The sequence below is a fragment of the Nocardioides eburneiflavus genome, assembly GCF_004785795.1.
Lineage (GTDB): Bacteria > Actinomycetota > Actinomycetes > Propionibacteriales > Nocardioidaceae > Nocardioides > Nocardioides eburneiflavus.
Genome location: NZ_SRRO01000001.1, coordinates 3905954 through 3962801 on the forward strand (window position 1 = coordinate 3905954; position 56848 = coordinate 3962801).

The 56848-nt window shown below is 71.6% G+C and carries 54 protein-coding genes and 1 riboswitch (1 of these 55 only partly in view); of the genes, 21 read left to right on the forward strand and 33 right to left on the reverse strand.

Annotated elements, in window-relative coordinates; all coding sequences use genetic code 11:
- Positions 1–4 precede the first annotated feature (4 nt).
- The 4 genes from EXE59_RS18300 (at position 5) to mmuM (ending at position 4335) form a co-directional block, all read left to right on the forward strand.
- Complete coding sequence (locus EXE59_RS18300; protein WP_135841390.1) at positions 5–2413, forward strand: ATP-binding cassette domain-containing protein; 2409 nt, start codon at positions 5–7, stop codon at positions 2411–2413.
- Complete coding sequence (locus EXE59_RS18305; protein ID WP_135840182.1) at positions 2413–3114, forward strand: alpha/beta fold hydrolase; 702 nt, start codon at positions 2413–2415, stop codon at positions 3112–3114. Before EXE59_RS18300 ends, EXE59_RS18305 begins: the two co-directional genes overlap by 1 nt.
- Before the next feature lie 101 nt (positions 3115–3215).
- Positions 3216–3374, forward strand: coding sequence for a hypothetical protein (locus EXE59_RS23915; RefSeq protein WP_168218587.1), 159 nt, complete (start codon positions 3216–3218; stop codon positions 3372–3374).
- 46 nt (positions 3375–3420) lie between these two features.
- Positions 3421–4335: a homocysteine S-methyltransferase gene (mmuM, locus tag EXE59_RS18310; RefSeq protein WP_135840183.1), complete on the forward strand. Its 915-nt coding sequence runs from the start codon at positions 3421–3423 to the stop codon at positions 4333–4335.
- A gap of 3 nt (positions 4336–4338) precedes the next feature.
- Here mmuM and helR read toward each other — a convergent pair whose 3' ends face one another.
- The gene (gene helR / locus EXE59_RS18315) at positions 4339–6549 is read right to left on the reverse strand and encodes an RNA polymerase recycling motor ATPase HelR (protein WP_135840184.1); all 2211 of its coding nucleotides are present in this window, start codon (positions 6547–6549) and stop codon (positions 4339–4341) included.
- A 64-nt stretch (positions 6550–6613) separates the two neighbouring features.
- On the opposite strand from helR, the gene EXE59_RS18320 reads away from it, so the two are divergent.
- Positions 6614–7057 carry a PaaI family thioesterase gene (locus EXE59_RS18320; RefSeq protein WP_210429064.1) on the forward strand — a complete coding sequence of 148 codons (444 nt, stop codon included), beginning with the start codon at positions 6614–6616 and terminating at the stop codon, positions 7055–7057.
- A 28-nt stretch (positions 7058–7085) separates the two neighbouring features.
- On the opposite strand, the gene EXE59_RS18325 is transcribed toward EXE59_RS18320, so the two are convergent.
- The 3 genes from EXE59_RS18325 to EXE59_RS23920 form a co-directional block, all read right to left on the reverse strand.
- Positions 7086–7847, reverse strand: a complete 762-nt coding sequence (locus EXE59_RS18325) for a neutral zinc metallopeptidase (RefSeq protein ID WP_135840186.1) — start codon at positions 7845–7847, stop codon at positions 7086–7088.
- A 242-nt stretch (positions 7848–8089) separates the two neighbouring features.
- On the reverse strand, positions 8090–8404 hold the full coding sequence (locus tag EXE59_RS18330) for a transcriptional regulator (RefSeq protein WP_135840187.1): 315 nt from the start codon (positions 8402–8404) through the stop codon (positions 8090–8092).
- A complete protein-coding gene (locus EXE59_RS23920; RefSeq protein WP_168218588.1) occupies positions 8404–8859 on the reverse strand; it encodes a hypothetical protein in 456 nt (151 codons plus the stop codon). Before EXE59_RS23920 ends, EXE59_RS18330 begins: the two co-directional genes overlap by 1 nt.
- Before the next feature lie 197 nt (positions 8860–9056).
- On the opposite strand from EXE59_RS23920, the gene EXE59_RS18340 reads away from it, so the two are divergent.
- Together EXE59_RS18340 and EXE59_RS18345 are read left to right on the forward strand one after the other, a co-directional pair.
- The gene (locus EXE59_RS18340; RefSeq protein WP_135840188.1) at positions 9057–9896 is read left to right on the forward strand and encodes an aldo/keto reductase; all 840 of its coding nucleotides are present in this window, start codon (positions 9057–9059) and stop codon (positions 9894–9896) included.
- Between the two features lie 25 nt (positions 9897–9921).
- The gene (locus EXE59_RS18345) at positions 9922–10623 is read left to right on the forward strand and encodes a peptidylprolyl isomerase (RefSeq protein ID WP_135840189.1); all 702 of its coding nucleotides are present in this window, start codon (positions 9922–9924) and stop codon (positions 10621–10623) included.
- Here the strand turns inward: EXE59_RS18345 and EXE59_RS18350 are convergent.
- Positions 10610–11056: an OsmC family protein gene (locus EXE59_RS18350; protein WP_135840190.1), complete on the reverse strand. Its 447-nt coding sequence runs from the start codon at positions 11054–11056 to the stop codon at positions 10610–10612. The two genes, EXE59_RS18345 and EXE59_RS18350, sit on opposite strands and share 14 nt — an antisense overlap.
- A gap of 46 nt (positions 11057–11102) precedes the next feature.
- The gene (locus tag EXE59_RS23925; protein ID WP_168218589.1) at positions 11103–11246 is read right to left on the reverse strand and encodes a hypothetical protein; all 144 of its coding nucleotides are present in this window, start codon (positions 11244–11246) and stop codon (positions 11103–11105) included.
- Positions 11247–11426: 180 nt separating this feature from the next.
- Between EXE59_RS23925 and EXE59_RS18355 the strand changes: the two genes are divergently transcribed.
- From EXE59_RS18355 to EXE59_RS18375, 5 genes are all read left to right on the forward strand, one after another.
- A complete protein-coding gene (locus EXE59_RS18355) occupies positions 11427–12248 on the forward strand; it encodes a formate dehydrogenase accessory sulfurtransferase FdhD (RefSeq protein ID WP_135841391.1) in 822 nt (273 codons plus the stop codon).
- A 75-nt stretch (positions 12249–12323) separates the two neighbouring features.
- On the forward strand, positions 12324–13514 hold the full coding sequence (locus EXE59_RS18360) for an exonuclease SbcCD subunit D (RefSeq protein ID WP_135840191.1): 1191 nt from the start codon (positions 12324–12326) through the stop codon (positions 13512–13514).
- Positions 13511–16546, forward strand: coding sequence for an AAA family ATPase (locus tag EXE59_RS18365; protein ID WP_135840192.1), 3036 nt, complete (start codon positions 13511–13513; stop codon positions 16544–16546). Before EXE59_RS18360 ends, EXE59_RS18365 begins: the two co-directional genes overlap by 4 nt.
- A 70-nt stretch (positions 16547–16616) precedes the next feature.
- Positions 16617–18137, forward strand: coding sequence for a TldD/PmbA family protein (locus tag EXE59_RS18370; protein ID WP_135840193.1), 1521 nt, complete (start codon positions 16617–16619; stop codon positions 18135–18137).
- A complete protein-coding gene (locus EXE59_RS18375; protein ID WP_135840194.1) occupies positions 18137–19537 on the forward strand; it encodes a metallopeptidase TldD-related protein in 1401 nt (466 codons plus the stop codon). Before EXE59_RS18370 ends, EXE59_RS18375 begins: the two co-directional genes overlap by 1 nt.
- Positions 19538–19567: 30 nt before the next feature.
- Here EXE59_RS18375 and EXE59_RS18380 read toward each other — a convergent pair whose 3' ends face one another.
- The 16 genes from EXE59_RS18380 to EXE59_RS18455 all read right to left on the reverse strand — a co-directional run bounded on the left by EXE59_RS18380 (position 19568) and on the right by EXE59_RS18455 (position 35261).
- Positions 19568–19843 (reverse strand): hypothetical protein, encoded by a 276-nt coding sequence (locus EXE59_RS18380; protein ID WP_135840195.1) that lies wholly within the window; start codon positions 19841–19843, stop codon positions 19568–19570.
- On the reverse strand, positions 19840–21111 hold the full coding sequence (locus EXE59_RS18385; RefSeq protein WP_135840196.1) for a TFIIB-type zinc ribbon-containing protein: 1272 nt from the start codon (positions 21109–21111) through the stop codon (positions 19840–19842). Before EXE59_RS18385 ends, EXE59_RS18380 begins: the two co-directional genes overlap by 4 nt.
- A gap of 30 nt (positions 21112–21141) precedes the next feature.
- Positions 21142–22344: an SHOCT domain-containing protein gene (locus EXE59_RS18390; protein ID WP_135840197.1), complete on the reverse strand. Its 1203-nt coding sequence runs from the start codon at positions 22342–22344 to the stop codon at positions 21142–21144.
- A gap of 94 nt (positions 22345–22438) precedes the next feature.
- Entirely contained in the window at positions 22439–23725 is a 1287-nt protein-coding gene (locus EXE59_RS18395) for a serine hydrolase domain-containing protein (RefSeq protein WP_135840198.1), read from the reverse strand.
- A 61-nt stretch (positions 23726–23786) separates the two neighbouring features.
- A complete protein-coding gene (gene gcvP, locus EXE59_RS18400) occupies positions 23787–26621 on the reverse strand; it encodes an aminomethyl-transferring glycine dehydrogenase (protein WP_135841392.1) in 2835 nt (944 codons plus the stop codon).
- Positions 26622–26753: 132 nt separating this feature from the next.
- Positions 26754–26861: riboswitch (glycine riboswitch) on the reverse strand.
- 146 nt (positions 26862–27007) lie between these two features.
- Positions 27008–27577 carry a MerR family transcriptional regulator gene (locus tag EXE59_RS18405; protein WP_135841393.1) on the reverse strand — a complete coding sequence of 190 codons (570 nt, stop codon included), beginning with the start codon at positions 27575–27577 and terminating at the stop codon, positions 27008–27010.
- A 248-nt stretch (positions 27578–27825) separates the two neighbouring features.
- The gene (locus EXE59_RS18410) at positions 27826–28293 is read right to left on the reverse strand and encodes a bifunctional nuclease family protein (RefSeq protein WP_135840199.1); all 468 of its coding nucleotides are present in this window, start codon (positions 28291–28293) and stop codon (positions 27826–27828) included.
- Positions 28294–28345: 52 nt separating this feature from the next.
- Entirely contained in the window at positions 28346–29089 is a 744-nt protein-coding gene (gene ftsR / locus EXE59_RS18415; protein WP_135840200.1) for a transcriptional regulator FtsR, read from the reverse strand.
- A gap of 3 nt (positions 29090–29092) precedes the next feature.
- Positions 29093–29620 (reverse strand): zinc-ribbon and FHA domain-containing protein, encoded by a 528-nt coding sequence (locus EXE59_RS18420; protein WP_135840201.1) that lies wholly within the window; start codon positions 29618–29620, stop codon positions 29093–29095.
- Positions 29621–29762: 142 nt separating this feature from the next.
- Positions 29763–30149, reverse strand: coding sequence for a glycine cleavage system protein GcvH (gcvH, locus tag EXE59_RS18425; RefSeq protein WP_135840202.1), 387 nt, complete (start codon positions 30147–30149; stop codon positions 29763–29765).
- A gap of 65 nt (positions 30150–30214) precedes the next feature.
- Positions 30215–31003 carry a DUF881 domain-containing protein gene (locus tag EXE59_RS18430; RefSeq protein WP_135840203.1) on the reverse strand — a complete coding sequence of 263 codons (789 nt, stop codon included), beginning with the start codon at positions 31001–31003 and terminating at the stop codon, positions 30215–30217.
- Positions 30996–31328 carry a small basic family protein gene (locus EXE59_RS18435; protein ID WP_135840204.1) on the reverse strand — a complete coding sequence of 111 codons (333 nt, stop codon included), beginning with the start codon at positions 31326–31328 and terminating at the stop codon, positions 30996–30998. The genes EXE59_RS18430 and EXE59_RS18435 overlap by 8 nt, the downstream gene beginning before the upstream one ends.
- Complete coding sequence (locus tag EXE59_RS18440; RefSeq protein WP_135840205.1) at positions 31325–32215, reverse strand: DUF881 domain-containing protein; 891 nt, start codon at positions 32213–32215, stop codon at positions 31325–31327. The genes EXE59_RS18435 and EXE59_RS18440 overlap by 4 nt, the downstream gene beginning before the upstream one ends.
- On the reverse strand, positions 32208–32822 hold the full coding sequence (gene clsA, locus EXE59_RS18445; RefSeq protein ID WP_425464543.1) for a cardiolipin synthase ClsA: 615 nt from the start codon (positions 32820–32822) through the stop codon (positions 32208–32210). The genes EXE59_RS18440 and clsA overlap by 8 nt, the downstream gene beginning before the upstream one ends.
- A gap of 14 nt (positions 32823–32836) precedes the next feature.
- Positions 32837–33901 carry a hemolysin family protein gene (locus EXE59_RS18450; RefSeq protein ID WP_135840207.1) on the reverse strand — a complete coding sequence of 355 codons (1065 nt, stop codon included), beginning with the start codon at positions 33899–33901 and terminating at the stop codon, positions 32837–32839.
- Positions 33891–35261 carry a hemolysin family protein gene (locus EXE59_RS18455; protein WP_135840208.1) on the reverse strand — a complete coding sequence of 457 codons (1371 nt, stop codon included), beginning with the start codon at positions 35259–35261 and terminating at the stop codon, positions 33891–33893. Before EXE59_RS18455 ends, EXE59_RS18450 begins: the two co-directional genes overlap by 11 nt.
- Before the next feature lie 234 nt (positions 35262–35495).
- Between EXE59_RS18455 and EXE59_RS18460 the strand changes: the two genes are divergently transcribed.
- Entirely contained in the window at positions 35496–37019 is a 1524-nt protein-coding gene (locus EXE59_RS18460) for a sulfatase family protein (RefSeq protein WP_135840209.1), read from the forward strand.
- A 4-nt stretch (positions 37020–37023) separates the two neighbouring features.
- Entirely contained in the window at positions 37024–38109 is a 1086-nt protein-coding gene (locus EXE59_RS18465; protein ID WP_135840210.1) for an ArsB/NhaD family transporter, read from the forward strand.
- 19 nt (positions 38110–38128) lie between these two features.
- Here the strand turns inward: EXE59_RS18465 and EXE59_RS18470 are convergent, their stop codons facing one another.
- Positions 38129–38413 (reverse strand): hypothetical protein, encoded by a 285-nt coding sequence (locus tag EXE59_RS18470; RefSeq protein ID WP_168218590.1) that lies wholly within the window; start codon positions 38411–38413, stop codon positions 38129–38131.
- Between the two features lie 190 nt (positions 38414–38603).
- Here EXE59_RS18470 and EXE59_RS25160 point away from each other — a divergent pair, with 190 nt between their 5' ends.
- Positions 38604–39014 (forward strand): STAS domain-containing protein, encoded by a 411-nt coding sequence (locus tag EXE59_RS25160; RefSeq protein ID WP_168218591.1) that lies wholly within the window; start codon positions 38604–38606, stop codon positions 39012–39014.
- 155 nt (positions 39015–39169) lie between these two features.
- Complete coding sequence (locus EXE59_RS18480; RefSeq protein ID WP_135840213.1) at positions 39170–39472, forward strand: hypothetical protein; 303 nt, start codon at positions 39170–39172, stop codon at positions 39470–39472.
- Positions 39473–39493: 21 nt separating this feature from the next.
- On the opposite strand, the gene EXE59_RS18485 is transcribed toward EXE59_RS18480, so the two are convergent.
- From EXE59_RS18485 to EXE59_RS18495, 3 genes are read right to left on the reverse strand one after another with little or no spacing between them, the layout of a single operon-like run.
- Positions 39494–40147 (reverse strand): GerMN domain-containing protein, encoded by a 654-nt coding sequence (locus tag EXE59_RS18485; RefSeq protein WP_135840214.1) that lies wholly within the window; start codon positions 40145–40147, stop codon positions 39494–39496.
- Positions 40144–41517, reverse strand: coding sequence for a sensor histidine kinase (locus EXE59_RS18490; protein WP_135840215.1), 1374 nt, complete (start codon positions 41515–41517; stop codon positions 40144–40146). Before EXE59_RS18490 ends, EXE59_RS18485 begins: the two co-directional genes overlap by 4 nt.
- A complete protein-coding gene (locus EXE59_RS18495) occupies positions 41514–42233 on the reverse strand; it encodes a response regulator transcription factor (RefSeq protein WP_135840216.1) in 720 nt (239 codons plus the stop codon). The genes EXE59_RS18490 and EXE59_RS18495 overlap by 4 nt, the downstream gene beginning before the upstream one ends.
- Before the next feature lie 262 nt (positions 42234–42495).
- Here EXE59_RS18495 and EXE59_RS18500 point away from each other — a divergent pair, with 262 nt between their 5' ends.
- A complete protein-coding gene (locus tag EXE59_RS18500; RefSeq protein WP_246056888.1) occupies positions 42496–43698 on the forward strand; it encodes a threonine/serine dehydratase in 1203 nt (400 codons plus the stop codon).
- Here the strand turns inward: EXE59_RS18500 and EXE59_RS18505 are convergent.
- Positions 43646–45130 (reverse strand): phospholipase D-like domain-containing protein, encoded by a 1485-nt coding sequence (locus EXE59_RS18505; RefSeq protein WP_168218592.1) that lies wholly within the window; start codon positions 45128–45130, stop codon positions 43646–43648. The two genes, EXE59_RS18500 and EXE59_RS18505, sit on opposite strands and share 53 nt — an antisense overlap.
- Positions 45131–45423: 293 nt before the next feature.
- On the opposite strand from EXE59_RS18505, the gene EXE59_RS23935 reads away from it, so the two are divergent.
- From EXE59_RS23935 to EXE59_RS18515, 3 genes are read left to right on the forward strand one after another with little or no spacing between them, the layout of a single operon-like run.
- Positions 45424–45573 (forward strand): hypothetical protein, encoded by a 150-nt coding sequence (locus EXE59_RS23935; RefSeq protein ID WP_168218593.1) that lies wholly within the window; start codon positions 45424–45426, stop codon positions 45571–45573.
- The gene (locus EXE59_RS18510; RefSeq protein WP_135840218.1) at positions 45570–46811 is read left to right on the forward strand and encodes a DUF2254 domain-containing protein; all 1242 of its coding nucleotides are present in this window, start codon (positions 45570–45572) and stop codon (positions 46809–46811) included. The genes EXE59_RS23935 and EXE59_RS18510 overlap by 4 nt, the downstream gene beginning before the upstream one ends.
- Positions 46812–46835: 24 nt before the next feature.
- Positions 46836–48527 (forward strand): metallophosphoesterase family protein, encoded by a 1692-nt coding sequence (locus tag EXE59_RS18515; RefSeq protein WP_135840219.1) that lies wholly within the window; start codon positions 46836–46838, stop codon positions 48525–48527.
- 261 nt (positions 48528–48788) lie between these two features.
- On the opposite strand, the gene EXE59_RS18520 is transcribed toward EXE59_RS18515, so the two are convergent.
- The gene (locus tag EXE59_RS18520) at positions 48789–49115 is read right to left on the reverse strand and encodes a DMT family transporter (RefSeq protein WP_210429066.1); all 327 of its coding nucleotides are present in this window, start codon (positions 49113–49115) and stop codon (positions 48789–48791) included.
- 72 nt (positions 49116–49187) lie between these two features.
- Between EXE59_RS18520 and EXE59_RS18525 the strand changes: the two genes are divergently transcribed.
- Positions 49188–49829, forward strand: coding sequence for a TetR/AcrR family transcriptional regulator (locus tag EXE59_RS18525; protein WP_135840220.1), 642 nt, complete (start codon positions 49188–49190; stop codon positions 49827–49829).
- Here the strand turns inward: EXE59_RS18525 and EXE59_RS18530 are convergent.
- The 5 genes from EXE59_RS18530 to EXE59_RS18550 all read right to left on the reverse strand — a co-directional run.
- Positions 49756–51573 carry a histidine kinase N-terminal 7TM domain-containing protein gene (locus EXE59_RS18530; RefSeq protein ID WP_135840221.1) on the reverse strand — a complete coding sequence of 606 codons (1818 nt, stop codon included), beginning with the start codon at positions 51571–51573 and terminating at the stop codon, positions 49756–49758. The two genes, EXE59_RS18525 and EXE59_RS18530, sit on opposite strands and share 74 nt — an antisense overlap.
- 375 nt (positions 51574–51948) lie before the next feature.
- Positions 51949–52872, reverse strand: a complete 924-nt coding sequence (locus EXE59_RS18535; RefSeq protein WP_135840222.1) for an MEDS domain-containing protein — start codon at positions 52870–52872, stop codon at positions 51949–51951.
- A 517-nt stretch (positions 52873–53389) separates the two neighbouring features.
- Positions 53390–54172 (reverse strand): NYN domain-containing protein, encoded by a 783-nt coding sequence (locus EXE59_RS18540; protein WP_168218594.1) that lies wholly within the window; start codon positions 54170–54172, stop codon positions 53390–53392.
- Between the two features lie 211 nt (positions 54173–54383).
- On the reverse strand, positions 54384–55880 hold the full coding sequence (locus tag EXE59_RS18545; RefSeq protein ID WP_135840224.1) for a S8 family serine peptidase: 1497 nt from the start codon (positions 55878–55880) through the stop codon (positions 54384–54386).
- Between the two features lie 380 nt (positions 55881–56260).
- Positions 56261–56848 carry the 3' portion of a hypothetical protein gene (locus tag EXE59_RS18550; protein ID WP_135840225.1) on the reverse strand. 489 nt of this gene lie beyond the right edge of the window, so 588 of the gene's 1077 nt are visible here — the last part of the coding sequence; its start codon lies beyond the right edge, outside the window; it ends in the stop codon at positions 56261–56263.

Sequence of the window (56848 nt, forward strand, 5' to 3'; positions counted from 1 at the left end):
CAGCATGACGAGCAGCACGACCACCACCAGCACCACGAGCAGCAGGACCGCAGGCACGGGGCACGCAGCCGACGACCACGCGCTGATCCGCGTCGAGGGAGCCCGGGAGAACAACCTCAAGAACGTCAGCGTCGAGCTGCCCAAGAGGCGCCTGACCGTCTTCACGGGGGTGTCCGGGTCCGGCAAGAGCTCGCTGGTGTTCGCCACGATCGCCGCCGAGTCGCAGCGACTGATCAACGAGACCTACAGCGCGTTCGTCCAGGGCTTCATGCCGACCCTGTCGCGGCCGGACGTGGACCACCTCGAGGGCCTGACGACGGCGATCATCGTCGACCAGGAGCGGATGGGTGCCAACCCCCGCTCGACCGTCGGCACCGCCACCGACGCCAACGCGATGCTGCGGATCCTCTTCAGCAGGCTCGGGGACCCGTACGTCGGGCCGCCGACGGCGTACTCGTTCAACGTCCCGACCCGCAAGGCCAGCGGGATGATGACCACCGAGAAGGGCGGCCGCACCGAGCGTCGCATCGCCAAGCAGGAGGTCTACCTCGGTGGCATGTGCCCGCGCTGCGAGGGCATGGGCAAGGTCAACGACATCGACCGCACGGCGCTCTACGACGAGGACAAGTCGCTCTCGGACGGTGCGCTGACGGTGCCGGGCTACTCGATGGACGGGTGGTACGGCCGGCTGTTCGAGGGCATGGGCCTGCCGATGGACAAGCCGATCCGGTCGTTCACCAAGAAGCAGCTCGAGACGATGCTGTGGGCCGAGCCGACCAAGATCAAGGTCGAGGGCGTCAACCTGACGTTCAACGGCATCATCCCGCAGATCCAGAAGTCGATGCTGTCCAAGGACCCCGAGGCGATGCAGCCCCACATCCGGCGCTTCGTGGAGCGGGCGGTGACCTTCCAGACCTGCCCCGACTGCGAGGGCACGCGGCTCACGCCCGAGGCGCGGAGGTCGAAGATCCGCGGGAGGTCGATCGCCGACCTGTGCGAGATGCAGATCAGCGACCTCGCCGACTGGGTCCGCGAGCTGGACGAGCCCTCCGTGGCACCGCTGCTGAAGGGGCTGCAGCACCTGCTCGACTCGTTCTCCGAGATCGGTCTGGGCTACCTCTCGCTCGACCGGCCCGCAGGCACCCTGTCCGGCGGCGAGGCCCAGCGCACCAAGATGATCCGTCACCTGGGGTCGTCGCTGACCGACGTCACGTACGTCTTCGACGAGCCCACCATCGGGCTGCACCCGCACGACATCGAGCGGATGAACAACCTCCTCCTGCAGCTGCGCGACAAGGGCAACACGGTGCTCGTCGTCGAGCACAAGCCCGAGACGATCCAGATCGCGGACCACGTCGTCGACATCGGCCCGGCGGCGGGTGCCGCCGGCGGCGAGATCTGCTTCGAGGGGGACGTCGACGGCCTGCGCGCCAGCGACACGGTCACCGGCAATCACCTCGACGACCGCGCTCGGCTCAAGGAGTCCGTACGCGCGGCGACGGGTGCGATGGAGGTGCGCGGGGCCTCGACGCACAACCTCAAGGACGTCGACGTCGACGTGCCGCTCGGGCTGCTGACCGTCGTCACCGGCGTGGCGGGGTCCGGGAAGAGCTCGCTGATCCACGGCTCGCTGGCGGGCCGCGACGAGGTCGTCGTGATCGACCAGGGCGCGATCAAGGGCTCGCGCCGCAGCAACCCCGCCACGTACACCGGTCTGCTCGAGCCGATCCGCAAGGCCTTCGCGAAGGCGAACGGCGTCAAGCCGGCGCTCTTCAGCTCCAACTCCGAGGGTGCGTGCTCGACCTGCAACGGCGCCGGCGTGATCTTCACCGAGCTCGGCCCGATGGCGACCGTCGAGTCGCCCTGCGAGGAGTGCGAGGGCCGCCGCTTCAAGGCCGAGGTGCTGGAGTACACCCTCGGCGGCAAGGACATCGCCGAGGTGCACGAGATGTCGGTGGTGGACGCCCTCGAGCTGTTCAGCGACGGCGAGGCGAGGATCCCGGCCGCGGTGAAGGTGCTCGAGCGGCTCGCCGACGTCGGCCTCGGCTACCTCTCGCTCGGCCAGCCCCTGACCACCCTCTCCGGCGGCGAGCGCCAGCGGCTCAAGCTCGCCACGCAGATGGGTGAGAAGGGCGACGTCTACATCCTCGACGAGCCCACCACGGGCCTGCACCTCGCCGACGTGGAGAACCTCCTCGCCCTGCTGGACCGGCTCGTCGACTCCGGCAAGTCGGTGATCGTCATCGAGCACCACCAGGCCGTGATGGCGCACGCCGACTGGATCATCGACCTCGGCCCGGGAGCCGGCCACGACGGCGGCACGGTCGTCTTCGAGGGGCCGCCCGCCGAGATGGTGGCGGCGAAGGACCCGACGCTGACCGCCCAGCACCTCGCTGCCTACGTCGGCGCCTGATGCTGCTGATCCACGGCCTCGGCGCGACCGGCGCGGTCTGGCGCGGAACCGCCGCAGCGTACGGAGGGCCGGCACTGGCTCCTGACCTGCCGGGCCACGGGACGGCGGGATGGGCGACGACCTACTCGTTCGCCGCGCACGCCGAGGCGCTGCTCCAGCTGCTCGAGCGCTTCGACGCGCCCGTGCCCGTGCTCGGGCACTCGATGGGCGGCGTCGTCGCGCTGGAGCTGGCGCGCCTCGCCCCGGCCCGGGTCGAGAGGGTCGTGGCGCTCGGGGTCAAGGTCTCCTGGCCACCGGAGGACGCCGCCCGCGCGCTGACGATGGCGGACCGGCCGGTGGCGACGTACGACACGAGGGCAGAGGCCGTCGACCGCTTCCTGCGGGTCTCCGGGCTGGCGGGCCTCGTCGGCGTGGACGACGCGCTGGTCGACGACGCCGTCGTGGACCGAGCGGCTGTGGGGGAGGGGAGCGGGTGGCGGCTCGCGCAGGACCCCCGCACGTTCGGGGTCGGCGTCCCCGACATGGCCGGGCTCCTCGCCGGCGTCTCGTGCCCGGTGGTCCTGGCCCGCGGCGAGCACGACCCGATGGTGTCGCGCGCCGACCTCGCCGAACTGACGCCCCATCCGGTCACGCTGCCGGGCCTGGGTCACAACGCGCACGTCGAGGACCCGACCGCCGTGCTGGCGCTGGCGCTGGCCTGACCAGCGGCGGTCGTGGGGATCCGCCAACGCACGGGACCTATGGCTCTGGACACCGGTTACGTCCCGACGTGGACTGGTGCCGAGACAGGAGGTGATCCGCGATGAGGCTTCCGCGGTGGCTGTTCGGCCGGCGACGTTCCGTGGCGAGGTGCCCGGAGTGCGGGAAGGCGGGTGCCCCGGAGTCGTACTGCGAGTACTGCGGCTACGACTTGGTGGAGAGGTCGCGCGCCGAGGTGAGCCGGTTCAAGCCGCCGGCGTGACCCGGGTGGTCGAGCCCGGGTCTCTGGCAGGTGCCAGACTCGCAGCATGACGCGCCGCGACCTCCGCGAGCTGATCGCTCGCGGTCCCGCCTTCCGTCCCGTCGTCCTCGACGGCGGGCTGGCCACGCTGCTGGAGCAGCACGGCCACGACCTGTCGAGCCACCTGTGGTCGGCCCGGCTCCTTCGCGACGACCCGCGCGCGATCGAGGCCGCGCACCGCGAGTTCTTCTCCGCCGGCGCAGAGGTGGCGACCACCGCGTCCTACCAGGTCTCGTTCGAGGGCTTCGGCGCCGCGGGCGTCGATCCCAACGAGGTCGAGGCCCTGCTGCGGCGCAGCGTCGAGCTGGCCGCTGCGGCCCGCGACGCCATGGCACCCGAGGGCTGGGTGGCGGCCTCGGTCGGCCCGTACGGCGCGGTGCTGGCCGACGGCTCGGAGTACCGCGGCGACTACGACCTCGACGTCGCGGGGCTGCGTGCCTTCCACCGGCCGCGGCTCGACGTCCTCGCGGCGATGGTCGGCGAGGGTGCCGACGTGCTGGCGGTCGAGACCGTCCCGTGCCTCGCGGAGGTGGAGGCGGTCCTGGCCGAGCTCGACGGCACGGGCGTGCCCGCGTGGCTGTCGCTGTCGGCCGCGGACGGCCGTACGCGCGCCGGGGAGCCGCTGGAGGACGCCTTCGCGATGGCGGCCGACGTCTCCGAGGTCCTCGCCGTCGGCGTCAACTGCACGACCCCGGCCGACGCGGGCGCGGCCGTCCACCTGGCGGGGGCGTACGGCCCAGCGGTCGTCTATCCCAACTCGGGCCAGTCGTGGAACGCGGTCAGCCGGGCCTGGGAGGGGGCCTCGGCCTTCGACGCCGAGGAGGTGTCCGCTTGGGTCTCAGCAGGCGCACGCCTGGTCGGCGGGTGCTGTCGGGTCGGCCCCGACGACATCGCGTCGCTGCGCGCCACCCTCACGACGTGAGGATCAGCCGCTGAGGACGACGAGCCGTTGCGTGGCCCGCGTCATCGCCACGTAACGGTCGACGGCGCCGGCGACCCCGCCGCCGAAGGAGTCGGGGTCGACCACCACGACGAGGTCGAACTCCAGGCCCTTCACCAGCTCCGGGGCCAGCCACCGGACCCTGTCCAGCCCCCGCTGGTCGAGGATGGCGCCCTGGCGCCCGTCACGAGACCTCTCGACCACCACTGCCGTCCCCTCGACGTGCTCGTCGAGCCAGGTCCGCAGGACGACCTCGAGGTCGGCGACGGGGCAGTGGCGCACCGGGATCCCGCTCTCGCGGATCGAGGTCGGCACGTTGGCCCCGGGCAGTGCCGCGCGGATGACCGGCTCGGCCTCGGCCATCACCTCGGCAGGCGTGCGGTAGTTGATCGTCAGGGGTGCGACGGTCGCGTCCGGCAGCCCGATGCGCGCCAGCCGCTCGGTCCACGACTCTGTGAACCCGTGCCGGGCCTGTGCCCGGTCGCCGACGATCGTGAAGCTCCGCGACGGGCAGCGGCGCAGCAGCATCTGCCACTCGGCGTCGGTGAGCTCCTGCGCCTCGTCGACGACGACGTGCGCGAAGGGACCCGCCAGCCCGTCGAGGTCCGCCGCCGGCAGCGCACCCTCGTCGACCAGCGCCGTGCGGAGGTCGTCGTGCACCAGCATCGACACCAGCCCGTCCCCGAAGTCGTCGGCGCCGCCCTCCCGTGCCGTGGTGCGCAGGTCGTCGATCACCTCGCCCATCCGGGCGCGCTCGCGGGCCTCGGCGGCCTCCGTGCGCCGCCGGCGGCGCGAGGCCTCGGGGTCGCCCAGGCGCAGCCGTGCGGCGTCGAGCAGCGGCAGGTCGGCGTACGTCCATGCCTCGGGGTCGCTGCGCCGCAGCGCGCGCAGGTCGTCGGGCTCCAGCCACGGCGCGCAGTGGCGCAGGTAGGCGGGGACCGTCCAGAGGTCGCCGACGAGGTCGGTGTGCTCGACCAGCGGCCAGGCCCGGTCGACGACGTCGCGCAGCCCGGCGTGGCGGTCGAGCACGCTGCGGAGCTGGTCGGGGGAGATGTCCTCGACCACGTCGGCTGACTTGTCGACCAGGATCGTCAGGACGGCGTCCCAGACGTCGTCGCGCGCGAGGTTGTGCGGGGTGCCGGGGTCGGGGGAGTCGAAGGCCTCGGCCCACTCCGCGACCGTGATCCGGACGTCCGCCCACGGCGTCTCGACGAGGTACGACTCGGCGGGCGGCTCCTCGTAGATCGCCACCGCCGGCTCGATCGCCGCCACCATCCGCAGGTCGGCCTTGAGCGCGGCGACGCGGTCGTCGTCCTCGGGTCGGGCAGCCGGCGCCTCGGGGACGAGGTCGCGCACCGTGCAGGTCCGCACCCCCTCCTCGCCGAGGCTCGGCAGCACGTCGCCCACGTAGGCCAGGTAGGGCTCGTGGGGCCCGACGAACAGCACGCCCCCGCTACGGTGCCCCAGCCGCGGGTCGGCGTACAGCAGGTAGGCCGTGCGGTGGAGCGCGACGACGGTCTTTCCCGTCCCGGGCCCTCCGTCGACGACGAGCGCCCCCTGCGACCCGGCGCGGACGATCTCGTCCTGGTCGGCCTGGATCGTGCCGAGCACGTCGCGCATGCGAGGCGTACGGCTCCCGCCGAGCGTCGCGATGAACGCCGACTGGTCGTCGAGCGCGGCCGTGTGGCTCAACGCCTCCTCGGTGAACGCCTCGTCCCAATAGTCCACGATCCGGCCATCGACCCAGCGGTACCGGCGACGGCTCACCAGGCCCTGGGGGTGGGCGTGGGTCGCGGCGAAGAAGGGTTCGGCGGCCGGCGAGCGCCAGTCGACGAGCAGACGTCGTCCGTCAGGCGCAGCCAGGCCGAAGCGACCGACGTACGTCGGCTCGACGCGGTCAGCGTGCACGATCCGGCCGAGGCACAGGTCGAGGTCGTAGCGGTGCAGCGCGCGCAGCCGGGCGGACAGCCGGTGCACCTCCTGGTCGCGCTCCAGTGCGGCCGTGCCGTGGCGCGCGGTCGCCCGACGAGTCGCGGCGAGGCTCGACTCGAGCTCGGCGATGGCCTGCTCGAGGCTCGCGCCGATGGCGCGGAAGTGGTCACGGTCGGTGTCGATGAGGGCGGGGTCGGCCTTGGCGGCGTGGGCGTCGTCGAGGGCGAACGGTGCGGTGTCCTGTGGCTGTCGGTGCGGCGTCACGCCGTGCAGTGTGAGCGGTGACCGGGGCCTTGCGGCAAGCCCCCCGATGGCCTATACGTTGAGAGTGGAGGAAGCCGCGCAGTTCGCCTCCTCCGTCCCGATCCTCGACGCGATGGGCGTACGCGTCCTCGAGGCCACCGCGGGTCACGCGGTCGCCGAGCTGCCACCGGAGCCCAACGTGAACCACTTCGGGGTGACCTACGCCGGCTCGCTCTACAGCGTCGCCGAGATGCTCGGTGGTGTCCTCAGCCTGGCCACCTTCGACCTCGAGGGCGAGCTCGCCGGGTTCGTGCCGCTCGTCAAGGAGTCGACGATCCGGTTCCGGCGACCCGCGCTGGGCGTCGTACGCGCCACCGCGTCCCTGTCCGACGCGGAGGTCGCGCGGGTCAGGGCGGACGCGTTGGCGACGGGCAAGGGGGAGTTCGTGCTCGAGGCGACCCTGACCGACGCCCGGGGCGAGGTCGTGGCGTCGACCATCGGGACCTACCAGGTCCGGCGCCTGGGGTGATCGGTTGCCGGACGGCAGGTCCGCCGCCTCATTCGGGCAGGCACGCCGTGACCCCGCCGAGCCGACCAGCATCGAAGCTGTCGATGCGCTCGAACGCGTCCCCGTGGTCGGCGGTGGTGGTCCACGCGAGCTCGTCGGCGAGCGCCGACAACGACTCCACGATCTCCTTCTCGTCGCCCTCCTCCATCGTCAGGCGGCCGTCCGCCGCGGCACCGTAGAGCGCAGCGCCGGCCAGGCAGTCGGCCTGCGGCTCTGAGGCCGCAGCCTGGAGCTCCGGCGACAGCCGGGCCTGGATCGCGTGACCCCATTCGTGGGCAATCACGAGGTAGACCCATGCGTCACCGAGCTCGGCACCACGCAGCATCAGCCCGGCGTCCCACGCCACGAAGTCCTCAGCCGGGCAGTAGAAGGCGTTGCCCGGTCCGAGCGGCTCGTCCCCGCACCAGGGGGCGCTGGTGTCGTTCCCGTCATAGAGCCCGACCACGGTCGGTGGGCTGTAGTCGCCGGTGAAGTACTCCGACCAGTGGGTGGCCCAGAACGCATCGACCACCTCCTCGGCAGTCCGCATGTCGTCGGCGAGCTCCTCGATCGTGACGCCGGTGCTCGCAGGGGTCACCTCCGACGTGGGGGTGCTCGAGGACGTCGGAGACGTCGGGGAGGTCGGACTCGTCCCGGTCGTCGATCCGGAGCCGGACGCCTCGTCGCACGCACTGAGCGCGGTGAGGCTGAGCACGGCCGCGGCGAGCGCGATCGTGTGCTGGCGGATCGTGTGTTGGCGGATGGTGATCATGGTGGCCTCCGTAGGTCGTCGGGACCCGCAGCATGCGACGGCGCACTGAAGTGTCGCTGAGGCCCGCCTGGCCACCTTCGACTGGCCATGACACTGCGGTTGCCTGGCGAGGGGGCACTGACGACCGGTTCGACGTCGTGGAGCTCCCGAGCCACCACATGACCCGGAAGCTCCATGATCTGGCGGAGCGGTCACCGAGAGGGCGGCCCGGCGTGAATATGTCGCCGATAACTGACATTATGTCACTTCGTGTGGTTCGTCCCCGCCGGTCGGTCGACGACCTCGATCAGGTCGCGCAGGGCCGCGACGTGCTCGCGGAGCGCCCGGTGGCCCAGGTCGGTCAGTCCGACCCACGTCGTGCGCCGACCCTCGTGGCTTCCCTTGCGGCTGCGGACGTAGCCCGCACCCACCAGCGCGGAGATCTGCTTGGACAGCACCGAGTCGCTCACCCCCAGGGCTGCCCGCAACGTGGAGAACTCGGCATCGGCCACCGCCGTCAACGCGGACATGAGCTGAAGCCTGGTCGGTGGATGGATCAGGGGGTCGAGGCCCGGCATCAGCCCACGACCACCAGGACGACGAGGCCCAGGCAGGCCGCCATCGCGAGGACGGTCAACACGTGCCGCGAGGGGCCCTGCGCGTGTGCCGCCGGGTCGCCGCGGTAGGCAGCCCACCACTGGCTCGCCCCGAGCGCCCATCCCGCTCCCCCCGCGACGGCAGCGACGCCCACCAGCGCCCACTGCGACGCGGACGCGGCCCACGTCGACCCCGCCAGGGCGACCACGTAGGAAAGGCTCGACGTGGCGCCGGTGCCGAGCACGACGCGGCCGGTGAGGCCGCTCACCCGCACACCGTTCAGCTGGCGGAACCGGTGGAGGAACCATCCCGCGACCGCGGCAAGCACCAGCAGGCCGGCGACCATCAGGCCCGCCCCCACGGTCGTCTGCTCGGCGAGCCCGACCCCCGCCGTGGCGATCTGGACGGCAACGGCGCACGCAAGGGCCGGGCGCATGCCCCTGGGCAGCTGCAGGTGACCGCTCAATCGTTCTCGCGCGCGGTCGGCTGCCGCGAGGTCGTCATACGCGTCGTGGGGCCGGCTGGGCGAGGCGTCACTTTCCATAGTGGAAAGTATCGTCTGTACTTTCCACTTTGGCAAGTGTGTCGTCACCGGTGGGAGCGCACTGACGTTCCTGCGCCTACGTTGGTCCCATGGCTGACATCCCGACCTACGACCTCAACGACGGCACGACCATCCCCGCGATCGGCTTCGGCACCTATCCCCTGCGCGGCGAGGCCGGGACGAGCGCGATCGTGTCCGCGCTGGAGACCGGCTACCGGCTCATCGACACCGCGGTGAACTACGAGAACGAGTTCGAGGTCGGCGAGGCGCTCCGCCGCTCCGGGCTCCCCCGCGACGAGGTCCTCGTCGCCAGCAAGATCCCGGGCCGGCACCACGCGTACGACGACGCCATCGCGTCCGTGCGCGGGTCGCTGCAGCGGCTGGGCGTCGAGCAGACCGACCTGCACCTCATCCACTGGCCCAACCCGAGCCAGGGCAGGTACGTCGAGGCGTGGCGCGCGCTCGTGCAGCTCCAGAAGGACGGGCTCGTACGCTCGATCGGCGTCTCCAACTTCACCGAGGAGCACCTCGCCCGGATCATCGACGACACCGGCGTCGCGCCGGCCGTCAACCAGGTCGAGCTGCACCCGCGGTTCCCCCAGGAGGAGCTGCGCCGGGTGCACGAGCGGCTCGGCATCCGCACCGAGGCGTGGAGCCCCATGGGCAAGCGCCGCGCCCCGCTCGACGAGGACGCCGTCACCGCGGCCGCGGACACGCACGGCGTCTCCCCCGGCCAGGTCATCCTGCGCTGGCACGTGCAGCTCGGCTCGCTGCCCATCCCCAAGTCGGCGGACCCCGTGCGGCAGGCGCAGAACCTCGACGTCTTCGGCTTCGAGCTCACCGAGGCGGAGGTCGCTGCCGTGTCCGGGCTCGCCGAGCCCGACGGGCGTCTCTTCGGCGGCGACCCCGACACCCACGAGGAGATGTGAACCGGCGCTGGCTACCATCACCGGCATGCTGAAGCGACTCGCCACCGTGGCCGCCTGCCTGTCCGTCCTCGTCCTGTCCGCCTGCGGCAACGAGGGTGACGGCGCGGACAGCGCCTCGGACCCCTCGTCGGAGACGTCGAGCGAGCCGACCGCCGCTGGCGAGACCATCACCTGCGACTACCCCGAGGACGGCCAGGAGCCGGCCCGTGAGGTCGAGGCCCCCGACGCCGAGGCCCCGGCCGAGGGCACCGTCACCGCGACGATGACCACCAACTTCGGCGACATCGGTCTCACCCTCGACGCCGCCACCACGCCGTGCACGGTGAACTCGTTCGTGTCGCTGGCCGAGCAGGGGTTCTACGACGACACCCCGTGCCCGCGCATCGGCGACAAGGACGGCTTCGGCATCCTCCAGTGCGGCGACCCGACGGGCACCGGCTCGGGCGGTGCCGGCTACTCGTTCGCCGACGAGCTCAGCGGCGACGAGACCTACCCGGCCGGCACGCTCGCCATGGCCAACGCCGGCCCCGACACCAACGGCTCCCAGTTCTTCCTGGTCTTCCGCGACTCGCAGTTGCCGCCGAGCTACACCGTCTTCGGCACGATCGACGAGGCCGGCCTCGAGGTCATCGACGCCATCGCCGCCGAGGGAAACGACAACTCCAACCCGGCCGGCGGCGGCGCGCCCAACAAGGACGTGACCATCGAGGAGGTCACGGTCGGCTGACCGGCTCGTAGACCACGTCCTCGCCGAGCTGCACCGTCCGCGAGACGCTGCACAGGCGGTCGCGCGACATCTCGATCGCCGACTGGACCCGCTCCCGGGCAGCGTCGCCGTCAGGGCCGTCCGGGAAGGCGACGTCGAACGAGACCCGCAGCCCCGTCAGGTGGTTGCCGCCCTCGTCACGGACCTTGCGGCCCTCGGCGTGCACGTCGAACGTCGTGCTCGACGTGCGCTTGTGCGTGATCGCCTCCACGTCCAGCGCGCTGCAGCCGGCGATCGCGGCCAGCAGCAGCTCGACCGGGGTGAAGTCGGGGTCCTCTCCCCCGGTGCCGAAGAAGGTCTCTCCTCCCCTGGCGTTGGTCGCCTTGAAGCGGGCCGGGCCGATCCGGGCGATCTCGACGCTGCGCAGGTCCTGGTCCGGGGTGTCGTCGGTCATGACGACCACCCTGCCAGAGCCGTACGGCGGCCGGACCCCGCGAGGGTCAGCGAGCCGCGCGACGCGACGCGCGACGGGCGCGGCGCTCCTCGCGACGGGCGATCTCCACGTTGCGCAGGAGTGCCCGGTCCTCGGTCGACCGTGCTCGCGCGTCAACGAGGCTGATGGCGAGGTGCAGCTGCGGGTTCATGGGGGTCAGTCCTTCCGAGGGCGTCCGGCCCTCGCGTGGTGAGCGTGCTGTATGTAAGATGTAGCCGCTCCTGAGCGGCTCTTACATCCTAGGGACGCGCGGCCGCCCGCCACGCATCACGGACGGAGTGATCTCGGCCACCAGGCGCGTGGCCCGGAGGGCTAGGGTCGTCGGGTGACGATGCAACGAGCGCGACGGCCCGGGCCCTCGGTCCGCACCCGCGTCGTGGAGCACACCACGGACGCCGAGGTGGCCCGCGAGGACCGGCTCGTCACCGAGGAGCCGCTGGAGATCCGCGTCCGTGCTGCCGGGCTCGAGCCCCGCCGCGCCTGGGTCACCATGCGCACCCCCGGTCACGACTTCGAGCTCGCCGCGGGCTGGCTGGTCAACGAGGGCCTGGCCGCACCCGGCGCGGTGACGCAGGTCGCCTACTGCACCGACGCCGACCTGACGCCGGACCAGGAGCTCAACGTCGTCACGGTCTCGCTCGCCGTCGGCACCGACGTGCCCCACCGCCACCCGGCCGCATCCGCGGGCTCCTCGGCCTGCGGCGTGTGCGGCAAGGACAGCGTCGCCGACGCGCTCGCCACCCGTACCGCGCCGCCGTGGCCGGGTGCGCGGCCCAGCGCGGAGGTCGTACGCCGCCTGCCGGAGGCCCTGCGCGAGCGGCAGGTCCTCTTCGCCAGGACCGGCGGCGTCCATGCGGCCGGGCTCGCCGACGCCGACGGGACGCTCCTCGTCGTGCGCGAGGACGTCGGACGCCACAACGCCGTCGACAAGGTGGTGGGTGCCCGGGTGCTGGCCGGCGAGCCGGCCGCCGCGGCGTGCCTGGTGCTGAGCGGCCGGGTCGGCTTCGAGCTGGTCCAGAAGGCCGCCGCGAGCGGGATCGGAGCCATCGTCGCGGTCGGTGCGCCGACCAGCCTGGCCGCGCGCCTGGCCGGCGAGGCCGGCATCGAGCTGTGGGGCTTCACCTCCGCGGGTCGTTCGGTGAGCTACACCTGAGCCTTGACCGAGGCTTGACGTGCTCGGGCGGCGTGGTGGCCCGACGCTGTCGGTGCCGCGATCTACGGTCGACCCGTGCGCATCCTCCACACCTCCGACTGGCACCTCGGGAGGTCCTTCCACCGCGAGGACCTCCTGGGCCACCAGGCTGCGTTCGTCGATCACCTCCTCGATGTCGTCGCCGCGGAGGAGGTCGACGTCGTCGTGGTCTCGGGCGACGTCTACGACCGCGCGCTCCCCCACGTCGACGCGGTCGCGCTGGCCGACGAGACCTTCGCCCGGCTGGCCGCCTCCCGCGCCCGGGTCGTGGTCAGCAGCGGCAACCACGACAGCGCCCAGCGACTCGGCTTCGGCTCACGGCTGATGGACGCCGCAGGGGTCTTCGTGCGGACCGACCGCGCGTCGGTCGGCACCCCCGTGGTGCTCACCGACCGCCACGGCGAGGTCGCGATCCACGCCCTCCCCTACCTCGACCCGTCCGCGCTCCTCGGGCCCTGGGCCCTCGAGTCCCGCAGCCACGAGGCGGCCTTGTCCGAGGCCATGACCCGGGTCCGCAAGGACCTCGCCGCCCGTCCCCCGTCCACCCGGTCTGTGGTCCTCGCCCACGCCTTCGTGGCCGGAGCGACGCCGTCCGAGTCCGAGCGCGACATCAGCGTCGGCGGGGTCTCGCGCGTCGCGACCAGCGTGTTCGACGGCATCGACTACACCGCGCTCGGCCACCTCCACGGTCGCCACGTGCTGTCCGACGGCCTGCGCTACTCCGGCTCGCCCCTGGCCTACTCCTTCTCCGAGGCCGACCACGTCAAGGGATCGTGGCTGGTCGAGCTCGGCGCGTCGGGCTTCGGCTCGGCGAGCTGGGTCGACGCACCGGTCCCGCGCCGCGTCACGCGACTCAGCGGAACCCTCAAGGGCCTCCTCTCCGACGCCTCGCTCACCGAGCACGAGGACGACTGGGTGCAGGTCACCCTCACCGACACGCGGCGGCCCGCCCGCGCGATGGAGCAGCTGCGCCGCCGCTTCCCGCACACCCTCGTGCTGCAGTTCCCCAGCGCTGCCGGCGACGGCCGGGCCCCCGCCCGTCCTGCCGCGGGCACCAGCGACCACGCGATCGCGCTCGACTTCGTACGCCACGTGCGCGGCTCGAAGGCGACCAAGGCCGAGTCCGCCCTGCTCCAGCAGGCCATCGACGCGTGCTGCCACGACCCCGAGCAGGACGCCGCGGTCCGCACCGGTGCCGCGACCGTGAGCGCGGGCGGTGAGACATGAGGCTGCACCACCTCGAGATCGTCGCCTTCGGCCCGTTCGCCGACCCCGTCTCCATCGACTTCGACTCGCTGTCCGACGCCGGCCTGTTCCTGCTGAGCGGGCCGACGGGTGCCGGGAAGTCCAGCGTCCTCGACGCGGTGTGCTTCGCCCTCTACGGCGACGTCCCGGGCGACCGCGCCGTCGCCAAGCGGCTCCGCTCCGACCACGCCGCTCCCGGCGTCGTCCCGCGGGTCGTGCTCGAGGTGACGCTCTCCGGCCGCCGTTTCCGCATCGACCGCTCGCCGGCCTGGATCCGCCCCAAGAAGCGCGGCACCGGCACCACCAGCGAGCAGGCTCGCGTCGTGATCTCCGAGCACCGGCCAGGGACGACCGACGACGCAGGCGACCCCGACCAGGACCCGTGGCAGCCGCTCAGCACCCGACTGGACGAGACCGGCCACCTCGTGACCCGGCTGGTCGGGATGACGCTCCCGCAGTTCTGCCAGGTCGCGATGCTCCCGCAGGGTCGGTTCCAGGCCTTCCTCCGCGCCCGTTCGGAGGAGCGTCACGCGCTGCTCCAGCAGGTGTTCCAGACGGGGCGCTTCGACCGTACGGAGCGGTGGCTGCGCGATCGCCGCGTCGAGCTCCGTCGCACGTCCGAGGAGCACCGCAGGGCCGTCGCCGACCTCGTCAGCAGGACCAGCGAGGTCGGCGGTGACGTCCCGCCCGACGACTGGCCGACCGACCCGACCTCCCTCGGGCCCTGGCTCACCGGGCTCACCGAGTCGGCGGTCGCCGCCTCGGTCGAGCAGGCCCTGGTCGTCGACGCCGCTGCGGCCGCCGAGGTCGCGGCGGCCGAGGCGAGCGCGGCCGGCATCGAGCTCGCCGGGCTGCGTGCCACCCACGCAGCCGCCCGCCGTGCCTGGGCGAGCGTCGAGGCGGCCGCCCAGGAGCACGCCAGCCGCAAGCGCCGCGCCGACAAGGCCCAGCGCGCCACTGCCGTCGTGTCGCTGCACGAGCTCGCCGTCGCGTCCCGCGCCGAGGTGGCAGGGCTCGAGCGCGACTGCTCCGCAGCACTCGCGACGCTGGTCGACCTGCTCGACGACCCTTCTCCCGACGACCCGCCTCTCGACGCCCAGGCCGTCGCCGAGCTGGGCCGCGCGTCCACCCGCGCCCTCACCGACATCGCACGGATCCGCCCGCTCCAGCGCCAGGCGCTCGACCTGCACCGGCAGCTGGCGCGCACGACGCGAGCCCGTTCGGCGACCGTCGAGGAGCTGCAGCGGGTCGACGCTCGCGCCGGCGCGGTCCCGCGGGAGGTCGCCGAGCTCGAGCCGGCCCTCGCGGCCGCACGCGAGGCCGAGACGGCGACCGAGGCGCTCGAGCGGGACCTCGAGGTGCTCCGTCGCCGGGTCCGGGCCGCGCGCACCGCCGAGACCCTCACCTCACAGCTGGCCTCGGCCGAGAACGCGCTGGCCGAGGCCACGTCGGCGCGCCTCCTGGCCAGGGAGACGCTGGTCGAGATCCGTGAGCAGCGGCTCGACGGGATGGCCGCCGAGATCGCGCTCAAGCTCGCCGTGGGAGCGTGCTGCCCCGTGTGCGGCTCCGCCGAGCACCCCTCCCCCGCCTCGCCGGCGCCGGGTGCGCCCGACGACGCGACCGAGCGAGAGGCACGTCGCGAGGTCGACGACCTCGAGGTCGTGGTGGAGGCGCACGCCCAGCAGGTCCGCGGCCTCGAGACCCGGCTCGCGGCCACGCTCGCCGAGGCCGGCGAGTCCGTCGAGCGCCTCCTCGTCGAGGAGTCGGACGTCCTCGCGCGCCTCGACGGGGCCCGGGCCGCCGGGGCGACCCTCGAGCCGCTCGTGGCCAGGGTCGCCGCGCTCCGGGCCGAGCAGGATGCGCTGGTCAGCGAGCGCGAGGACCTGGCTGCCGCGCTCGGGGCGCACGACACCGAGTCGGCGGTGCTCGTGTCCCGGCTCGACGACCTGCGCGACCAGATCGCCGCCGTCGTCCCCGACGGGGCGGACGGGACCGACCCGGCTGACCTCGATGCCCTCACCGCCCACCACCAGCAGGTCGAGGCGCTCGCCCAGCGCCACGCCGACCTCTCCGCCGACCTCGTGCGCGCCCGCGCCACCGCGACCTCCACCCAGGCCGCGGCCGACGAGGTCGCCGCCACGGCGGGGTTCGACTCCTCGGCCTCCGCCGCTGCGGCCTGGCTGGGCGAGGCCGAGGTCGCCGCACTGCTCCACGCGATCGAGCGCCACGAGCGCGAGGTCGCCAGGGTGAGCGAGCTCCTGGCCGACGAGGACCTCGTCCGCTCCGCGGGCGCCGAGCCGCCCGACCTCGAGGCGCTCGCCCACGCCCACCACCACGCCAAGGAGCGGGCCGCCGCCGCGCGTCAGCGCGACATGGGCCTGCGTGACCGCGGCCGCCGGCTTCGCAGCCTGTCCGGCGAGATGACGGCGGCGCTCGCCGCGTGGCAGCCCGTCCTCTCCGAGCTCGACCTCGTCACCGACGTGGCCGCGATGGTCGAGGGCAAGCACGCCGACAACCGGCTCCAGATGCGTCTGTCCGCCTACGTCCTGGCGCACCGGCTCGGCCAGGTCGTCGACGCCGCCAACCTCCGGCTGTCGACGATGAGCGACCAGCGCTACACCCTCGTCCACACGGGGCAGCGCGGCGCAGGGGAGACGCGCGGCGGCCTGAGCCTCCAGGTGCGCGACGACTGGACCGGTGACGACCGCGACCCGGCGACGCTGTCGGGCGGCGAGACGTTCGTCGTGTCCCTCGCGCTCGCGCTCGGCCTCGCCGACGTGATCACCGACGAGGCCGGCGGCACCGACCTCGAGACCCTGTTCGTCGACGAGGGCTTCGGTGCGCTCGACGCCGAGACGCTCGAGGGCGTCATGGACACGCTCGACACCCTCCGCGACGGCGGTCGCGTCGTCGGCGTGGTCAGCCACGTCCCCGAGCTCCAGACCCGCATCCCCACCCAGCTGCGGGTGCACCGCGGTCGCACCGGCAGCCACACCACCCTCTCCCTCGCCTGAACGGCGCCGGTCACGGACCGCCCGGGAGGTCGTGCCCACGCCCGATTCGCGCTCGGCTAGGTTCATGCCCATGAGTGCGCCCGGGCTCGACCCGACCTTCAGCGACCTGCCGCACCGCCGGCTCGGCGAGGTGGCCCTCTCCCGGGCCCAGGAGCTCGGCGCCAGCCATGCGGACTTCCGTTTCGAGCGCAACCGCTACCAGTACCTCGGCGCCCGCGACGGCGTCCTCCAGACCGCCAGCGACGCCGAGGACCTCGGTTTCGCCGTCCGCGTGGTCCACCAGGGCGCCTGGGGGTTCGCCTCCGGAGTCGTCCTCACCGACGAGGAGGCGCGTCGCGTCGCCGAGACGGCCGTCGCGGTCGCCAGGGTCGCCGCCGCGATGACCACCACGCCCGTCGAGCTCGCGCCCGAGCCCGTCCACGACGACGTCACCTGGATCTCCGGCTACGACGTCGACCCGCTCGACGTGCCCACCCGCGACAAGTCCGCTCTGCTCGTCGACTGGACCGAGCGCCTCCGTGCCGGTTCCGCCGTCGCGCACGCCACCGCGTTCCTCCAGCAGGTCCAGGAGAACAAGTACTACGCCGACCTCTCCGGCACCCGCACGACGCAGCAGCGCGTACGCCTCCAGCCGGGCTTCGAGGCCACCGGCGAGGACGCCGAGACCGGGATCTTCGACTCGATGGCGTCCATCGCCCCACCGGCCGGGCGCGGCTGGGAGTACCTCACCGACGGCCACTGGGACTGGGACGCCGAGATCGCGGAGGTGCCCGAGCTCCTCGCCGAGAAGCTGAAGGCGCCCAGCGTCGAGGCCGGCACGTACGACCTCGTCGTCCACCCCTCCAACCTCTGGCTCACCATCCACGAGTCCATCGGCCACGCGACCGAGCTCGACCGGGCGCTGGGCTACGAGGCCAACTACGCCGGCACGTCCTTCGCGACCTACGACAAGCTCGGCACGCTCCAGTACGGCTCGCCGGTCATGAACGTCCGCGGCGACCGCACCCAGGAGCACGGCCTGGCCACCGTCGGCTACGACGACGAAGGCGTGCAGACGCAGGCCTGGGACATCGTCCGCGACGGCGTGCTCGTCGGCTACCAGCTCGACCGGTCGATGGGTCACCTCAAGCCGGAGCTCAACGAGGGCCGCTCCAACGGCTGCGCGTACGCCGACTCCCCCGGCCACATCCCGATCCAGCGGATGGCCAACGTGTCGCTCGTGCCCGGCACCGACGGACTCAGCACCGACGACTTGGTCTCGCGGGTCGAACGCGGCATCTACGTCGTGGGCGACAAGTCGTGGTCGATCGACATGCAGCGCTTCAACTTCCAGTTCACCGGCCAACGGTTCTACAAGATCACCGACGGTCGCCTGGACGGCATGCTCCGCGACGTGGCCTACCAGGCCACCACGACCGACTTCTGGGGCTCCATGGAGGCCGTGGGCGGGCAGGACACCTGGCTGCTGGGCGGCGCCTTCAACTGCGGCAAGGCCCAGCCGGGCCAGGTCGCGGCCGTCAGCCACGGCTGCCCCACCGCGCTCTTCCGGGGCGTCAACATCCTCAACACCATGGACGAGGCAGGCCGCTGATGACGATCTCCGCGCGCACCACGGCCCAGCAGCTCGTCGAGCACGCGCTCGCGACCTCCTCTGCCGACGACTGCATCGCCATCGTCCGCGACGTGACCAGCGCCAACCTGCGCTGGGCCAACAACACGCTCACCACCAACGGCGTCATGACCGAGATGTCGGTGACCGTGGTCAGCTTCGTCGCGGTCGACGGCGGGACGGCGACCGGATCGGTGTCCGGCAGCGCCTCCACGACCGAGCAGGTGACCGCGATCGTCGAGGCCGCTGACGCCGCTGCCCGCGCCGGCTCGCCCGCCGAGGACGCCGCCGAGCTCGTCGGCGACGTCGCCTCTCCCGACTGGGACCTCGAGCCCGAGACCACCGACATCGGCGTCTACGACGCCTTCGCACCGGCCCTCGGTGAGGCGTTCGTGGAGGCCACCGCGGAGCGCCGCCTGCTCTACGGCTTCGTCAACCACGACGTCACCACGACCTACCTCGGCTCCAGTCGCGGGCTGCGGTTGCGTCACGTCCAGCCCACCGGCCACTACGCCTGCACCGGCAAGGACGACGCGCTCACCCGCAGTGCCTGGACGGGCGGTGCGACGCGGGACTTCCGTGACGTGGACGCGGCAGCGATGGCCGCGACCGTCAAGCAGCGACTGGGCTGGGCCGAGCGGCGGGTCGAGCTGCCTGCGGGGCGCTACGACACGATCCTGCCGCCCTCGTCGGTCGCCGACCTGATGATCGACGCCTACTGGGGCGCCGGCGCCCGCGTCGCGCACGAGGGCGAGTCCGTCTACAGCCGGCGCGGCGGCGGGACCCGGATCGGCGACAAGGTCGCCGCGCCCGGGGTGAGCCTGTTCTCCGACCCCGCCTACGCGGGCCTCGAGTGTGCGCCGTTCGTGGTCACCGGGGCCTCCGACAACACCGACTCGGTCTTCGACAACGGCCTCCCCCTCGAGCGCACGGACTGGATCCGCGACGGCCTCCTCACCGGCCTCATCCAGACCCGGCACTCGGCCGGCATGACCGGACAGCCGGTGACCCCGATGATCGACAACCTCGTCCTCGAGATCGGCGACGGCGCCGGCACGGTCGACGACCTGGTGGCGGGGACGCAGCGCGGCCTGCTGCTGACCTGCCTGTGGTACATCCGCGAGGTCGACCCGCAGTCCATGCTCCTCACCGGGCTCACCCGCGACGGCGTCTACGTCGTCGAGGACGGCGAGATCGTCGGCGCTGCCAACAACTTCCGCTGGAACGAGAGCCCGATCGACCTGCTCAACCGCTTCACGGCCGCGACCGACACGGTGCCGAGCTTCAGCCGCGAGTGGGGCGACGACTACTTCTCCCGGACGGCGACGCCGGCCCTCCGGGTCCCGGACTTCAACATGTCGAGCGTGTCGCAGGGCGTGTGACCGGAGCCCGACCGGTGGCGTGAGCGGGCCTCACTCGAGCCGCTGGACGCGCTCGCGGTGGTTGCTGCTGTTGTCGCCGTCGATGTCGGAGTCGCGGGTCCTGGAGATGTGGCGCACCTTCTCGCGATGCCCCTGAACGGGTTGCGCCGAGATCAGGGTGTCGCGCTCGTAGGCGTGGGACTTGTCGGTGTTGCGGTAGTAGCGGTAGAGCGACCAGTACGTCGCCACCGCGCCGGCCGGGCCGGCGGCCAGGAGCCACAGCGGCGCTTCGTCACCTGACGTGGCCCAGAGGATCTCGCCGATCATGCCGTCGCCACCAGGATCCACCCGGCGATGCCCTCGAGCACCGTGCCGACGGTCAGTGCCGCGGCGATGAGCCTCGGTTGCGAGACGGGAACGCTGCCCATCGTCTCGCCGGTGCGGGCGTTCACCGCGATGTAGTGCAGCATGCGGGTGTTCTCCTGGTAGTAGGAGTAGAGCCACACCGGCAGGTACATCGAGACCCATCGCGAGCCCCTGACGTCCACCTTCTCGGCCTCCCAGCGCACCCCGCGGTCGAACTCGGCCAGCGTGTCGTGGACCTGGGAGCGACCGATGGAGAGCAGCTGGTCCTCCAGGACGGGCTGCAGGTCGGCGACGTCGAGGTCCCGCTTCTCGCTGGTGAACCCGACGAGGTAGCTGGAGTTCCACTTCACGGCGTTCTTCGTGTCGAAGGGCAGGATCGTGTTCACGATGTTGTTGGTCGTGCCGGCGCCGAAGTCCGCCCGGTCCGCGGCACCCTCGACGGTCAGGTCGTCGACGGTGAACGCGACCGAGCGGTCGACGCGGTAGACGTCGGCGGCGTAGTAGGTGACCGTGTTGTCGCCCTGCTTCTCGGTCCAGCGCCGCGTCTGCACCTCGCCCTGCCCGACGTACGCCGCCTCCGCGCGGGCGTCGATGACGAGGTAGGGCAGGTAGACACCGAGCACGTTCTCCGGGACGAACTCCTTCTTGAACCGCGGGTGCGCGAAGAGGCGCCGCTTGGAGGCGAACGCGCGGATCTTCTCCACCGCCTCGTCCCGGGTCAGCCGGAACGGCAGCACCGCGTCGGGCACCGCGCCGTTGGGCGTGCGCTGGTTGACGTTGAGCGTGTGTCGGCACCAGTGGCACCGCGCGTTCATCGCGTGCGCGGTGTCGACCACGACGTCGGCCCCGCACCCACCGCACGTCATCGTGATCACGTCGTCGTCGCCGGAGATCTCCTCGGCGCCGCCGGCCACGACGGTCCCCTCGAGGTCGTCGATCCCCACGCCGAGCCCGAACTCCTCCTCGACGCGCGCCTCCTGCCACTGGTGGCGGCAGAACAGGCACACGAGCATCTCGGTCGACCCGCGCAGCCGGACGTCGGTCGAGCCGCACTTCGGGCACCGGTTGAGGCCGTCGGCGAGGGACTCGTTGACCGTGTCGATGTCGGGGCCGGGCTCCGGATCGGCGCGCGCGGCGGCGAGCTCCTCCTCCAGCGAGAGCGGCGGACCGTCGAACGGCGACTCGCGCGGCGCGCGGGCCTCGCCGGGTGGTGTGGCGTCCTGCGTCATCCCAGACGTCCTCTCAGAGGTCCGGCGCCCTCAGAGGCCAAGCGCCTTGGCCTTCGCCGCGTCGTAGTCCTCCTGGGTGATCAGGCCGGCGTCGAGCATCTCCTTGGCGCGCTTGAGCACCACGACGGGGTCCTCGGCGGCAGGCGCGGCCGCGGCCGGCGGGGCAGGTGCCGCGGCCGGCTGCGGGGCAGGTGCGGCGGCGGGCTGCTGGGTCGGCTGCTGGAGCCCGCCGAGTCCCATCCCGCCCGTGGCCATGCCCATCCCGACCAGCCCACCGGGACCGGCGTTCTCGCCGGCCGCCTCGATGCCGGCGGCCACGGAGGCCTGGAGGTTGGAGTTGCCGCGGGACCCGGAGAGGGCGTCGGCGCGCTGGACGTTCCTCAGCAGCTCGCGGGTGTTCTCGTCGTACTCGATCGAGATGATGGCCGTCTTGGCGATCTCGAGCCCGCGGTCGGTGCGCCAGCGGTAGTTCTCCTCCACCGCCGCCGACAGCGACTGGGCGAACCCCACGGAGTCCTGCTGGAGCCGGCTGATCCGGTTCCCCTTGGCAGGATCGTTGGTGTACATCGAGAAGGCGGGGGCAAGCGACCCGACGACCTCGTTGAACAGCTGCTCGCCGGCCGGGTTGTCGAGGTCGGTGAAGTCGAAGATCCCCTTGCCGTCGATCACGCTCGCGGACACGAAGTTGCGGATGAAGGTGAGCGGGTCGGTGATCTTGAGGGTGTAGGTGCCGCGGGTGATCGCGCCGACCTGCGTGTTGAGGAACGCGTCGTCCCAGTAGATCTCCGACTGGGTGCCGAACTTGTTGTTGGGCAGCTCCTTGAGCGCGACGAAGACCGCGGTCTGCTGCGAGCCCGGTCGGCCGCCGAACTTGAAGCGCTCCCAGCTCTGCTTGATGATCGAGTCGACGAGCCCTCCGCCGGAGAACACCGACTGCGACGCCGCCTCGTCGGAGTCCCAGACGTAGCCGCCGGGCTGGGCGGCGAACCCGGTGAACGCGCCGTCCTCGATCAGGACGAGTCCGTACCCCTCCGGCACCACGATCTTGGAGCCGTTGGTGATCACGCCGTCCGAGGCGCCGTCGTTGGAGCCACGCCCGGCGTTCTCGCCCTTGCGGACCGCCGGGAACAGCGCGGCCGTGGCGGGGAGCCCCTCCGGCACACCGAAGAAGTCGAGCCACTGGTCAGCGAGCGTCCCGCCGACGGCTCCGCTGACTGCCTGGAAGAGTCCCATGCCGATTCCCATCCCTCGGGGTCAAGGTGCGGGGCGGGTCCGCCCGCACGACGTCGGCGCCCTCCCGTCGGGCCGACGGCGGCAACCCTAGCGGTCAGCGGGGGTGTCCGCCGGGGATGTCGACGTCCGGGTCGTACGGCGGGCGCGTGTAGACGAAGGTCGCGCACTCGAGGTGGTGCACCGACCCGTCGGGGCGGCGTACGACGTCGAGCCGCTCGCCGCGGTGGTAGCCGAGCGTGCCGACCAGGCCGCCGTCGCCGATCTCGAATCGGTCGGTCACCACGTTGCCCCGCGCCATGGCGCGCAGCTCGAGGCCCTCGTTGTGCCACCGGACGTCGAAGGCGGTGTTGCCCCAGAACCACAGGCCCGGCACTCCGTACGCCTCGGGCGGCAGCACGACGGTGGGCCGCCAGGGTGCCGGCCGGGCGTCGTCGGCGTCGGGGTCGCCCTCGATCAGGGACACGGCAAGGTCGCGCGGGTTGATCCCGGTGGTGGCGTTGCTGAGCACCGCAGCGCCGATCCCGCTGCCCGGGTCGACGTGCAGCGCGGCGAGGAAGCCGGGCATCGAGCCGTTGTGGCCGACCAGCCGGCCGCCGGAGTGCATCCCGAGCATCAGTCCGAGGCCGTAGTCGGGCATGACCGGCCGCTGCATCTCCTCCAGCGAGTCCGCCGACAGCACGTCGGCCCGCGCCCCGCCGAGGACCTGTCCCCACGTGACGAGGTCGGCGAGCGTCGACCAGAGCTGACCCGCGGGCGCCATCGCACCGGTGTCCGTCAGCGGCTCGTGGACCCGGATCCCCGTGAAGTGGTCGACGCTCCACCCGGGCTGCGCGCCGGGGCGGGGCAGGTAGGACGTGGCCCGCATGCCGAGCGGCTGCAGCAGGCGCTCCGCGACGAGGTGCCGCCACGGTGCTCCGAGGCGGCGGGCGACCACCTCGCCGAGCAGTCCGTAGCCGAGGTTCGAGTAGTGGAACCACTCCCCTGCCCCGGCCACCCGCCCGCTGCCGTCGTTGGCGCGCGCCAGGGCCGCGAAGTCGCCGCCGCGGGTGCGCTCCCACCACGGCCCCCGGGGCTCGCTCTGCATGCCTGAGGAGTGCGCCAGGGCGTCGCGGACGGTCACCTCGCCGTAGCCGACGTCACCGAGGTGGGCGGACAGCGGGTCGTCGAGGTCGAGCAGCCCGGCGTCGCGCGCCTGCATCACCAGCACGGCCGTCATGGTCTTGGTGATCGACCCGATCCGGTACTGGCCGTCGAGGCCCGGGGCCTGCCCCGCGCCCCCGGCCCACACCGCGCCGTAGCGGTCGAAGACGGCGCCGACCACGGACGTCAGCCGGCCCTCGGCCTGGGCGACGTCGAGCAGCCGCTGCCGCTGGTCACTCACACGCGTGCTCGCTCGCTCACGGCAGCGACCCTAGAGCAACCCCGAGTGTGGCGGCGCCGGTTCAGTCCTGCTCGAACGCCTCGGGCGGCGGGCACGCGCAGACCAGGTTGCGGTCGCCGTACGCCTGGTCGATCCGCGCCACGGGCGGCCAGTACTTGTCGGGGTCGATGCCGCGCGGGAAGACTCCGACCTCGCGGGAGTAGGGACGGTCCCACTCGCCGACGAGCGCGCGGGCGGTGTGGGGCGCGTGGCGCAGCGGGGAGTCCTCCGGGGTCCACTCCCCCGCCTCGACCCGGGCGATCTCCTCGCGGATGGCGATCATCGCGTCGCAGAACCGGTCGATCTCGGCGAGGTCCTCGGACTCGGTCGGCTCGACCATCAGCGTCCCCGCGACCGGGAACGACATGGTCGGGGCGTGGAAGCCGTGGTCGACCAGGCGCTTGGCGACGTCGTCAACCGTGACGCCGCTGGCCTTGGTGATGCCCCGCAGGTCGAGGATGCACTCGTGGGCGACCAGGTCGCCGCGACCGCGGTAGAGGACCGGGAAGTGGTCGCCGAGCCGGTGCGCGATGTAGTTGGCCGACAGCACCGCCACAGCCGTCGCGCGGGTCAGGCCCTCGGCGCCCATCATCCGGATGTAGGCCCACGTGATCGGCAGGATGCCCGCGGAGCCGTAGGGCGCCGCGCTGATCGGGCCGATGCCCTCGCGCTTGTCCGCCTCGGGGTGCCAGCCGTGGGACGGGAGGTACGGCTCGAGGTGCGCGCGTACGGCCACGGGACCGACACCGGGACCGCCGCCGCCGTGGGGGATGCAGAAGGTCTTGTGCAGGTTGAGGTGCGAGACGTCGCCCCCGAACTCGCCCGGCTTGGCGTAGCCCAGCAGCGCGTTGAGGTTGGCGCCGTCGACGTAGACCTGGCCACCGTGGTCGTGGACGATCTTGCAGAGGTCGGTGATGGTGTCCTCGTAGGCCCCGTGGGTCGAGGGGTACGTCACCATGATCGCGGCCAGGGTGTCGGCGTGCTGGTCGCACTTGGCACGCAGGTCGTCGAGGTCGACCGACCCGTCGTCGGCGGCCTTGACCACGACCACCTTCATGCCGGCCATCACGGCCGAGGCCGCGTTGGTGCCGTGGGCCGAGGACGGGATCAGGCAGATGTCACGGACCGGCCCGGAGCCGTCGGCAGCCCGGTTGGCGGCGTGGTAGCCGCGGATCGCGAGCAGTCCGGCCAGCTCGCCCTGCGAGCCGGCGTTGGGCTGCACCGAGACCTTGTCGTAGCCGGTGACCTCGGCCAGCCACGTTTCGACGTCGTCGACGAGCTCCCGATAACCGGTGGCGTCCTGGGCGGGTGCGAACGGGTGCAGGTCGGCGAAGCCGGGCAGGCTGATCGGCTCCATCTCGGTCGTCGCGTTGAGCTTCATCGTGCACGAGCCGAGGGGGATCATCCCGCGGTCGAGCGCGTAGTCGCGCGAGGACAACCGGTGCAGGTAGCGCAGCATCTGGGTCTCGCTGCGGTGCGAGTTGAAGACCTCGTGGGTGAGGAAGTCGGTGGTGCGGTGCAGCGCCTCGGGCAGCCCGGACGTCGCGTCGCCGCTCGGGGCCACCCCGAAGGCCTTCAGGACCGCGGCGACGGTGGACGGGCTGGTGCGCTCCGACGTGGAGAGCCCGACGTGGTCCTCGTCGATCAGGCGCAGGTGCAGGCCGACCTGGCGTGCCGCAGTCACCACCTCGCCCGCGCGTCCGGGGACGGCGACGGTCAGGGTGTCGAACCAGGTGTCGTTGACGACCTGCACTCCCCCGGCCCGCAGCGACGCCGCGATGCGGTTGGCGTGGTCGTGGGTGCGCCGCGCGATCCGGCGCAGGCCCTCGGGGCCGTGGTAGACGGCGTACATCGACGCCACGACCGCCAGCAGCACCTGCGCGGTGCAGATGTTGGAGGTCGCCTTGTCGCGGCGGATGTGCTGCTCGCGCGTCTGCAGGGCGAGGCGGTAGGCCGGGCGACCCTCGGCGTCGACCGACACCCCCACCAGCCGGCCGGGCAGGTGCCGCTCGAGGCCCGCGGCCACCGACATGAAGCCGGCGTGCGGGCCGCCGTAGAACAAGGGCACGCCGAAGCGCTGGGAGGACCCGACCACCACGTCGGCGCCGGAGGCGCCCGGTGCCTCGAGCACGGCGAGGGACAGGATGTCGGCGGCGACGACGGCGAGGCCGCCGCGCTCGTGGACGGCGTCGATGACTGGTCGCGGGTCGAGCACGGATCCCGAGGCTCCGGGGTACTGGACGAGGACGCCGCACAGCTCGCCGTCGGGCAGGCCGTCGCGCAGGTCGGCCACGACCACCTCGATGCCCATCCCCTCGGCGCGGGTGCGGATCACGTCGATGGTCTGTGGAAGGGCGTCGGCGTCGACGACGAACGGTCCCGTCGCATTGCGCTGGGCCCGGCGTACGAGGGTCATCGCCTCGGCGGCAGCGGTCCCCTCGTCGAGGAGGGACGCGTTGGCGGTCGGCAGGCCGGTGAGGTCGGCGACGACGGTCTGGAAGTTGAGCAGTGCCTCGAGACGGCCCTGGGAGATCTCCGGCTGGTAGGGCGTGTAGGCGGTGTACCAGGAGGGGTCCTCGAGCACGTTGCGGCGGATCACCGGCGGGGTGATCGTGGCGTGGTAGCCGAGGCCGATCATCGCCTCGGCGGGCCGGTTCTGCGAGGCCAGCGTGCGCAGCGCGCGTGCGGTGGCCTCTTCGTCCAGGGGGTCGGGCAGGTCGAGCCCGGCGGGCGTACGGATCCCGCCCGGCACCGCCGCGCTCATCAGGGACTCGAGCGAGTCGTGGCCGAGCTCCGCCAGCATGTGCGCGACCGCGGCGTCGTCGGGGCCGATGTGGCGGGCGACGAACTCGCCCAGCCCGGTCCCGGTGGGGCTGGTGCTGGCGGTGTCGGTCGAGGTGGAGGGGGTCGGGCTGGCGTCCGGCACGGGGGCTCCCTGAGGTCGCGTGGCGTGACCTCCCCCTCTGTCGGTCCGGTGACCTCCAGAGTGCCAACCCGTGCGGTCCGGGTGCCTGAGAGGTTCCGGGGAGGAATTGCCCCTTCGGCGCACGGCCCCCGGCCGTGGGACCGGTTGCCGTGACTCTCCCGCACGGGATGTCGGCGTCGACGAGTCTAGCCTCCGCCCTGTGCACGACCATGCCGAAGGTGGGGGAAATGGGCGCGGCGTGCCGACGCCGGCCGGAAATGGACGACGCCGCCCGGGTGACCGGGCGGCGTCGTCGGAGGGTCGTGGATGAGCCGGGCTCAGCCGGTCTGGCGGGCCGCGCGGCGGGCGGCCAGCTCGTCACCCGGGAGGGTGGCGGCGGGCTCCTCGGCCGTACGCTCCGACGGCAGCTCGGCGAGGGTGCCCTCGATCTCGCGCCAGACGCCGCCGATGGCGATGCCGAAGACGCCCTGGCCGCCCTGGAGCAGGTCGATGACCTCGTCGTTGCTGGTGCACTCGTAGACCGAGGCGCCGTCGCTCATGAGCGTGACTCGGGTCAGGTCGTCGGTGCCGCGCTCGCGGAGGTGGGCGGTCGCGGTGCGGATCTGCTGCAGCGAGATCCCGGCGTCGAGCAGCCGCTTGACGACCTTGAGGATGAGGATGTCGCGGAACGAGTAGAGCCGCTGCGACCCCGAGCCGGCCGCGCCTCGCACGCTGGGCTCGACCAAGCCCGTACGGGCCCAGTAGTCGAGCTGGCGGTAGGTGATGCCTGCGGCGTTGCACGCCGTCGGTCCGCGGTAGCCGGTGTCGCTCGGCAGCGGGGAGACGTCGTCGTCGAAGAGCAGCCCCTGCTCCTCGGCGAGGTCGGCGGCGTCGGCCGCAGCCTTCACGCGGGCGGCGTCTGCGCCGTGTTCGTTCTCGTTGCCAGTCACTGCGACCCTCCAGGTCAGATCCTCCGCTGAGCGGTAACTCCTGGGGGAAGGACCCGCCCGGCGGCCGGAGGACCGACAACCACAGCGGTGGAGTTACAACAGAGACAGTTCAAGGTAAGCGGCGACGGTGCGGGTTGTCCATCCACGACCCGGCGTGTCGCAACCCTCAACCTCAGGGTGAGGGTCAGTGTTTCTGGTGGGCCGGCTCAGTGTGCCTCGAAGTCGTCAGGCGAGACGTGGTCGAGGAACTCGCGGAACCGCTCCACCTCGTCCTCCTGCTCGGCAGGGACCGCGAGGCCGGCCTCCTCGAGCACCGCCTCCGAGCACACGATCCGGCTCCCGGTGCGCAGCGCGAGGGCGATCGAGTCCGATGGCCGGGCGTCGACCTCGGCGCCGCCGTCGAAGACGAGCCGGGCGAAGAACACCCGGTCCTGCATGTCGACGATGCGCACCTCGTCGAGCCGCTGGCCGGTGGCCTCGAGGACGTCGCGCAGCAGGTCGTGCGTCAGCGGACGCGGCGGCGTGACGCCCTGCTGGGCGAACGCGATCGCCGTGGCCTCCACCGCCCCGATCCAGATCGGCAGGTAGCGCTCCCCCGTCACCTCGCGCAGGAGCACGATCGGCTGGTTGGAGGGCATCTCGACGCGGACTCCGACGACGTCCATTTCGCGCATGCCACCACCCTACTCACGTGTGGTGAGGCGAGGAGCGCCTGTCTCCGAGTGCTCAGATTCCGCGGTCGAGGCCGACCTTGACGAGCGTGGCGTGCAGGCGCACCGACAGGGCCGCGATCTCGGAGGTCGCGTCCTCGGCCCGACCACGCGCCGCGGCGTCGCGACCGCGCGCGAGGGGTGCCACGACCTGCTGCACCAGGCCGACCTCACGGTCCGCCGCGGTCTTGAAGGCGCGCAGGTGGCGTGGCTCGAAGCCGAAGTCGGCGAGCTCGCGGGCGGTCTGCGCGACGACCAGGGCGTCGCTGTCGAAGTGGTTCGTGCCGGTCCGTGCGGCCACCAACCCGTACTGCTCGAGCTGGTCGAGCAGCTCCTCGGAGATGTCGGCCACCTTGATCAGCTCTCGCCGGGAGAGGCGCAGGTCGCTGGACCGTCGGAACGACTCGGGACTCGGCAGGCCGTCGGAGCTCAGCGCCACCTTGGGCACGGTCGGCACGACCGACTCGATGGCGGGCGGCTCCAGGCCGCGGTCGATGGCGTCGAGGTGGTCACCGATCACCTTGAGCGGCAGGTAGTGGTCGCGCTGCATCAGCAGGATGTAGCGCAACCGCTCGACGTCGTTGCCGGAGAACTTTCGGTAGCCCGCTGCGGTGCGCTCGGGCTTGACCAGGCCCTGTTCCTCGAGGAACCGGATCTTGGGGATCGTCACGCCCGGGAAGTCGGGGCGGAGCTGGTCGAGGACCTGCCCGATGTTGTAGCGGGCGCCGCGACTCGAGCCCGGAGAGGTCGAGGCACTCACGGATCAGTGGTCCGGGTGGGAGGAGAAGAAGACGAGGCGGTACTTGCCGATCTGTACCTCGTCCCCGTCGTTGAGCTCGACGGAGTCGATCCGGTCACGGTTGACGTAGGTGCCGTTGAGGCTGCCGACATCGCTGACGCTGTAGCCGTTGCCGGAGCGGCGGAACTCCGCGTGCCGACGCGAGACGGTCACGTCGTCGAGGAAGATCTCGCTGTCCGGGTGCCGTCCGGCGCCGACGACCTCGGTGTCGAGGAGGAACCGGCTGCCGGCGCTCGGGCCACGCTGCACGACCAGCAGGGCGTGACCCGCCGGGAGGGCGTCGACCGCCGCGGCGTCGACGGGGCTCAGCTGCCTGTCGGAGGACTCGCGCTGGTCGGGAGAGGCGAACGTGATGGTCGCGGTGCTCTCGACCTGGCTCGGCTCGACCGGGCTCGCACCCGTGTCCTCCCCGCCGAGCAGCCTGGTGCCGCACTGGGCACAGAAGCGGGCATCGTCAGGGTTCTGCTTGCCACAGGCGGTGCAGAACGGCATGGGTGGCTCCTCGGCGGATCGACGCTGAACCCTCAGGCGAGGGTTGAGGTTGACGGTTGTCCCGAACCTACCAGTCCCGCCATGGGCACGACGGGCGATCCGGGCTGGGATCGGCTGGGATCGGGCTGGGATCGGGTGCGGCTCAGCCGTCCAGGCCGGCCTGGTAGGCGGCGGCGTCCATCAGGCCGTCGACCTGCTCGGTGTCGGACACGCTCACCTCGAACAGCCAGCCGGCCTCGTAGGGGTCGCTGTTGACGAGCTCGGGCGTCGAGTCGAGGGCCTGGTTGGTCGCCACGACCTCGCCCGTCACCGGTGCGTAGATGTCGCTGACCGACTTGGTCGACTCCAGCTCGCCGCACGTCTCCCCCGCCGTCACCTGGTCGCCGACCTGCGGGAGCGAGACGTAGACGATGTCGCCGAGCGCGTCCTGCGCGAAGTCGGTGATCCCGACCCGCACCGAGCCGTCGGTGTCGCCGGGCGTACGGACCCACTCGTGCTCGCTGGTGTACTTGAGGTTCTCCGGATACACGTGCGCTCCTTGGATGTGTCGGACGGTTCAGGCGGACCGGGGGGATCTGGCTGGTGCCCGGCAGGCTACTGGCCGGTGCCGAGCTCCGCATACTCAGGTCGGGCGGCCTCGCGCACGCTCGTGATCTCGACGGACTCGAGCTCCTCGACGGCCACCGTGGCTCCGTCGAGGCCCTCGAGCGTCTCGATCGGCCCGGTCGAGAAGCTGAGGGCGGTGCGGAGGATGTGGGGGTCGCCGATCACGTCGAGGACGTACGGCGGCTCCAGCAGCTGGTCGTCCAGCTCGATGCCGCCGACGGCGTTCTCGAAGGAGCTGTCCGCGCCGAGCCTGATGGAGTCGTTGAACTCCATCGCCTCGGCCCCTGCGGTGCGGAGCTCCTGGACCGTGTCGAGCAACGAGCCGACCGCGACGCGCCCGGTGCTCTCGGTGATGGTCACCCGCAGCCCGGGCCCCGTGACCGGCACCAGGCCGGCGATGATGTTGAGCGTACGCACCCGCTGCTCCGCCTCGTCGAGCGCCGCCGCGCGGGCCTGGCTCTCGTCGCGCAGCTCGTCGCGGCGGCTCTCGAGGCGGTCGACCTCGCGCCGGGCCCGCTCCGCGGTGCCGGTGAGACCGTCGAGCACCTCGATCAGCTCGCCCTCGCGCAGTCCGGCGTAGGTGTCGTTGGCATTGGTGTCGCGCACCTGGACGACGAAGGCGAAGCCGAGGACGGCCAGCAGCACCGCGACGACCGCCTGGCGGCGCGAGGGCACGAGCGAGGGCCGCGTCCTCCCCGCGGTCACGTCGGGGTCGGCCGTGCGGCCGGGCTCGTCGGACGCGGAGCTGGCCTGGTGCTCGGGTGTGGGCTCAGGCATGGAACACGTGCCTGCGGATCGCTGCGACGTTGGAGAAGATCCGGATGCCCAGCACGACGATGACGCCGGTGGTCAGCTGCGAGCCGACACCGAGCTGGTCGCCGAGGTAGACGATCGCCGCGGCGACGACGACGTTGCTGACGAACGAGACCACGAAGACCTTGTCGTCGAAGATCCCGTCGAGGTAGGCGCGCAGGCCGCCGAACACGGCGTCGAGGGCGGCGACGACCGCGATGGGCAGGTAGTTCTGCAGGCTGAGGGGCACGTCGGGTGCGAACACCAGGCCGGCGATGATGCCCAGGAGCAGGCCAAGGGCGGCGATCACGGCGTGCTCCCCTCTCCGTCCGGTCCGCCGTCGGGATCGGCGTTGAGCTCGATCACATCACGAAGGGCGCGCTCGGGCGCAGCCGGCAGGCGGATGTCGTCGACATTCTCCGCCTCGTAGAGGAAGCCGTAGCCGTTGACCAGGCCGAACCACTGCTGCCCCTGGCTGGTCTCGAGCAGCCGGGCCTGGAGGGTGCGCGGGTCGCCGATCGCGGACACGACGTAGGGCGCGAGCACCGGCCGGCCGTTGACGTGGATCGCGCGGTTGGTGTTGCGGATCCCGCCCAGCACGTTGAGCCGTTGGTCGTTGACCGCGATCGCCTCCGCTCCGGCCTCCCACAACCCGTCGACGAGCGTCGCGAGGTCCTCGTCGAGGACCTCGTTGTCGACCCCGGCGTCCGGCGCGTTGTCCACGGTGATGCGCACGCCCGGACCGCGCACCACGGCGTGGCCCGTGTTCAGCTCGGCTCGCTGCACCCGGGTCCCGATGTCGTCGAGCTGGCCCTGGATCGTGGTGTTGCGGCTCGCGAGCGCCGCGTTGGAGCGGGTGAGGTCCCCCACCTGCGCCTGGAGCGACCGCAGCTCGGCGCTGCGGCTGTCGATCTGCTCGATCAGCGCGGCGCGGCTGAGCTCGTCGACGGGAGCCTGCCGATCGGTCTGGGCGGCGACCACGGCCGCCAGGACCCCCAGCACGGCGATGGCCAGCACGCTGGTCCAGTGCGGGCGTGAGGTCCGGGGGCGTACGTCCCCTGCCGCCGCGCGCTTCTGCGCGACGTGGGCGTAGTCCTCGTCCATGGACCGCGCGGTGATGAGGGTCAGCAGCGGGGTGGTGACGTGAGGGGGGAGCGGACGCTCCGGCGCCTGCGTGCTGCCCTGACCCTCAACCATGGTCGCTCGCCGTCGACGTGTGCCGCGGGGTCTCCCGCAGCAGGGTGCGCACCTGCCAGGCGTAGAGGACGCCCGCCCACCAGTACAGCCCGATCCCCCACCAGGCGAAGGCCCAGCCGAAGTTGCGTGCAAGCGTGGCCACGACGCCCTCGCCCTCCCCCAGCAGCAGCAGCGGGAAGGCGTAGAGGAGGTTGAACGTGGCGGCCTTGCCGAGGAAGTGGACCGGCAGCGCGGAGAAGCCGCGGGTGCGCAGGATCGGCACGAGGCCCCAGAGGAAGAGGTCGCGCAGAGGGAGCGCGAGCGCGACCCACCACGGGATGATGTCGCGCAGGAAGAGCCCGATGACCACGGCGAGGATGTAGAGCCGGTCGGCCACCGGGTCGAGGATCTCGCCCAGCCTGGAGTACTGGTCGAGGCGCCGGGCGAGCCAGCCGTCGAGGAAGTCGGTGAACCCGGCGACCATCAGCACGACGAGGGCGATCGCGTCCGCCTCGGGCCCGAGCACCAGCCAGAGGAAAACGGGCACGCCGGCCAGCCGCACCACACTGATGATGTTGGGCACGGTCCAGACGCGGGACGCCTCCGTCGCTTCCTCGGACACGCTCAGACCCTATCCAGCGCTCAGTGCGCGTCGGCGCCGGACACGTCGTGGTGCGCGGCGTCGCGGATCTCGCCGACGAGCTCCTCGAGGACGTCCTCGAGGGTGACCAGGCCGATGACCGACCCGTCCCGCTCCACCACGCGGGCCATGTGGGCGCCCTTGACCTGGAGGCTCTCCAGCGCGTCGTGCAGGAGGTCCTTGGGGTGGACCGACGCGAACGGTCGGATCCACTTGTCCTCGATGATCCGCGAGCGCTTGTCGTCGTCGGACTCGAGGGCGTCCTTGATGTGGAGGTAGCCCAGGAGCGAGCCGTCGGAGCCGGCCACCGGGAACCGGCTGAAGCCGGTCGCTGCGCACACGGCCTCGACGTCTGCGACGGTCGAGCCGGGTGCGACGGTGGCGAGGGTCTCCGGGGTCATCAGGATCGACGACACCGACTTCTCGGTGAAGCCGAGCGCGCCGGCGAGCCGGTCGTACTCGTCGGCCTCGATCAGGCCCTCCCCGCGGGACTCCTCGACGAGCGCGGCGACCTCCTCGCGGGTGAAGCTGGAGTGCACCTCGTCCTTGGGCTCGATGCGCAGCAGCCGGAGCACGCCGTTGGCGATCATGTTCATGCCGCCGATCACCGGCCGGAGCACGGTGACGATGAGCATCATCGGGGGGCTCAGCACCAGGGCGACCCGGTCGGCGCCCGCGAGGGCGATGTTCTTGGGGACCATCTCACCGAGGACGACGTGGAGGTAGACCACGACCGACATCGCCACCACGAACGAGACCGGGTGCAGCAGGTCGTCCGGCAGGCGGGCGGCGTGGAGCACCGGCTCGAGCAGGTGTGCCACGGCGGGCTCGCCGATGGCGCCGAGGCCCAGCGAGCACACCGTGATGCCGAGCTGCGCTCCCGCCATCACGAGCGAGACGTTCTCCATGGCGCGCAGCGTCGTGCGCGCCGCACGCGAGCCCTCCTGGGCGCGCGGCTCGATCTGGCTGCGCCGGGCCGCCAGCAGCGCGAACTCGGCGCCGACGAAGAAGGCGTTGAAGGCGAGCAGCACGACGGCCAGGCCCACCCCGAACAGATCACCGTTCATCGTCGTCCTCCTCGGTCCCGGACACGCCCCCGGCGACGACGTGCAGGTCGAGCCGGTCGATGCGCAGGCCGTCCATCCGCTGGACGGTCAGCGTCACGAGGCGCTCGCGCGGCGTGTGGGGGTCCGTCCGGTCGGGCACCGGCAGCTCGATGCGATCACCGGGCGCGGGGATCTTGCCCAGCTCGCGCATCACCAGTCCTGCCACCGTGTCGTAGTCGTCGTGATCGGGCAGCTCGACCTCCGTGACGTCCTCGACCTCGTCGGGGCGCAGGAGGCCGGACAGGGTCCAGCTGCCGTCGCGACGCTGCCGGATCCGGGCACCGAGGCGGTCGTGCTCGTCGGAGATGTCGCCGACGATCTCCTCCACGACGTCCTCGAGCGTCACGATGCCGGCGTGGCCGCCGTACTCGTCGAGCACCACGGCCATCTGGAACCCGTCCTGGCGCAGCAGGGCGAGGAGCGGGTCGAGCCGCAGGCTGTCGGGCACGACGACGGGCCTGACCATCACGTGCTTGATCCGGGTGGTCGAGCGCTCGTGCACGGGCACGGCGACCGCGTGCTTGACGTGGACGGTGCCGACGACGGTGTCCTCCGCGTCGAGCACCGGGAAGCGGGAGTGCCCGGTCTGGCGGGCCAGGTCGATGATCGTGGAGACGCGCTCGCCCTCCTCCACCGTGGTGGTGCGCACGCGGGGCGTCATGATCTCGCCCGCCGTGCGGCTGCCGAACTCGACCGAGCGCTCGACGAGCTCGGCGGTGTCGGCGTCCAGGGTGCCCTGGTCGGCCGACCGCTGGACGAGCGAGGCGAGCTCCTGGCTGCTGCGGGCCGACCGGAGCTCCTCCTGCGGCTCGATGCCCAGACGCCTCACGATCGCGTTGGCCGAGCCGTTGAGGACCCGGATCGGGCGGCCCGTCATGGCGGTGAAGCCGCGCATGAATCCCTGGGTCGCCCGGGCTGTCGCCAGCGGTCGGGCGATGGCGATGTTCTTGGGCACCATCTCGCCGAAGATCATCGTGACGACCGTGCCGAGGACCAATCCGAGCGCCAGCGCGAGCGGCGAGACCGCACCGTCGGGGACGCCCGCAGAGGCCAACGGGTCACGGATGAGGTCGGCGATCGCGGGCTCCGCGAGGAAGCCGATCGCCAGGTTGGTGACGGTGATGCCGACCTGGGCCCCGGAGAGCTGGGTCGACAGCGACCGGAGTGCGAGCTGGACGCCGCGGGCGCCCTCGTCGCCGTCAGCGGCGGCGCGCTCGACGCTCGGGCGGTCGACGGTGACGAAGGAGAACTCCGCGGCGACGAAGAGGCCGCAGGCAGCCACGAGGGCCAGTGAGGCGAGCAGGAGCAGGAAGGGGGTCACGACGCGCACCCGGTGCCCAGTGCGGTCGTGCGGGGACTTTGACTCTCGTCCATGGCGGGTGCTGCAGGCTCCTTCGTGCGGGTCGTGCCGGTTCTCGGCGAGTCCACAGGCTAACGGTTGGGACCATCTCTGCCCCAGTCGTCGTGTCGCTTTGGGGAGCGGGCCCGACCCGCCCTACTGTTGCGCCCACACAGGGCGGACGACAGGACCCTCAGGGTCTCGGCGAGGGGCACGATGCGAGCGTGGGCACAGTCGATCACGGCTGCCCTCCTCGTCGTACTCGTCGCCACCCTCGCCACGGTCAGCACCACCGGTGACTCCAGCGGCACCGGTGCAGCCGGCTCGGTCCGGATGGTGCAGGGCACGCAGGCGCCGTCGACCGCCGCCGCAGCACCGTCTCGCCCCAACCTCGTCTTCGTGCTCACCGACGACATGCGCGACGACGACCTCGACCACATGCCGATCACCCGACGCCTGCTGGCCGACCAGGGCATGGAGTTCACCGACGCCATCTCCCCACACCCGCTGTGCTGCCCGGCCCGCGCCCAGCTCGCGACCGGCCAGTACGCACAGAACAACGGCGTGCAGCACAACCGGGGCGAGCACGGCGGCTTCGGGGCGCTGGACCCGACCGAGGAGGCGAGCGCCTGGTTCCGCGACAGCGGCTACCGCACGGCCTTCGTCGGCAAGTTCCTCAACGGCTACGGCCCCCGCGACGTACGCCCTGCCGGCTGGACGCGCTGGGACGCGCTGACCCGCGGCGTCTACGACTACGTGGACTTCTCGATGACCGGCGAGGGCTCGCCGCGCCACTACACCGACAGCTACGTCACCTCGGTCATCGAGGACCACACCAACCGTTCCGTCCGCGACTTCGCGCAGGCGGGTGACCCGTTCGTCGTGTACGCGTGGCACCTCGCACCGCACTACCGGATCAGCGCGGAGGGTGGACGCGGGCTCCCCCCGGCGGCCCCGCAGGACGAGCGACGCTTCCTCGACGAGCGCCCCGCCGCCTTCGACGACCCCGCGTTCGGCGAGGCGGACGTCTCGGACCAGCCCCGCTACCTGCGCAACCTCCCACCGGTGTCGCGGGCCGATGTGGCCGCCCAGAACACCGCGCGCCTCCAGTCCCTCCAGGCCGTCGACCGGGCCGTCGGCTCCCTCGTCGCGACCCTGGCGGACCAAGGCGTCCTCGACGACACCTACATCGTCTTCACGTCCGACAACGGCTACTCCCTCGGCGAGCACCGGTTCGTCGGCAAGGACGTGCTGACCGACGAGGCGCTCCAGGTGCCGCTGCTCGTGCGTGGTCCGGGGGTCGCGGCGGGCAGCACCTCGGACCTGCCCGCCACCCTCGTCGACCTGCCGGTCACGTTCGCCGCCCTGACCGGGGTCTCACCTGCCTGGCAGGTGGACGGCACGTCCCTGGCCCCCACGCTGCACGGCGAGGTCCAGTCGTTCCGCGACACCACCCTGATCCAGACCGGTCGGACCCTCGGCGACGGCTGGTCGCACCGCGGGGTGCGCACCGAGCGCTACCTCTACGGCAACGACGGGACCGACGCGTTCCTCTACGACCGGCTCCTGGACCCCGACGAGATGGTCAACGTGGTGGACGACCCTGCCTACGCCGAGGTCCGCACGGCGCTCGAGCGTCGTCGCCTCGAGCTGGTCACGTGCGCCGGCTGGACGTGCAACCAGCAGTTCGGTCCACTCCCCGGGCCGAGCGGCGGCGTCGCCCGCAAGCCGTCACCGTGATCCGGTGAGCGAGGCCCTCCACCCCGTCCTGGTGCAGGTACTCCCGGTCGCGTTCTTCCTGATCGCGATCACGGTGACGGCGGAGGTCGCCCAGCTCGCAGGAGTCTTCGACGTGGCGGCGCACGCCCTGGCGCACCGCGCCCGGCACCGCGTCGCGCTGCTGTGGCTGACGTTCGCCGCGCTCGCCGTGCTGTGCACCGTCGTGCTGAGCCTCGACACCACCGCGGTCCTCCTCACCCCCGTCGGCCTCGCCATCGCGCGCCAGACCGGCGTCTCCCCGCTCCCGTTCGCCCTCACCACCCTCTGGATCGCCAACACCGGGTCGCTGCTGCTCCCGGTCTCCAACCTGACCAACCTGCTGGCGGTCCACCGCTTCGAGGACCTCGGCGCCGACCACGGCGACTACGTGCGCGCGGCGGCGCTGCCCGCCGTGACTGCGATCGTCGTGACCCTCCTGCTCGTCGCGGTCCTCCAGCGACGCGCGCTGCGTGGGACGTACGCCGTGGAACCGCCAGCCGACCCGCACGACCGCGTGCTTCTGGTGATCGGCTCGGCCGTCTGCCTGGCCATCGGCCCCCTGTTCGCGTTCGGCCTCGAACCCGCCGTCGTCGCGGGCTGCTCCGCCGCGCTGCTGCTCGTCGTGCTCCTCTGGCGCGCCCCGGCGATGCTGCGGGAGGTTCGTCCGCCGTGGCTGATGGCCGGCGCCTTCGTCCTCGTCGCGGGCCTGCTGCGCGTCGCGCAGGCCGAGGGGCTGCTCGACTGGCTCGCTCCCGCCGTCGGCACGGGCACCGACGCCCTCGACCTGCTGCACCTCTCCGCCGCCTCGGCGGTGGGCGCCAACGTCGTCAACAACCTGCCGGCCTACCTGCTGGTCGAGCCGGCGGCCGCGGACGACGTACGGCGCCTCGTGGCGACCCTCGTCGGCGTGAACGCCGGCGAGCTGGTCACCCCGTGGGCGTCCCTGGCCACCCTGCTCTGGCTCCAGCGCTGCCGGTCGGCCGGCGTACGGGTCCCGCTGCTCACTCTCGCCTGCTGGGGCGCCCTGTGCGCCACCCTGTGCGTCACGGTGGCCACCCTCGCGCTGGTGTGACCGCGACGTGGGCGAAGCGTCAACGCCGCAGGACGAACTGCACCCGGTCCCCGGGCTCGGTGCGCGCGTCGAGCTCGCACCCGGCGACCCGGTCCGCTGCCTCGGGACTCAGGTAGAGACGGGCGCCATCGCGCTCCAGGACGCGGTCCCCGGCACCAGGGCCGTTGACCGCGTGCACCTCCAGCCTGCGCTTCCCATCGGCCGCGGACCGCGGCGCGATGCGCACGCCCGAGCGGCATTCCAGCTTCGGGTGGTCCGTGACGCGGGCGATGACGGACAGTGCTTCCTCGGAGATGACGATCACAGGTCCTCCTGCGTGTGGTGAACGGTTTCGGACCCACGGCACGTGCAGCGGGCCCACCTCCATCACGTCACGGCCGCCGGCCCCCGACAAGGCTCGGGACCGAGGTGCCGGAAGGTCGTCCGAACGCCGTCACACGACTGCAACACGACGGACCGGCCGCTGCCACGCACCGCGGGGAGCGTGGTGGACCATGTCGGACCGCTCGGGACCACCTCCCCCACCTGTCAGCCACGACGCCGTCCAGCGGGACGCCAGCCTGGCGCTCCGAGGGCTGTACGACGGCCCTGCCGCTGCCCAGCACCGCGCTCGCGTGCACGACCTGCTGGAGCACGGTCCGTCGGCGCTCGTCGTCGACCTGGGGCGACCGCGTCGGCTGTCCTCGGAGGCGGTGGGCCTGCTGCTGTGGCTCCATCGCGCCTGCCTCGAGCGCGGGGTGCGCGTCGTGGTGACTCACCCGCCACGCCGCGGGCTGGGTCCGTTGTGGCGCAGCGGAGTGCTCGGCCCCGCGTCCGACCGGGGACCGGGGAGCGACCTCCAGCCACTTCGCGACTCGACCCCGCCACGTCCCGCTCACTCTCTGCCGCGGCGCGTGCCCGTATGAGCGACGAACCGCGCGCAGTCGCCGTGTCCGGTCTGGCTGGTGTGGCGGACAACGCTGTAGATGCTCCGGGGACCACCCGGTTCCATCTCACGGGGAACCCCGCGGCGACCACGGCCGCCCGCGACCTCGTGCGGGCCTGGTGCCGGGACCGGGCCGTGCCGGGTCAGGCAGCCGACCGCCTGGTCGTCCTCGTCCAGGCCGCGACGCGCGTGGCGCTCGAGCGCGACCCGCGTCGTGTCGCGGTCGGACTGAGGTGGCTCGACCCAGATCGGATCATCCTCGACGTCCGTTCCCGGGGGTGCTCGCAAGCAGGGCCGGTCGCCGGTCGACCCGGGCGCCGGTCCCCTCACACGAGTCCGGCTGCGGTGGTCTTCGACGCCGCCGCCCAGGGGTGGGGGTCGCGGCTGCGTGCGACCGAGTCGGTGCAGTGGTTCCTGGTCGACACCACCGTGACCTGACGGGCATCCGACACGCCCGGCCTACGGGCAGCCGAGCCAGCTCTCACTGCGCTCCCCATCGGCACCGCCGGCCAGGCGCGCGTAGTCCGTGCGTCGGACCGGTGCGTCGGTGAAGGCACCCCCCGGGAGTGGAACCGCGAGTGGCTCTTGCTCGCCGTCGGTGAAGCGCACCTCCGACACGTCTGCGGAAGTCGTGACGGACAGGGTGACCTGCCCGATCGCCAGTGGCAGTCGGTCGGCGCTGGTCTGCGTCGTGGCGTCCACCGAGATGACGGCGGTGGAGCCCTCGATGGCGTCGAGGGACAGGTCCGCTGGCGGGACCCAGGCGCTGGACCACCCCTCGGTCCGCACTTCGCCCGTCGGACCGGACGACAGGAGGTCCAGGAGGTACGCCACCTGCGCGGCGGCCGGCTCGTCGCACGAGGTCGAGGCCTCCGACGGCACCAGGCGGTCGTCGGCATCGACCCAGAAGACGAGGGCGCCCGAGGGACGGGGGCTGCCCCTCGGAGACGGGGACTCCGCAGACCGGTGGGTCGGTGCCAGCAGCCGGTAGGGCACGTCCTCGTCGTCCACCCGGGTCGCGCCGCCGTTGGGCAGGCCGCAGCCGGAGACGGTGACACCGGCCACCGTCACCGCCACGGCGAGACGCCATCCGCGCCTCCGCCGGTTCGTCATGCCACGACCTCCTCGGCGACCGGCAGGCGCACCACGAAGCAGGCGCCCTCGTCCCGTCCAGACGTGCACCACACGCTTCCTCCCTGGTTGCGGACGCCGCGCTCGACGATGCTCAGGCCGAGCCCGCTCCCGCTGCCCGGCTTGCGTCCCCCGGCGCGGGCGAAGCGCTCGAAGACGCGCTCGCGGTCGGCCTCCGCGACGCCCGGACCCTCGTCCTCGACGAGGACGTCGACGAACCGGCCGCGGCGGACCACTCGCACGCCGGTCAGTCCGCCACCGTGCATGTCGGCGTTGGCGATGAGGTTCACCAGTGCGCCGACCAGGGTGGGGCGGACGACCGTGACCGGGGTCCGCGAGGCCTCACCCTCGGCGAGGAGACCGGGCTCCTTGCCGCACGCGCGCAGGGCCTGGGTCACGGCGTCGCCGATCTCGATCGTCACCGGGTCGCCGTCGGCGACCGCCGCGTCGAGCCGTCCCAGCAGCAGCAGGTCTCGCAGCGCCCGCGTGAACCTGTCGAGCTCGGCTGCCATCAGGTCCACGGCCTCCCGCGATGCGGGCGGCAGTCCCTGGGAGGACTGGAGCAGGCTGAGGCTCGTGGTCAGCGTCGTCACGGGGGTGCGCAGCTCGTGGCTGACGTCCGCGGCGAACCGCGCGTCGTGCTCGATCCGCTCACGCAGCGCCTCGACCATGTGGTTGAACGCGCCGACCAGCGCCGCGAGGTCCGGGTCGCTCGTCGGCGGTAGCCGGGCGTCGAGGTCGCCGGCGGAGACGCGCACCGCCACCGTCGTCACCTGGTCGAGGGGGGCCAGCACCCGGCGACTGGCTGCCCGGCCCAGAAGGGCGCCTCCGATGGTCGTCAGCGCAGCACAGATGGCGAGCGCGACCTGCAGCGTCGTCAGCGTCGCGTCGAGCTCCTCGGCGATGGCGACCTCGTAGTACACCGCGTCGACCTCGGGAAGCGGGACGCCCACCACCACCGAGTGCGGCGTGGTGGCGTCGCTCCAGCCCACCACCACCGAGCCGTCGAGCACCGCCTCGCGGAACGGACCGATCGCGTCCTCCCCGTCGGGGTCCAGCGAGGACGAGTAGCGCTGCCCGTCCCGTTCCACGATCAGGGTCGTGCCGACCGGTTGTGCGATGGCGCCCAGCACCTCACTCACCTGGGCACCCGAGGTGAGCAGGTTGTCACGCACGAGGGCCGCGTCGGTGTACGCCTGCCGCAGGGCCGTGCGCTCCCGCTGCTCGACGAGGTAGTGACGCGCGGAGAAGTACGTGCCCAGTGCGAGCGCCGTCGAGAGCACGAGTCCCCCGACCGCGAACGCGACCACCACTGACGTGCGGAGACCGACGTCGGCACGCGGCCGGATCACCTGACGTCCAGCCGGTACCCCAGGCCGCGCACCGTGACCAGCGTCTCAGGCGCTGCCGGGTCCAGCTCGAGCTTCTTGCGCAGCCGCCTGACATGGACGTCCACGATCCGCTCGTCACCGAAGTAGCCGTGCTCCCAGACGTGCTCCAGCAGCGCGGTTCGGCTGAGGACCTGGCCCGGGTGGTCGGCGAGCACGCAGAGCAGGCGGAACTCGGTGCTGGTCAGGTGGATCTCCGCGTCGCCCCGGGCCAGGATGGCGCCGGCACGGTCGAAGACCAGCGGTCCTGTCCGGCTGTCGAGCACCATGCGGTCCGCGGACGTGGGAGCGGGTCCGTCGCCCGCGAGTGCGGGCCGACGCAGCAGTGCCCGGAGGCGCGCCTGCACCTCCTCCACCACGAAGGGCTTGGTGACGTAGTCGTCGGCCCCCGCCTCGAGGGCCGCCACGATGTCGGTCACGGCGTCACGTGCGCTCACCACCACGATCGGCGCCTGCGACAGCGGTCGCGCTCGCCGGATGAACGAGAACCCGTCCATCCCGGTCAGCATCAGGTCCACGAGCATCAGGTCGATGCCGCTCTGCTCGTCGACCAGGGTGAGGGCGTGCTCGGCGTCCGCGGACTCCAGCACCTCGTACCCCTCGTTCTCGAGGACGAGGCGCAAGGACGTGCGAAGACCCACGTCGTCCTCCAGCACGAGGAGCCGTCTCGCAGCAGTCATGTCGCCATCGTTGGCGAACCCGCGGGCCGACGGCACACCCGGGGGGTGTTTTGTCACACAACTGCAACGAGCCGGTCGGGGCGAGGTCAACCGCTGGTGGCACTGTCCTGGGTGCCGGTGGGATCAGGGGACCCACCGGCGACCAGGGGATGAATCCAGTGGTCTGGCCGTCGTGCGATCCGCGCTGAGCTCGGCACGACGGCCGGACCCCGGTCACCCGGGAGTGAAGGAATGCGCTCGTGGCGTCGCGGATACTGGCACGGTGCTCCTCACTCGTGACGACGTCCTGGCTGCCCGCGAGCGGATCACGGGTCACGTGCGCCGCACTCCCCTGCTGGCGCCCGCGCCCTCCGGGCGCGACCGGCTGTGGCTCAAGTGCGAGCACCTCCAGCACTGCGGTGTGTTCAAGACCCGCGGTGCGTTCAACCGGCAGCTCGCGGCACGCGAGCGAGACGAGCTGGGTGCGGCCGGCGTCGTGGTGGCCTCGGGTGGCAACGCCGGGCTCGCCCAGGCGTTCGTGGCCCGCGAGCTGGGCGTACGAGCCACCGTGTTCGTGCCCGAGACCGCGCCGGAGGTCAAGGTCGCGCGCATCCGGCAGTACGGCGCCGAGGTGCGGCGGGTCGGGACGGAGTACGCCGAGGCCCAGGAGGCCGCGGTCGCGTTCGCGCACGAGCGGGGTGCCACGTTCGCCCATGCCTACGACCAGCCCGAGGTGGCGGCCGGAGCCGGCACGCTGGCCCTGGAGGTGCTCGACGACGAGCCCCGCACCGACACGATCGTCGTCGCGGTCGGGGGCGGCGGCCTCTACGCCGGGGTGGCCGCTGCTGTGAGGGGGCGGGCGAAGGTGGTGGCCGTCGAGCCCGAGCTCATCCCGACGCTGCACGTCGCGCTGGAGGCAGGGCATCCGGTCGACGTGGAGGTGTCCGGGGTGGCCGCGGACTCGCTCGGCGCCCGCCGGATCGGCGACCTCGCCCTCGCCTCGGCGCTGGCGGAGCCGCCCGTCCCGGTCCTGGTGGGCGAGGACGAGATCGTCGCCGCGCGCCCACCTGTGGGCCGAGCACCGGATCGCGTCCGAGCACGGAGCGGCGACCGCGATGGCCGCTCTGCTCTCGGGCGCCTACGTCCCGGCCGAGGGCGAGCGCGTGGCTGTCGTGGTCTGTGGCGCCAACACCGACCCCGCCACGCTCGCGTAGCCGACACAGCAGCGGCGCGACCCGAGGGGCCGCGCCGCTGTTGCGCGCGTTTTCGGGCCGTCCCACCGCCACTGGGGGGATCCGTACCCCGGCGGGAGGTCGAGGTACGGGGTGGGCGGTGCTGGGCCCAGCGGAACGCGGCCGCTCACTTCCTCAGCGTCGTCCGACGTCGACCTGTTACGGGCTGTCGCGAGAATTCTCGAGTGGTCTGGACCGGACTCAGTCGTTCTCCCAGGTCGGCCCCGGGCGGTAGCGGTCGGGCTCGACGGTGACGACCGGGCGCCTGACCGTGCGCCACACGGTGCGCTCCTCGCCGTCCTCGTCGACGACCGTGCGGGCGACGCGGAAGTTGACGTACGTCGTGGTGTAGGCGTTGCGCGAGTTCCGCTTCCTCCTCCACTGGTAGTTGAAGTTGCGGACGTACTTGCGGGTGAGCTTCTTGCCGCGGATCGTCATCCAGAGCTCATCGTTGCCAGGGCTGAGGCTCGCCCAGTTGGCTGACCCGGTGACCACCATCTGGGTGTCGGGCTTGCCGTTGTAGGTGCCCTGGATCGCGACGTACTTCTGGTGGCTGTAGTAGGTCAGGATCAGGTCGTCCTTGCCGTCCTTGTTGAGGTCGTAGTCGTCGTCGGGGTTGAAGTCCAGCCCGGTCGAGCGCAGCGGGATCCGACCGCGCGCCGTCGGGGCGCCGACGATGCGCTTGGTGTGGTAGCCGATCAGGCCGTACAGGACGCGCACACGACACCCCTCGATCCACTTCTGCCGGATCGCCGAGGCGAGGTAGTCGCCACGGTTCCCGCGCATGGTGTGCATCGACACCACGATGCGGCTGCGCTCCTGGCCACCGGAGCCGTCGGGGGTCAGGCACTGGACCTTGCCCAGCAGGTCCAGCACGAGGTCGTTCTTCGGACCGGACGGCTTGGGCCACGCCCAGACCGTGTGCTTGTCCACGGAGTCGTCGCACGCGACGCCGTTGGCGGGCGTGCCGCAGAAGGACAGCGGCGGCTGCCGGGTGTCGTGGTCCTTGCGCATGTCGTTGAACAGGCGGACGAACTGGCGGAACAGCTCGTGGTCGCCGGAGGTGAAGTAGAGGTCGTTCCACTGGTGGATGTCGGCGTTGAGCATCAGGTTGGCCGACCCGACGGCCAGGACGTCCCTGGACCGCCCAGCCTGCGAGAACGAGTAGAACTTCGTGTGCATGTTGTTGTACTGGTTCTGCGTGCTCCGGCACCCGGCCTTGCAGCGGTAGATGAAGCTCGAACGACCGCGCTTGGCGCCGATCTCCCGGCGGACCGCCCGCATCGCCTTCGTGTACTGGTGATCGTTGAGGATCATCTGCACCTTGACGCCTCGCCGGTGCGCGGCGATGAGCGCCTTGGCCACGGGCATCCGGTCGAACGAGTACACGGCGATCCGGATCCTCGACCCCCTGCGCGTGTGCTTGATCGTGTCGATGACCTTCCGCTCGATGCGGAACCAGCCCTTCTTGCGGCGCGGGTCGTTGAAGAACGGTCCCTGCGGCGCCTTCCACCGTTTGCGATCGAGCGCCGTGATCCTCGCGCTCGTCGATGCGGCGCCGACCTGCCCGGCGGCCACCACTCCCCCGGACGTCGCAGGAACGACCGCCGTCGCCGCGGGCACCTCAGCGGCGTGGGTGCCCAGAGCGAGGCACAGGGCGATGAGCAGGACGAACAGCCTCGACACAGATACAGCCTTCCCTGCCGCCACCGTCGGTGACGACGTGGTGTTGCGGTCCCGTCCCACCGGTTTCCCAGCGCGGACAGGGCACGGCGACCGGCCCGCGGCGCACGCGGGTCCGGTCCTGTCCCCCCAAAGACGACTCCCGGACCCAGAAAGTTGTGGATCCGGGCGAAGTCGGTGTCCTGGACGCACCAAAGCAGAACGATCCGTTCACGGCTCGAGGCACAGACAGGTGACAAGGTGGTGCCCCGGTGCACTCGAGTGCGGGAGCCCGACACCACTCCAGGAGGATGCTCATGTTCGTCGACGGTTGGTTCGGCCTGGTCCGCGTGCTGCTGGTGGGAACGTGCGCCCATGCCGCCTTGCTCGCTGTCCTGCGGGGGTCCGGCACGCACACGCTCTCCGGCTTCCGCCAGGAAGCACCGTCCTCGGACGCCGTCCGATGACCCGGATCTCGAGACGTCTGCGCGACAAGTTCTGGGTGGTGCCCCTGCTGTTCGCGGGGGCGGCTGTCGGCCTCGCACTGGCGCTCACCGCGCTCGACGACTGGTTCGACACCTCGCTCTCGCTGCCCTTGCTGTTTGCCGGCGGGCCCGAGGGCGCTCGCGCACTGCTCGCCGCGATCATCACGTCGATGATCTCCTTCACCGCTTTGGTGTTCTCGATCACGATCGTGGTGCTCCAGCTCACCAGCAGCCAGTTCTCGCCCCGGGTGTTGCGCACCTTCCTCCGTGACTGGGTCAACCAGGTAGCGCTCGGTGTCTTCGTCGCTACCTTCGTCTACGCACTGGTCGTGCTCCGGGCCGTCCGCGGCACCGCACAGACCGACACCTTCGTTCCCCAGCTCGCGGTGACCGCGGCCTTCGGGTTCGTGCTGGCGAGCGTCGTGGTGTTCCTGGTCTACATCGACCACATCGCGCAGTCCATCCGCGCGGCCACGATCGTCACCAGGATTGCCGAGGAGACGCGCGAGGTGCTCGACCAGCGCCACCCGCCCGACGCGGCCGAGCGGTCTCTCCTGCAACCGCCCGAGTCCGGCGGGCACCGTGTGGACGCGGAAGCGCCGGGCGTGGTCCAGCGGGTCGACGACCGGGCGCTGCTGGAACTGGCCGAGGAGCACGGGGTGACGATCTGCCTCCTGCGTGCCATCGGGGAGTTCGTCCCCGAGGGTGCGCCACTGGTGGAGGTCCACGGCGACGTCGTGCCGGACGAAGAAGCGCTTCGAGCGCACGTGCACCTCGGCAAGGAGCGCGCCCTGGACGAAGACGTCGGCTTCGGGCTCCGACAGCTCATCGACATCGCCGAGCGCGCCTTGTCGCCGGGGGTCAACGATCCCACCACGGCCGTGCAGGTCATCGACCAGCTCCACGACCTGCTGCGCCGGTTGGCCACCCGCCCGCTGCCGCCCAGGCAGCGCATCACCGGAGCCGGCCGGCTGGCCGTGCACGTGCCGGGGCCGGGTTTCTCGGACTACCTCGCCCTGGCTGTGGACGAGATCGCCCACTGGGGCTCGGACGTCGATCGCGTCCAGCACCGCCTCGGAGTCCTCCTGCGCGACCTCTCCGAGGCGGCCCTGCCCGCACACCGGCCGGCCGTGGCGCGGGCGCTGCAGTCCTTCGGGGATCCCTCGCGCGCGCTCTGGAGGAAGCAGTCGCCCGAACCGACCGACACTGGACTGCGCTGAACGGGCAGGACCTAGGCTCGGAACGTGACCCCCCGGACATCCGATGTCGGCCGGGTGCTCGCCACCTTCGCGGTGAGCGCCATGGCGGCGGGGGTCGTGTGCAGCCCGTTGGTGGCCGAGCGAGCCGTCGAGTCGGTCAGCTTCGCGGACCACCTCGGGGTGGTGCCCGTCGAGGTCTCCGTGACCCACAACGGCACCTCGACCCTGGACACCGGCGTGTTCGGCCGCCTCTACTGGGACCGCACCGGTGCCGGCGGCTTCGGCGCCCTGCTGAGGATCACCGGACCTCCGCAGGCGGATGGCGACTCGCTCGCCGCCTACGCCAGCCCGGGGTTCCTCAAGACCAGCACTGCGTTCATCGACGACCCGTCAGCGGTGGCCCGGGCGTACGGCGAGGAGCTGCGGAGCCGCGCACTCATCACCTTCTGGCGCCTGGAGCTCGTGGTCGCCCTCGTGGGCGGCGTCCTCCTCACCCTCGTCCTTCGTGGTCGGCCACCCTTCCCCGGGGCGTCGTGGCGTCGCCGTGCCGGAATTTGCCTGGTGGTGGGCGCTGCCGCCACAGCATCGTCGGTCGTCACGGCCGTTTGGCTGTTCCACCAGTGGGACGGCAACGCTCCCGTCGAGGACGCCCTCCCTCTGCCGGGGGTGCCTGGCGTGTCCTTGAGCAGCTCGCAGTCCCTCGAGATAGCCGCCCAGGTGCGACCCTTCGTGGAGAAGAACACCCGGCGCATCCGCGAACGCAGCGACGCCTACGCAGCTGCCGTCTCGACCAGCCTGGCGGCCGAGCTCGCCGACCCGGTCCTGACGCTGGACCCTCGACCGGGGGAGCAGATCGTCCTCGCCGAGGCGGACACGCAAGGGAGCTTCGTGGGTCAGCGGGTGCGCGAGGCCATCTATGCCGTGCTGCGCGAGCGGCTCGGGGACGACGCCATCGCGGTCCGGACGATCTCGGGCGACGTGACGTCCAACGGGACGGTGGCGGAGGCCTCGTACGTGCATGCGGAGGCTGGCACCCTGCCCGGCACCCCGCTCATCGTCGTCAAGGGGGACCACGACACGGCCACGACCCTGGCCCAGCTCGACGACGAGGGCATCGTCAACCCCCACCTGGACCCAGTCGAGGTCGACGGGCTGCGTGTGGTGGCCGGCAACGACCCGACCTTCAAGACCCTCTTCGGTGGAACGGTCGTCAACGATTCGGGCACCACACAGGCTGAGATCGGCGCCGCCGTGCGAATGGTGGTCGACCCCGACCTTGACGGTGAGGTGCCTGCGATGGTGGTGCTCCTGCACCAGCCCGGATCGGTTGACGGCTACCTCGGTGTCGACGCCCTCGACCTGGTCGACGACGTCGACACCACCACCTCGACGACACCACGAGAGGACGGAGTCCCCGATGTCCCGCCCGGGATCGTCAACATCGGACACCTGCACGACTCGTCCTCGCCGGTGGTCCTGTGGAACACCGACACCGACGACGTCACGTGGACGGTCGTGAACCAGTTGGGCACCGCTGGCGGCGTGGAGGAGAACCCGACGTTCAACCGCTTCTCGACGCCGTTCTCGACGCCGCTGAAGGACCTCAGCGTCCAGCTGCAGTACGTCGACGTGGCGACGGGCCTCCAGACGGGCTACGTGGAGCTGACCGCGGGGCCGAGCGGCACGGTGACGGTGTCGGGGCGGACCGACCTCGGCCTGCCCCTCGTCGGCCGGTGAGAGGCGCTCTCCTCATGCCGGGCACCGGCGCCGCAACGTGCGTCCGGAACGGCGAACCGGCTCCGACCCAGCGTTGGTGCGGGTCAGAGCTGGTTCACCTCGTCGGGCTGACAGGATTCGGTGCTGCGACCCTTGTCCATCGTCAGTGCTCCGAGGCGGCACGCCTGCAAGCTCGAGTGACACCTCATGCACGGCGGCAAAGCTGGGGTCAGCTGTGGGTCGCCCGCCTGACGCTGCTCCCCCACCAGGACTGCGTCGCCCTCAGTGGGCGCCGCCCATGTTGAGGGCCACGACCCCGATGATGATCATCGCCAGGGAGGTCACCGTGACCCAGTTCCAGTTCTCGCCCAGCCACACCACGCCCACGACGGCCACCAGCGCCGTACCGGCACCCGCCCACACGGCGTAGGCCGTCGACACGGGGATGTCGCGCACGACGAGTGACAACAGCCAGATCGACGTGGCGTAGCCCGCGACCACGAGAAGGCTCCAACCAGGACTGCGGAAGCCTTCGGTGCGGGGAAGGCTCGCGGTTGCGGCCACCTCGGCTCCGATGGCCAGCGCCAGCAACCCCAGTGCACCCCACATGTCGCGTCGTACCCTTCTCGCGTTGTAGCAGTTGCTACAGCCAGAAGTGTAGCAACTGCTACAGTCGCGGCCGTGTCGCCCGACCAGGTAGAGACCGACGGGCGCGGCTCACGCCGGGAGTGGGCCGACGCCGCCACTGACTACGTGCTGGAGCGCGGCCTGATCGGCCTGACCCTCAGGCCGCTGGCCGCCGCACTCGGCACCAGCGACCGGATGCTCATCTACCGGTTCGGCAGCAAGGACTCCCTCGTGGCCGAAGTCCTGCGGACCTCCAATGCCAGGGCAACCGAGTACCTCTCACACCTTCCTCCCTCCGAGGGCCCCAAGGCGGCTGTTCGTGACCTGTGGGCTGCGGTCTCGCACCCCGCCGTCGACGGATGCCACCGGCTGTACGTGGAGGCAGCGGCCCTGCGCCTGTTCGGCCAGGAGCCCTATGCCAGCATCGTCCGTGAGACGAACAACGAGTGGCGTTCGACCGTCGTCGACCACCTCACGAGATCGGGTCTCGACGCACCGGCGGCCCGTCGGATCTCAACCCTGATCGACGCCGCTTTCGTGGGGCTGCGACTGGACCTGCCGCTCGGCGACAGCAACGGCACCCACGACGTGGATACAGCCGTCGCTGACCTCGCCACGGCGGTCAGCCTGCTGGCCGAGAGCCCGGTCGGTCGTCAGGCCGCACAGCCTCCGGGTCCGGCGTCGTGCTGGCCCTGATCAGGAGCAGGGCTACGTCGTCCTGGAGCTGGTCACCGTGGAAGGTCCGGACAGCCTCACAGATCAAGGCGGCGAGCTCGTCGACCGGCAGGTCGCCGTGCCGGCGGAGCAGCTCGGCAACGCGGCGGGAGCCGAACATGTTGCTCTTCCGGCGTGCTTCGATGAGGCCGTCGGTGAAGGCGCACAGCACCTCTCCCGGTGCCAGCTCGAGCGTGGTGTCGTACAGCTCACAGTCGTCGAACAGTGCCAGCGCGGTGCCGAGGCGTCCGACCTCGTCCACCTCGCCGGTGGCCCGCAGTACCAGGGGTGGGTGGTGACCGGCCAAGGTGAGGCTCACCGACGTCCCACGATCGTCGGGTCGCAGGTAACCGAAGATGAGCGTGCAGTGCCGCTCGACATCGGTCTGGGCGAGCAGCTTGGCGTTGACATCGGCGACGATCTCAGCGGGGCCGCGATCAGGGTCGGCGAGGGCGCGCAGTGTGTACCGCGCGGCGGCGCTCACGGCTGCCGCTTCGGCGCCCTTGCCGCTGACGTCGCCCAGCATGAAGGCCCAGGTCTGTGGGTCGAGGCCGAAGACGTCGAGGAAGTCGCCGCCGACCTCGCTTCCGTCGCCCGCCGGTTCGTACGTGCTTGCCAGCTCGATGCCGGCGACCGCAGGCAGCACGGGCGGGATCATGCTGGCTGAGAGGGCGGCAGCCGTCCGTGACTTCTCGGCGAGCACACGCTGGAGGCGATCCCGGTCGCGGACGCGCTGAGTGATCTCGTGCAGTACGACGAGGTCGCCTGCTGGCCGACCCGTTGCGTCGCTGAGGTGGCGGTGGGAGACGTCGAATGTTCGACGGTCGTGAGGCGTGTCGTTCAGGGTGAGCTCCGCCCGGCCGTCCCCGGTGACGTCCGTGCCGGGGAACACGTCCTCGAGTCGGCGACCCAGCAACCCCGCGCGGCTGGCGCGGGTCAGGGCGGCTCCAGCAGGGTTCACGTCGACGATCCGCCCGAACGGCTCCAGCACGAAGACCCCGTCGGCCATGCTGTCGAGCACGGCGCTGCGGGCCAGCGGAGCCAGGTCGACCAGCCGTTCGTGGAACAGGCCCCACACCAGCACCCCGCCGGTGACGGTGAAGGCGAAGGGAGTGAGGTCGATCCGGGCGAACCAACCGACCGCGAAGTTGTGCAGCAGGTTCGCCGCCCACGGCAGCAGCGCCACGGCCAAGAGGACTCCGGCCAGGCGACGGTAGTGGCGGGCCAGTCGCACCATGCTGATCACGAACATGGTGGTCGCGCCGACGAGAAGGAGGTTGTTGTACACGAGTATCGCCCAGAATGCCGGGCCGACCTGCACGATCGGGAGGTCCTCGGTTGCCGCCGATGGCGGGTAGAAGCGCACGAGGTCGTGGGTCGCGGGGACCGCGAGGAGCGTGAGCGCGAGGATCGGCTCCACCGCCAGGACTGCCAGCAGACGCCGCGTCACGCGACTTCCGCGGCCGGTGTACTGCAGCACGAAGACCAGCCAGGCCGGTGCCAGGGCGAGGATCCCGACGTACTTCAGGTCCCCCCAGCGGCTCTTGACCGCGACGTCGTCGACCGAGAGCTCCACCGCATAGGCCAGGCCCCACCACGCCACAGCGACCAGAAGGACCGCCAGGCTCCAGCCCATCCGGGACTCTCGACGCCACGCGACGTACGCCGCCAGACCGGCCAGCACTACTCCCGCCACGACCATGAGGACGGCGAAGAGCGTCAACACTCCGAGAGTCCTTCCACCCGTCAGGCCTCACGCACACGCAGCCGGCCGAGCAATCACGCTAACCGCCACGCTGCCACCCCGTCCCCCGAATGCCCGAATGCCCGAATGCTCTCGTCGGCTACCTCAGCGCTTGAAGCGTTGCCGCGGCCGTCCGGTGCATCGAGCCATGGCGACCACGGCTTGGGGGGACCCCGTGCGCAGCGGGCCATCAGGTCAGCGCCCCCACCCACGACCCTCAGGCCGCCGCACACTCCTCCGTGGGATCTGACACCACGCTACGACCTTGGCCACGATCGCGCACCACTGCGAGGGTGTCGACTAGACCGCGCGGCCCCGCCTTTGTCGCAGGTTCAAGGCCAGCCGTGCCATGCCGGGTCAGATGTTCAGCTCGGCCCACGCGATCTTGCCGCCGGGGGTGGACTCGCATCCGGACCGCTGCGACAGCGTCGCGACGATGGCCATGCCCCGGCCGTCCTGGTCGCCCGGACGTGCGTGGTGCCGCTCGGGCCAGGCTCGTGATCTGTCCTCGACGGCGACGCGCACGACACCGTCGGCTCGAACGAGCGACGTCCGGAAGGGCGAGCCGCCGTGCGTGACGGCATTGGTCGCGAGCTCGGAGGTGACCAGTGTGACGTCACCGACCAGGGCGTGAAGGTCCCAGGCAGTCAGGGCGTCGCGGACGAAGTGGCGCACGGACGAGACCGCCGCCGGGACGGGGAGGTGGATGCTGGAGAGGGCCGCGTCAGAACAACGCGGGACCTCACCGGCGCCCGGGTGGGACCCGACAAGACTGACGTGGTCGTGCAGATCGCACACCCGGGCCACGTCGCTCAGGCTGGAGGCTGACAGCAGCTCTCCGGGGTAGGCGCACAGCAACCTGATGGGGTGCGCCACGATGGCCGTGTTCCACAAGGACTCGAGCTCGAGGGCAGCCGCCACCTCGCCGCGCTCCCAGAGCAGGCTCACCATCTCGCCGAAAGCGCTGACAGGACCGCCGTCGGTCGGCACCAAGGATGCGACGACTGCCGCGAAGCGGGCGGGGTCCGGACGCCCCTCGACCATGAACATGCTCATCGTCTGGTCGGCATCGAGAGCGACCAGGGTGCCGTTCCGGTTCGCGTCGACCGGGTCGGTCCCAAGGCCCGCCAGAACGTCATCGACGGCACATCGGTGCGCGGGACGACTGATCGTGACGACCGGGATGCCGTTCGCGAGCGACTCCGCGACGAAGCTGGCGACATACGCGACCAGCGCGCCGGGCTCGTCGTAGGCCGCGACCACGTGCTCCCTCTCGGCCATCAGGCACGACCCCTCCGCCGCCGCCGCCGAGCTCCGAGGTCCCGGTACACCATGTGTTGTCCCTCGATTGTGCACTCTTCAAGCACTCCTGGGAAGACCATGGGGGCGCCATCGACGTGCCTCAGAGGAAAGTGCACTGGGGCCCCGTCTACGGTGATGTGCGACGCAGGCCAGAACGCTGGGACTTGGGCTTGGAGGCACGTGCCTGCATCATCAGCGACACCGGGCTGGGCGAGACGGGTCCGGCGGCGCGATTCACGCAAGGGACGCAGATCGACTCGTCGCTGACCACGTCGCCGATCCCATCGAGCGTCACGGATCTTTGGTGCAGCGTTCGCCTACGGCACGTGCCGCAACTCGCCAGGTGCTCGAGAGTGAGGTGTCGACCCGCGCTGGGTCCGTTCACTGAACTGATCACATCCGGCATTCGCAAGACCTACCTTTCGGCATCGGTGAGCTGGGAGGCCCACCCGAAGCTGTTCGGTGATGCGGGCCTCACGACCAACCTTTCGATCGCTCAGGCGCGGTGCCTGCCCGCGCGCGTGCTCTCCGCCGGCCGAACGGCCAGCCTCGCGAAGTCGATGAAGTCGTCACTTCTCGCCCGCACGCCGTACGGCGTGGACTCAGGGCCAACGGCGACGACGCGGACACCGGAGCCCTGCAGCCGGGTGACCAACGGGACCATCGAGCCAGGGTTGCCCACGATCACCACCGTGTCGACTGCAGAGCTGCGCGCGAGGTCGACCGCATCCACGGACATCGACACCAGCGCCTGTTCGCTGTCCAGCTCGGCACCCTCCTCGCAGAAGTGATGCACGGGCTGGATGCCGTGCCGGCGCAGCAGACCGAGCCACGCCCCCATGTCGGGCTGGGTCCAGTCGGCATAACCGCGGCGCACCGTGACCGATCCCATGCCGGCCAGGACGTCGATCAGGCCGTCGGCAGTCTCCGGCGGGGTCGCCCGGGCTTCGACCAGCAGGGCGAGCCGCTGCGTCGGCTCCGGCGGCGACGCGAGCAGCTGCGGGACCTCAGGAGGATCCTCGGTGGACCGGACCGGCGTCTCGGCCGCCCCGCTGGCGTGTCTCCCGAGACGCGCGAGCTCCGAGTGACCGCACGGCTCGAGCAGTTGCGAGCGACGAGTAGGAAGCGAGGTGGGTCGCCGCACCCCAGGAGTGCTCGTGGCCGCCGCGTTGCGGGTCCGGTCCATGTTGTCCGGGGGCGGCCTGGCGATCCAGCGCCTGACGAGGACGGTCAGCTCGTCCTCGTTGTCGAATTCTGGCTCGCGCTCGGCTGCGATCATGGTTCGCCCCTGTCCCCACGAATACATACGTGCATCCCCCACGGACGCCCGCTGTTCTCATGGCCCACCATTGTCCGGTGGACGGGGCTCCGGAGGACGATTCGGTGAATCTTGAGACATTGTTCGAGTTCGCTTGATGAACGCGCTGTCGGGAACACTCGTACAGGCGGAGCCCGCCTGGGCCGGGTCTCGTCACCCTCATCGGGCTCGTTCAGCGCCCCTTCTTCGTCACGGTCAGCGCGTGGATGCAGGTGAGCGCGGACTGGGTGTCGACCATCCCCTCACCGGAGTGGATGTCGAACCCGGGGGTCATCATGTCGACCGCCGTGGAGAGCAGGCACTGCTTGGCCTGCGCGGGCGTCGCCGCGGGACTCGCCTCGAGCATGAGCGCCAGGACGCCGGCGACGTGGGGGGAGGACATCGAGGTGCCGGAGATGCAGAAGTAGCCCGCCTGCTGGATCTCCGCGCACTCGGTGAGGGGGGCCAGCACCGACGGGGACAGGGCGGCCATGATCGTGTCGCCGGGCGCCACCACGTCGACCTGCGGGCCGGTGCCGTCGGCCGCGCCCCGGCTGGAGAAGTCGGTGATCTGCTGGCCCGACACACACCCTGAGGAGTCGACGGACTTGCAGGCCGCGCCGACGAGGACGGCTCCGTTGGCCGGATCGTGGTAGCCACCGATCGTGCCCGGCTCGGGGCCGGCGTTGCCGGCCGAGAAGACCACGTGCACACCACTGTCGACGACCGACGCGATCATCTCGGACATCGCATCGAAGTCGGTCGGTTCGCCGCAGTCGAGGCCGAGGCAGTTGGGCTCGGTCGGCAGCAGCCCCCAGGAGTTCTGGGTGATGTCGATGCCGTACTCCTCGCGGTGCCGGATGGTCCAGTCGAACGCCGCCAGCGCGGCCTCCTCCCAGTCGAGGTCGTCGGCGATGCCGAAGCCCGGGGTGGCCACCCGCATCGAGATCAGGGACGTGCCCGGCGCCACGCCGGCCAGGTCGGGTCCGCCCTGCGACTCGGACAGACTGCCGTCGCCGGCGACGGTGCTCGCGACGTGGGTGCCGTGGCCGATCTCGTCCTGCAGTGCCAAGGCGCCGGTCGACTCGGCGTACGCATCCCACTGAGCGGCGGAGAAGCCCGCCTGCTGCGCTGCCTCGGCGTAGGAGAAGTTGAGTCCCTTGACCACCCGGTCACCGAAGTCGGGGTGGGCGGCGAAGATGCCGGAGTCGAGGACGGCCACCGTCACGCCCCCGCCGGTCACGCCGGGTCGGGTGCCAGTGACGCGCTTGCCGTTGACGCGGGTGGTGTAGGACGTCGGCTGGTCGACGCCGGTCGCGTTGATTTGCTGCTTCGAGGCGTACAGGTGCGACACCAGCCGGCGCTGCGGCTCGACGGCGACGACGCCGGGCAGGGTGTCGAGCCCGGCGGTTGCAGCCGGGTCGACCGTCACCGCCACGGCTCCGATGCTGGGGAGCTCGATGGCGCGTTCGACGCCGAGGGTCCGCAGCGAGGCGAGGGTTCCGGCGGGGACCACGCCGCCCTCGAAGGCCACGATCGCCTTGGCGAGCCCGGCCTCGTCCGTCGGCAGCGACGACGCGGAGATCGCCGTCGTCTCGAGGGTCGCCCCGGCGGACAGCGGTACGAGCACGGCTGCGCTCGTCGCGAGCGCCGTGGCGAGGGTCGTCAGCCGGCGGGTCGGTCGGAGCATCGTGGTGCACCTCCAGTGAGTCGTTGACGTTCCAACGATTCGCCGCGGCGCGGGTTATCGGGCAGCCGCGATCGGCGTGGGGTGTGCCACGACGAATCCGCCGTGGCCGGCGCGGCGCGTGTCCGGCCGGCCGCGGCAGTGGAAGTCGACATCGAAGTCCCGCGGAGGCGCCGCTGTACCGGCGACCTTCACGATGTGGCACCGTCGCCCGTACCAGCTCGGCACCTCGTCGTCCTCGACCGACAGCTCCACCGCGTAGGCCGGGCCCCACCACGCCACGGAGACGAGAAGGACCGCAGGCTCCAGCCCATCCGGGGCTCACGCCGCCGCGTGACGTACGCGGCCCGGTCCCCCGGTGAGTCGTAGAACGGGTTGCGTGCTCAGGTCGCGGGGTGCTCCTGGAGGGTGTCCTCGCCTTCGAGGGCTGACTCGCCTTGCCGGGTGGCTGAGGAGGCGTAGGAACCCGCGAGGTATCGCCACGCCGCGAGCACGCTGAGAAGCACGACGAGCGACACCATCACGAGTGGTGGAAGCGTGTTGTCGAACCCTCCGACGGCCATCACGACCATGGCCGCGACGATGCTGGCGCCCATCAGCACGGAGAACGTCAGGAGTGGTGCTACGAAGAACGCGCCCGTCGGCTGCCGTCTCAGCGTCAGGTACCCGGCAAGGGTGAAGGCCGGCAGCAGCACGGCAAGGTCGATGACGTGAATGGGATTGACCCACAGACCGGCATCCTCGACGCTCTGGGGCACATCACCGGAGAGCGTTGCCGGGATGAGCTCGCTCAGCCAGAGCGCTCCGAACATGACCCCGATCGCGATGGAGGTGTATCCCGCGAAAGCGCGTGCTGTGGGCTGGGGGAACTCCTCGTTGTCGGCGCGCAGTCCCGGCACTGTCAGCATGACCGCATAGGCGCTCAACCCGAGCGCCGCGACATAGACCAGGAACAGCTGGTTGAAGTGGAC

Bases quoted from the DNA above. Each gene is read 5' to 3' on its own strand.
- EXE59_RS18300 (WP_135841390.1), top strand. From the start codon at position 5: ATGACGAGCAGCACGACCACCACCAGCACCACGAGCAGCAGGACCGCA.
- EXE59_RS18305 (WP_135840182.1), top strand. From the start codon at position 2,413: ATGCTGCTGATCCACGGCCTCGGCGCGACCGGCGCGGTCTGGCGCGGA.
- EXE59_RS23915 (WP_168218587.1), top strand. From the start codon at position 3,216: ATGAGGCTTCCGCGGTGGCTGTTCGGCCGGCGACGTTCCGTGGCGAGG.
- mmuM (WP_135840183.1), top strand. From the start codon at position 3,421: ATGACGCGCCGCGACCTCCGCGAGCTGATCGCTCGCGGTCCCGCCTTC.
- EXE59_RS18325 (WP_135840186.1), bottom strand. From the start codon at position 7,847: ATGATCACCATCCGCCAACACACGATCCGCCAGCACACGATCGCGCTC.
- EXE59_RS18330 (WP_135840187.1), bottom strand. From the start codon at position 8,404: ATGCCGGGCCTCGACCCCCTGATCCATCCACCGACCAGGCTTCAGCTC.
- EXE59_RS23920 (WP_168218588.1), bottom strand. From the start codon at position 8,859: ATGCGCCCGGCCCTTGCGTGCGCCGTTGCCGTCCAGATCGCCACGGCG.
- EXE59_RS18340 (WP_135840188.1), top strand. From the start codon at position 9,057: ATGGCTGACATCCCGACCTACGACCTCAACGACGGCACGACCATCCCC.
- EXE59_RS18345 (WP_135840189.1), top strand. From the start codon at position 9,922: ATGCTGAAGCGACTCGCCACCGTGGCCGCCTGCCTGTCCGTCCTCGTC.
- EXE59_RS18350 (WP_135840190.1), bottom strand. From the start codon at position 11,056: ATGACCGACGACACCCCGGACCAGGACCTGCGCAGCGTCGAGATCGCC.
- EXE59_RS23925 (WP_168218589.1), bottom strand. From the start codon at position 11,246: ATGAACCCGCAGCTGCACCTCGCCATCAGCCTCGTTGACGCGCGAGCA.
- EXE59_RS18355 (WP_135841391.1), top strand. From the start codon at position 11,427: ATGCAACGAGCGCGACGGCCCGGGCCCTCGGTCCGCACCCGCGTCGTG.
- EXE59_RS18365 (WP_135840192.1), top strand. From the start codon at position 13,511: ATGAGGCTGCACCACCTCGAGATCGTCGCCTTCGGCCCGTTCGCCGAC.
- EXE59_RS18370 (WP_135840193.1), top strand. From the start codon at position 16,617: ATGAGTGCGCCCGGGCTCGACCCGACCTTCAGCGACCTGCCGCACCGC.
- EXE59_RS18375 (WP_135840194.1), top strand. From the start codon at position 18,137: ATGACGATCTCCGCGCGCACCACGGCCCAGCAGCTCGTCGAGCACGCG.
- EXE59_RS18380 (WP_135840195.1), bottom strand. From the start codon at position 19,843: ATGATCGGCGAGATCCTCTGGGCCACGTCAGGTGACGAAGCGCCGCTG.
- EXE59_RS18385 (WP_135840196.1), bottom strand. From the start codon at position 21,111: ATGACGCAGGACGCCACACCACCCGGCGAGGCCCGCGCGCCGCGCGAG.
- EXE59_RS18390 (WP_135840197.1), bottom strand. From the start codon at position 22,344: ATGGGACTCTTCCAGGCAGTCAGCGGAGCCGTCGGCGGGACGCTCGCT.
- EXE59_RS18410 (WP_135840199.1), bottom strand. From the start codon at position 28,293: ATGCGCGAAATGGACGTCGTCGGAGTCCGCGTCGAGATGCCCTCCAAC.
- EXE59_RS18420 (WP_135840201.1), bottom strand. From the start codon at position 29,620: ATGCCGTTCTGCACCGCCTGTGGCAAGCAGAACCCTGACGATGCCCGC.
- EXE59_RS18430 (WP_135840203.1), bottom strand. From the start codon at position 31,003: ATGCCTGAGCCCACACCCGAGCACCAGGCCAGCTCCGCGTCCGACGAG.
- EXE59_RS18440 (WP_135840205.1), bottom strand. From the start codon at position 32,215: ATGGTTGAGGGTCAGGGCAGCACGCAGGCGCCGGAGCGTCCGCTCCCC.
- EXE59_RS18450 (WP_135840207.1), bottom strand. From the start codon at position 33,901: ATGAACGGTGATCTGTTCGGGGTGGGCCTGGCCGTCGTGCTGCTCGCC.
- EXE59_RS18460 (WP_135840209.1), top strand. From the start codon at position 35,496: ATGCGAGCGTGGGCACAGTCGATCACGGCTGCCCTCCTCGTCGTACTC.
- EXE59_RS25160 (WP_168218591.1), top strand. From the start codon at position 38,604: ATGTCGGACCGCTCGGGACCACCTCCCCCACCTGTCAGCCACGACGCC.
- EXE59_RS18485 (WP_135840214.1), bottom strand. From the start codon at position 40,147: ATGACGAACCGGCGGAGGCGCGGATGGCGTCTCGCCGTGGCGGTGACG.
- EXE59_RS18495 (WP_135840216.1), bottom strand. From the start codon at position 42,233: ATGACTGCTGCGAGACGGCTCCTCGTGCTGGAGGACGACGTGGGTCTT.
- EXE59_RS23935 (WP_168218593.1), top strand. From the start codon at position 45,424: ATGTTCGTCGACGGTTGGTTCGGCCTGGTCCGCGTGCTGCTGGTGGGA.
- EXE59_RS18510 (WP_135840218.1), top strand. From the start codon at position 45,570: ATGACCCGGATCTCGAGACGTCTGCGCGACAAGTTCTGGGTGGTGCCC.
- EXE59_RS18520 (WP_210429066.1), bottom strand. From the start codon at position 49,115: ATGTGGGGTGCACTGGGGTTGCTGGCGCTGGCCATCGGAGCCGAGGTG.
- EXE59_RS18535 (WP_135840222.1), bottom strand. From the start codon at position 52,872: ATGGCCGAGAGGGAGCACGTGGTCGCGGCCTACGACGAGCCCGGCGCG.
- EXE59_RS18540 (WP_168218594.1), bottom strand. From the start codon at position 54,172: ATGATCGCAGCCGAGCGCGAGCCAGAATTCGACAACGAGGACGAGCTG.
- EXE59_RS18545 (WP_135840224.1), bottom strand. From the start codon at position 55,880: ATGCTCCGACCGACCCGCCGGCTGACGACCCTCGCCACGGCGCTCGCG.